This is a genomic window from Bartonella sp. TS82HLJMH (assembly GCF_042193495.1).
Taxonomy (GTDB): Bacteria; Pseudomonadota; Alphaproteobacteria; order Rhizobiales; family Rhizobiaceae; genus Bartonella; species Bartonella grahamii.
Genome location: NZ_JBHILU010000002.1, coordinates 1 through 57,671, shown reverse-complemented (window position 1 = coordinate 57,671; position 57,671 = coordinate 1). Strand labels below are relative to the sequence as shown.

The following is a 57,671-nucleotide window of genomic DNA, read 5'->3' as shown; positions in this document are numbered from 1 at the left end:
GAGCAGTTGGTTGCAGCCTTATGGACAATTTACATGGTTGCAAGTTGAGGGTAAAGAAATCAAATTATCGAATGACATGATAGGTAACATGCGTCCATTCACTTCATTACGCAGTGAGGTTGGCATATCTTTAGGATATGAATTTGGTTCTCGCATGGCTTCCTCATCACTTGCGTACATTACAGCAGCATGGTTGCGTGAGAATAAAGATAATAACCATACATTGATTAATCAACGGCATTCATTTACCACTGACTTATCGGGTAATGCAGGTAAGTTAGGAATCGGTTTGAGCAGTTTAGTGAGTGAGAAGTTAAAGTTATATGGTGAGGCACATTATGTTAAAGGACGTAAAACAAAACAGTCCCTTCAGGGTATTTTAGGTGTACGCTATAGTTTTTAATTATATGGTTATTTTTTGATTGATCTCAATGTGTGTAGAAGGATTTTCAAACCTAGATCGAAGTATCTAGGTTCATCCTCTTTAAAGAAGAATGCTTTCAAAAAGGTATATATTTTGCATGTTTTTTCTTATGTTTCTTTATTGCTTCAATGATAAATTTGATGAGAGGCCTTTAAAATTATGCAAGAAGGTTCAATATTCATTGAGAGTCGGTAGCGCATCTTTATGATGGGATGAGCAATTACAGGTATTTTTATAGTTTTCTTTATAATTCATTCTATATTTTTGAGAATTTGTGTAGATTTTTGCAGAGTCACTTGGCAAAGGGCTCCTTGCTCGCTATAGAAATGGCTAGAGAATATTATAAATGAAATAAAGGTGGTTAAATGGCTTTAGAGCGTACTTTTTCGATGATTAAACCAGATGCAACCCGTCGTAATTTGACTGGCGCAATTACTAAAATGCTTGAGGATGCGGAGCTACGTGTTATTGCGTCTAAACGTGTCTGGATGAGCAAACGTGAGGCTGAAAATTTTTATGCTGTTCATAAAGAACGTCCTTTTTTTAGTGAATTGGTTGAATTCATGTCTTCTGGTCCAACCGTTGTACAAGTTTTGGAAGGCAAAAATGCAATTGCTAAAAACCGTGAAATAATGGGGGCTACGAATCCTAGTGATGCAGAAGAAGGGACAATTCGTAAGGTTCATGCTTTATCGATTGGCGAAAATTCTGTCCATGGATCCGATAGCGCTGAAACGGCAAAAACAGAAATCGCCTTTTGGTTTTCTGAGGTAGAAATTGTTGGTTAATAAAGCGTTTATAATAATAAAGCGTATACAGAAAGCAAAAATCCGAAACACTATATTTCGGATTTTTGCTTTTAAGATTATAGAATTTTTTGAAAGCATAGGGAGCATTCATCGTTTTTTCAGCTTTTAATATTGCAACTGCTTTTGTGAGAATATAAAATCTATTTACTCTTTTTTTTGAAGAGCTTTTATCTACATGCCACCCTTACTTGTAATGTGCAAAAAAGTATTTTATTGATTTATCATTAATAGATTTAAAATGAATCAATCTTATGCTATTCTGATCTCTTATTTAAGTACAAAAAGATAAATCTCCATACTATTCATAGAATGACGTGTTTTAGACCTGCACGAAAATAATCCCATCCTGTCCACAATGTAAGGAGGGCAGCAATCCATAGCATAGTAATTCCAAACTCTACTGTGTAAGGGAAAATTTTATTACCGGCTGGTCCAGCTAAAAGAAATACAATAGCGATCATCTGTACAAAAGTTTTCCATTTTGCAAGACGAGAGACAGGAACACTAACTTTTAATTCAGCTAAATATTCACGTAATCCTGATACAAGAATTTCTCTGCAAAGAATGATAATAGCTGCCCATAGTGTCCACCCAGCGATGGTACTATCTGCGGCAAGCAAGAGCAGACAAGCAGAGACGAGAAGTTTATCAGCAATGGGATCTAACATGCGACCAATATTGGATGTTTGTTCCCAAATACGAGCAAGGTAACCGTCAAGAAAGTCAGTAATGGATGCAATGATAAAAATGGACACAGCAATCCAGCGAGTGATATCACTTGATTGTAATCGCCCTTCTAAAAAAAAGCATGCAACAACCATTGGGACTGCAACAATTCGTGCATAAGTTAAAATATTTGGAAAAGAAAAAGTATGATTTTTCATGGAGCCATTTTTAATTCTTGTGAAAGAGAATATATTACCTAAACCTAACAAGGCGAAGGTTATGAAACAAGCCTATTTTTCATGAAAATGGTTATGAATTTTTTGTGCAATTGTCATAGAGATTCCCGTAACTTTTTTTAAATCTTCAAGTGAAGCACTAGCAATAGCCTTGGCACTTCCAAAATGATGAAGCAACGCACGCTTTCTTGTCGGACCGATATTTTCGATTTCATCAAGTGGGTTTTTGAATGCTTCTTTTTTTCGTTTTATCCTATGAGCTCCAATTGCAAAACGGTGTGCTTCATCACGCAGACGTTGCAAAAAATAGAGGATAGGATCACGTGGAGGAAGTGTAAAGGGGGGAATACCTTTTATAAAAAATCGTTCACGTCCCGCATGACGGTCAACACCTTTGGCGATTCCAACAACTGTGAAGAGGTCATTTAACTGTAATTCAGCAAGTATTGCATGTACGCTATTGATTTGTCCTTCACCACCATCGATTAAGATAAGATCAGGCCAAATGGGAAAAAGATCATTATCTTTTATGTCATGACTTCTATTGGGCTGATCATGCTCTTTTATAAGGCGTGAAAATCTTCGTTTAATCACTTCTTTCATCATGCCAAAATCATCGCCAGGCGTGATATCTATTGAGCGAATGTTGAATTTGCGATATTGATTTTTAACAAATCCCATTTGACCAGCAACAATCATAGCCCCTACAGCATTTGTTCCCATGATATGAGAATTGTCATAGACTTCTATTCGGCGTGGAGGAAAAGGTAGTTGGAATGTTTTAGCAAGACCTTGAAGCAATTTTGTATGAGTAGCTGTTTCAGAAAGCTTATGTTCAAGTGCTTCATGAGCATTGAGATAGGCATGATTAACAAGAGTTTTCCGTTCACCTTGTTTGGGTAAAGAGAGAGACACTTTGTGATTTGCTTTGAGACTCAATGCTTCTGTAAGAAGTGTCTTTTCTTCAATTTCTTCAGATAAAAGGATGCTTTTGGGAAGTGGTTTATCATCGTAAAATTGGGCAAGAAAACTCGCTAAAATTTCAGTACGGGAAAAAGAGGGATCAGCTTTAGGAAAATAGGCACGGTTTCCCCAATTTTGTCCCATGCGAAAAAAGAACACTTGAATACAGGTCATTCCTTCTTTTTGCGCAATTGCAAATACATCCGCTTCTTTTATCGCTTGAGGATTAATACCTTGATGGCTTTGTATATGAGAAAGGGCTGATAAGCGGTCACGATAGGAAGCAGCTTGTTCAAAATCAAGATTTTCTGCGGCTTTATGCATAGCTTGAACCATATTGTTTTTAACAGATTGATCTTTTCCCGAAAGGAACGCTTTTGCTCCCCTCAGAAGTTCTTTATAATCACTGTCACTAATTTCATGGGTACAAGGTGCAGAACATCGCTTAATTTGATAAAGCAAACAGGGACGTGTACGGTTTTCAAAAACTGAATCAGTACAGGTTCGTAATAAGAAGGCGCGTTGTAAAACATGAATTGTTTGTGTCACTGCACCAGCAGAAGCAAAAGGACCAAAATAGTGAGCTTTTCGTGTTCGGGCACCACGATGTTTGTAAAGTCCAGGCACTCGATGATCATCTGTAATCATAATATAAGGGAAACTTTTATCATCACGGAGTAATACATTAAAATGTGGATGCAATCTTTTGATGAGATTGGCTTCTAAAAGGAGTGCTTCTGTTTCTGTATGGGTGACGATAAATTCCATATGATATGTTGCACGAATCATGCGGGTAATACGATTATTGTGTCCTTGTTCACGTGTATAATTTGAAACACGTTTTTTGAGATTACGAGCTTTGCCAATATAGAGAATATCACCATTTTTACCAATCATCCGGTAAACCCCTGGCTTATGCGGAAGGTGTCTAACAAACTCTTGTATGAATTTGACACCTTGGAATTGATATTTCTCATTACTTTGATTGGCATTATTCCATGTAACGTTAGAGAGAAAAGAAAGCTTTTCCCGCTCATTTTTCGGACAATTTATATTATTTTTCAGAACCATTCCGTTTATTAAGAATATGTTTTTTGTTTAATATATGAAATATTCTTTTTTATTAAATAATGATTATTTATATCTTTATAATTTTTTCTATAAATAATATGCTTATAGCATAATAGTACGATTTTAGAGAGCCGGTTTTTCATAAAAAATATGAGAGTTGTTATTCTAAAACAGCTTTATGAATTTGCCCAATTTATCCATTAAAATGATTGGAATAGGAAATTCATGATGATTAAGAAGATAGACTTTCTAAAAGAAAAAAATTAATTCACGCTGATCGTTATTAGCTTATCATTATAATATATTGATATTATTCAAAAAATCAAAGAACTTTATCATTTTATGCCTTTGTATCTTACAACATGATATTTGATTTAGGAAAAATATGAGAAAGATCTAACATAATAGATGTTCTTTTTGAAGCCACTTATGCGTTATTTTGGCATTTTCATCTTGTCCCAGACGGTTGATAAGAAAGGGGCTGAGTTTTTTCATTTCTTCTTCCAAAAGGTAGGGAGGGTTAATAATAATCATACCACTTCCATTCATTGTCGGTGGACTTACACTTTTTCGGATACGCATTTCAAGCTGTAGAATCTTAGGAATTCCTGTTTGATAAAGCGCGTGAAGAAAACTTTCAATTTCTTTGTCATATTTAACAGGATACCATAAAGCGTAGATCCCTCCAGAAAAGCGACGATAGGCTTTCGTTAATCCCTCAATAAGGCGGGAAAATTCTCCAGTTTTTTCAAAGGGAGGGTCAACAAGGATAAGTCCACGTTTTTCTTTTGGTGGTACATGAGAATTTAAAGAAAGCCAACCATCTAAATGCAAAACTTTTGTCTGATAATCTCCTGCAAAGTTTTTTGCTAAAATATGATAATCTTCGTTGTGCAATTCTATTGCGGTGAGGCGATCTTGTTTCCGTAATAATTGACGAATAAGAACAGGAGATCCAGGATAAAATACAATTTCTTTTTTCCCTTTATTGAGGGCATCAATGATATTACACCATGGACGAAGGAGTGCTCTTAAATCCTCTGGGATAGGTGTTGAAAAAAGCCGTTGGACACCTTCGCGCCACTCTCCTGTTTTATGTGCTTCTAAAGAAGAAAGGTCATAAATACCGATTCCAGCATGCGTATCTATAACGCGAAAAGCTTTTTCTTTGCGTTTGAGATATTCTACAATGCGAGTGACAATAATGTGTTTAAAAACATCAGCAAAATTGCCAGCATGATAAATATGCCGATAATTCATGGAGTAAACTCTATCATATGTATAACTGTACCGGATTATTAGCATAGAATATTAGAATTGATATCCATAAAAATACTCTTATAGAAATCAAATAATACCCTCACTCCCAAATAATACCCTACAGAAAAAATATTAATGTCATGGGAGTATTTATTCACTGGGCTATTTTTATATTATGAGATTCATCGTTAAGATTTTAAATTTTTTATATAAAAAATAGATAGGAAGAGGGCAAACATTTCAATAGAGATAGTTGTGTTGTAAGAGAAGTTTCTTATGATTACGGACTCTTTCAGGAAAAATATAAAAGACAAGCAATTAACGAGAATATTAGTGAAGTTTGTTAAAAAAATTAAGGTTATCTTTCAAATTCATTCATAAATTTACTTGTTTAAAGATTAAAGAATTTAAAATGCTTGATAAAAACATTGTTACATTTATCAGTTTTTTAGCGAGCGTAAAATTATGGATAGAGCAATAAAGTGCTGGTATTATAGTGATAGATTTTTGTAAAAGTGTGGATGAATCTCATTGGTTTAAGCGGAGCCCAAGCTTTATATTATACACGCTAAATGGCTAGGTTATTGTGTATGATGCTAAAATAAAACTTTTGAAAAGTGATATGTTCTCTGCAAGCGATCTCAATAAAATGAGGGATTTTTAACTAAAGTAAATAGGTTTATCTATCTCTAACACTGTATTATCTAGCTGATTTATGAGATAATCTTATAAAAAGACTAGAATAAGAAGTTCTTTTACATGGATTATGCTTCGATTCCATGCTTTTGATTGAATGTAAGTTTCTATTAATGCCCATTCTGTTTTCAATACTGAGATAGGTTAAGCACATGATATTATGAGAATGCATGCCCAGAATCCGGAGACTTGTAATAGTTATGATATGCAGCGGTTTAAAGAGCTGGTTATATGGAGATATTTTACTGAATAAAGGCGCAAGCTGGTACCATTTTTATTTTTTAGCAGTATTGCCATACCTCTTAGCACTTGACCTGATTCATAAAGTGCATTTTTACGCTTTCCGCTAATAGTTTTTATTTACACGTCAGATATTTAATTGAATGCGATGATGGCTCATATTTCGTATTGTATATTGAATAATGGATGATAAAATTCCCACCAACGCAAAGAATAAATCTTATGCGTAAGATGATAGTTTTTGAAGAGACTGATGATGTGTCAAGAAAGTTTTTTAGAGATTTTTCTTTCTGAATTTTTTAATTGAATACGTAAATTTTTTTACAGCATGGTATGATTTTTATCAGTAACGGATAATTTGGAGGAAATGTTTGTAATGGTACAACATTGTTTAAAAGGAAAGACATGAGCTATAGTATTTACAGGAAGATGGGTAACTAAGAGATCAGATGAAGTTATTTTAGAAAAGTTTTTAATCCTTTTGAATTTTGTATGAAGCGGTTTATCATTTTTGAATGGTTTGTGTTATAATACGCTAAGAAGGGATGAGAGGATAAAAAGTTCTTTTGCAATAAAAGCGTGTGATTGTTTTTAAGTTAAGAAGAAAATATATAATTAAGATATTATATTTGATACATTCTTCAGAGGAAGCATGAATAAATGAGATCAAATTTAAAAGCATAAAGTTAGAGAGAGTAATGGGTAATATTTTTTCACCAACGCATTTAATTATAATTTTACTGATTATCTTTGTGCTTTTCGGTCGCGGTAAGATTTCTGAATTAATGGGCGATGTTGCTAAGGGAATTAAAGCCTTCAAAAAAAATATGAAGGAAGAAGATGACGGCATTGAGGATAAAGTTGAAATGGCTACTACTTCCCAAATAATTGATGTAGAATCTCAACAATCTCAACAATCTCAGCCGTTATCGGTAAAACATGTAACAGCGCGCAGAAAGGCTTCTTCTGCTTCTAAAAGAAGCAAAACATCTGTTGCTAAAAAACAGCGTGTCAAATAACAAAAACGTAATCATCATTGTGCGTTATTTTTTGATGAGGAAGTCGAATTAAGAGATGTTTGGGATTGATGGACCAGAGTTTGTCGTAATCTTACTTGTTCTCATCATTGTTGTTGGACCGAAAGATTTACCTAAAATATTAAAGACAATAGCAAAGGTAAGAGCTTATATGTTTTTAATGGCAAATGAACTTCGTCATCAGTTTGATGATGCAATAAGACAAATCGAGCTCGATGATTTGCAAAAAACATGTTCGGATATTAGCGATTCAAGCAAGAAGTTGACAGAGACTTTTGATCCCATTCAAAATACATTAGAAGATATCCACGATAATTTGGATGTTAAGGCAACACACCATAAATCAGAAAAAGGTAAAGAAATTTTGGAATGCGATCACAACGTAACCAATAAAGATATGACAGGATCTATAGCTTCTAAAGATAAAGAAGATGTGTCATGAATGTTAAGAAAGATGAGGTTGATGCCCATATGGCACCACTTTTGGAACATTTAATTGAACTTCGTCAGCGAATTATTGCTGCCTTGGTTGCATTTATGATCGCTTTTATGATGTGTTTTCTTGTTAAAGATTATATCTTAAATTTTTTACTATGGCCATATCAGTGGGCAATGAAAATAGCAGAGGGTAATCCTGAGGGTATTCGTTTGCAATCAACGCAAGTATGGGAAACTTTTTTAACGAAGATGAAGCTTTCTGCTTTTGGGGGAATTATTTTATCTTTTCCCTATACGGCTTTTCAGTTTTATAGTTTTATTGCACCAGGGCTTTATAAAAATGAGCGTATGGCTTTTTTACCATTTCTCATTGGGGGGCCTATTTTATTTTGTATTGGGGGAGCGTTTGTGTATGGTCTATTAGCGCCAATAATACTATGGTTTAGCCTTTCTCAACAATTTCTTCCAGATGTTCATTTAAAAATAGAATTTATAGTGCGTATTTCTGATTATTTGGGCTTTATGACATCATTTATCCTAATTTTTGGTTTGATTTTTCAATTACCTCTTGTCATCAGTCTTTTAACAAAAGTTGGATTTTTAACGTCTCATGATTTGGCGTCTAAACGAAAATGGGCTATTTTACTTTCTTTTATCATTGCGGCAATCATAACGCCGTCGGATTTTTTTACGATGTTTGCAGTGGCTTTACCAACGATAGCACTTTACGAGATTTCAATTTTAATTGCTTACAGTATAGAAAAGAGAAGAAAATCCGCTTAAGAAAAATGTATAATCTTATGAGATAAGAAATGAATAAAAACAATATAAATAAGGAGTTTTTATGCTTGATATTAAGTGGATTCGTGATAATCCTGAGAAATTAGATAAAGCACTCGTAAGTAGAGGTCTTGAGCCACAAGCTGAGAGGTTAATACAACTTGATCTTGCACGTCGGTCGCATATTGCTAAGGTGCAATTGGCGCAAGAGCGTCGCAATGTGGTTTCAAAGGAAATAGGACAGGCTTTAGCTGTATCTGATCAGAAAATGGCTGAAAGTTTTAGAGCTGAAGGTGAACAGATTAAAGTCTTTCTTTCTTCTGCAACAGCGGAAGAAAAACAGCTGACGGAGAGTCTTGAAAAAATTCTTTCAGCACTTCCAAATATTCCATTAGATGATGTTCCAGAAGGTAAAGATGAAAGTGATAATGTCGTCATTCGACATTTTGGTACACCTCCAACATTTAATTTTACACCAAAGGAACATTTTGATCTTGGTCAAGATCTCAAGCAGATGAATTTTGAACGAGCTAGTCGTTTGTCTGGAACACGTTTTACAATACTTTCAGGGGCGTTAGCACGGCTAGAACGAGCATTAGGCCAATTTATGCTTGATGTGCATGTCAATGAGCATGGTTATACAGAAGTCTCAATACCTTTTCTTGTTCGTGATGAGATTGTTTACGGAGCAGCACAATTGCCGAAATTTGCTGAAGACCTTTTTCGTACAACAGATGGTCGATGGCTTATTTCTACAGCAGAAGTGCCATTAACCAATTTGGTCAACGATGAAATTCTTGAAATATCAGATTTACCACTGCGATTTTCTTCTTTATCTCCCTGTTTTCGTTCAGAGGCGGGAGCAGCCGGTCGTGATACACGCGGTATGTTGCGTCAGCATCAATTTTGGAAAGTTGAAATGGTCTCGATTACCAGTGAAGAGCAGTCTTTAATTGAATTAGAACGTATGACGGAATGTGCAGAAGATATATTAAAACGACTTGGTTTGCCTTTTCGCACAGTGGTGCTTTCTACAGGTGATATGGGGTTTGCAGCGCGTAAAACCTATGACATCGAGGTTTGGCTTCCTGGTCAAGAATGTTATCGTGAAATTTCTAGCTGTTCAGTTTGTGGAGATTTCCAAGGTCGTCGTATGAATGCGCGTTATCGTAAAGAAGGCGATAAAAAATTGCATTTTGTTCATAGTCTTAATGGTTCTGGTACAGCTGTTGGACGTTGTCTTATTGCCGTGCTTGAAAATTATCAACAGGCTGATGGATCAATTATTGTTCCAGATGTTTTACAACCTTATATGGGAGGCATGCGTTGTATTACTGCTTAATTTTACGAAAGGAGAGACAATATGCGTTTATTGCCAAGAGGTGATGATATGCAAACGCAAGTTTTTGCCATTTTAAAAGAAGCAGTTTGTCAGTATGATAAAAGTGCAGCTCCATTGGAGATTGAATGATACTATGGGGCAAAAGGGTATTTTACAATTTCGTGAAGAGTTAGCCGCTCTTGTACTGAAAATGCGTAGCAAAGGCATTGATGATGTGCGATTTTTTTCGGCATTAGAGAAAATTCCGCGTCAACAGTTTGTTTCTGCTCCTTGGTTTAATAGCGCTTACGATAATAAAGTTATTCCCCTTGAGTGTGGTGAATATATGGAACGCTTGGAAGAACAACTCTTAATTCTTTCGGCATTATCGTTGAAAAAAAGGCATCGTGTCTTAGAAATTGGTACAGGATCTGGTTTTTGTACTGCTCTTATGGCATGTCTGAGTGACCGTGTGACAACGATTGATCGTTATAAAACGCTTGTTGATTTAGCATGCCAAAAATTTCAAACTTTAGGAATTGAAAATATTGTTATACGGCAGATTGATGGAAGTCATAGTGTGACGGGCTTGGGATCGTTTGATCGCATTCTTATTTGGCCATCACGTTTTGATGAACCAAAGGAATTTTTAGAACTTTTAGCTGAAAATGGAATTCTCATTCAGGCGATAGGACCTGACGAAGGGGTACAAACGGTGACGCGCTATACAAAAATTGGTAGTCGATTTGAGTGTTTAGAACTGTTCCAAGTGCGTTACCAACCTTTTATTAAAGGCATTGCAGAGATACTTTAATTTTTAAAAGCTAAGAAATTTCTGCAAATTGTCTACGTTAAATTCATTTTGATCTTATATAAAGATATTTATGAATAAAACATCTCATTTTAACTCTTCGGTAATTTAAAAAAGCTTTAATGGAGTGAGTTGATTATTGATGAGTGAGCAAAACGATGTGTCTAAAAGCTTTGGATAATATTTTCCAGCATAATTCTCAGAGAATAACTTTGTTAGCGGTGGTAACTATTGTTGCTGGTTGTAGTTCTGGTACACAGCGTTTTTCCAACATTGTCTCTCATCGTACGGTATCATCTCAATCAAATATATCAAGCACTATGTATACAGATCCGCGAATGCTATCATACGGTAGTGGTATGATACAAAGCACTGAATTGCCACCTGTGGAATCAAGCGATGATTCGTGGGGAGATGACAATTCCCCCTATAATTTTCCACATCAAGGTAGGATAACTTCTTCTGATGGTCGCGTTATGGGCGCCCCTCCACGTAATCTTGGAACACTTTCTCGTTCACAAATGGATAAATCTCCTATTTTTCGGCGGAATTCTTATATTGTTCAGAGTGGAGATACACTGCTCAGTATTGCACGACAAGTAGGGGTTAGTGTTGAGGCATTAAAATTAGCAAATGGTATAAACAGCAATTCCATTTATATCGGTCAGGTACTTGTTGTTCCAAGCAGGCGTACATTAGCAGCTTCAAATGCACACAATAATAACGATTGGGCAGTGTCAACAACAGAATCTGCATCCCAGTCTCAAGTGATGTCCTCTATAAAAAACAAGAAGTCCTCTCCTATATATAAAGCTCCTGTAACAACGCCACCCTCTGCAAAGATGAACAAATCAAGTTCTGAGAAAAATTTTTCTAAACAGATGACGCAATTGAAACATGAGACTGGTTTGTCAAGTACTGTTACGAATACAGATAATATGACGACTCCGCAAGCCACAGGAATTTCTAAGATGCGTTGGCCAGTACGAGGGCGTTTATTAAGCCAGTTCGGTCAAAAAAAGGGAACAGTAATGAATCGAGGAATAGATATTGCAGTGCCTGAAGGGTCTTCGGTAAAGGCGGCAGAAAATGGTGTGGTTATTTATGCGGGAGATGGACTAAAAGAGCTTGGTAATGTTGTGATGATTCGACATGAAAATAATATTATCACTATTTATGGATGTAACAGTAAGCTTGTTGTTAACAAAGGACAAAGGGTAAGACGCGGTGATGAGATTGCTAAATCTGGTGTTTCAGGAAATGTTAAAACGCCACGTGTATATTTTGAGATGCGTAAGAATTCATTACCTGTTGATCCCCTTAAATATTTAGAAAACTAATTTATTGATGACTTTTAAATTTGAATAGTCTTACAGTTTATAGAAACTTCATGAAAAACAATTGATTTTCTTAAATCAATAACACTCAGCAAAAAATCATTGGTTTAAGGAGAGTAGTTCGTTGGGATCGTTAGATATTACTATCTTTGTGTTTATGAAAGTGTAAAACAATAGTATCATACTTATTTGTCAGCTTTCAGTGTTCCAACGGCTCTTGCATTTGAGAGAAGCATGAAAAAAGATATTTCACGCCTTTCTTAAAAGGTTTTTATCTACAGGCTCATTTCATTCATATGTATGACGTGCAAGAAAATCGTTTTGATTAATTCAGAGGGTTTGAAATGAGAGCATTTGACTGTACTTAGATCTGTTATTCGATATCAAAACGATAAATTATCTATATAAATTAAAGTTTTTTCATTAGAAAATTATCTTGTATCATTTATTGAGTTAGTGAAAAGATTTATATTGTAGGATATATAATAGGGGAAAATGAATCTATTTTTTAAGATTTTTCTCATTGTATTTTGGTATCCTGTCTCTTAAGGATTTATTGCATTTTTGTAAAGCTGTGATTAGATTATGTAGTTATTGCTTTTTATGATAAATTCTTTAAGAATTTTTTTCTGAATCGGAATTTTATTTTAATAGAGTGGGAAATACCTGAAGTTTAACTATAGGAGATAAAAATGTTTATTACGAACGCTTATGCTCAAGTTGCAAGCGATGTTTCCGGTGGAATTTCATTTGTTAGCGCAGTCCCTCTCATTTTAATTTTTGCAATTATGTATTTTTTTATCATTCGTCCACAGCGTGCCCAAATGAAAAAACGCCAAGAAATGCTTAATGCAGTACGTCGTGGTGATACAGTTATAACGGGTGGTGGTATTATCGGCAAAGTTACGAAGGTTCACGACGAGAGTGGTGAATTAGAGGTTGAAATTGGTGAGAGTATGAATATTCGTGTTATTCGCTCAACATTAGCTGATGTGCGCGTTAAAGGTGAGCCGATTGCAGAAAAAAAATCAAAGCTTAATGCTAAAGCAAAAACATCACAAAAGTCTAAATCTAAAACGACAACGAAAGAAAATATGAGTGTCTCTAAAGAGAAAAAAGCTATATCAAAAGAAAATGAATCTTAAGGTGTAATGGCAGTTTATTACATTTTTTAAGCATTTTTATAAAAAGCTTGGCAAGATCAGGACAATTTCATTGGAAAAGTATCTTTTATAGTGGCTACAGAAAATGGAGTTCTTGTTTCCTTGAGATTATTAAAATAGTTGCTTTATTTATAGAATATTGCGCAACAAGATCATTGTTTCTATAAAAAAATTTGCGAGTAAATAAGCTGAAAAAACTTTTTAAAAGATAGATTTATTGAAGCAGGTATAGCAATTTGATTGCGGTTTATTATCAAATTTTCATATACTTGTTGTATGAGAAGATTAGGGGGTTATATAAAATTTCCACTTCAATACTAGGCTATGGTTAAGATATCAATGTTTATATCAGCCTTCCTTTAATTTTTATGGTGAGAAGTAGCAAAGACAATTGGATTATTCAAAAATAAAGGGTGCTTGTTCATGTTCGATGCAATTCAAATTCGTGAAGCACATTTTCCAAGTCGCGCACCTATTGATGCTTATGGAAATGGTGGATTTCGTTTTGCTGATATGTCTCATAGAGGTTCTATTATTTGTGTACCATCAGGTATTTATGGCATTGACATGGCAGGGCCTATTCCCACTCAAGAGGATATATCTCGTATTTTAGAAGAAGCTTCTGAAATCGAAGTTTTATTAATAGGTACTGGAATTGAATTATTGCGATTACCTGAAGAGTTACGGGGTCTTTTATGGGAAAAACGTATTTCCTCAGATACAATGAGTACGGGAGCGGCGGTGCGTACATTTAATGTTTTATTGGCTGAAGATCGCGCTGTTGCGGCATTATTATTTGCGGTAGATTAGAGTATTGTTTAATAAAACAAATGCTCTCGTTTAGTATGAAAGATTTGTATGGTTATTTTACTGCGCCGTAAAATACCGTTGTTTAAAGTGCTGATATAAGGGGAATAAAATATACATAACTTAACACATTAAGTGTTTTTAAATACAGCAGCAAGTATCCAGGGCAGAGCTTGTTCGTAGTTCAATGAATCACATGAGTGATCAACTCTTGGCACTTGAGACAGTTCATAAGAGGCATTTTAATTTTTTCTTATACAGTTTTTACCTACAAGCCAGCCTCGCTTGTGACGTGCAAGGGAATAGTTTTGATTGATTCAACATGGAATTGGTTTGAAATGAAAGCATTCTACGATATTTGGGATTCTAATTTAACATATAAAACAATGAATTATCATTATAAATAAATGTGTTGATAGTAATAGAAACTCACCGAGAGCAATTGGATTTTTTACAAATTGGTATTGGTAAGAATCTTTGTCCTTTAGGATGGGGAGGATGTCAATGATTTGATGAATTTTTTGTGATCAGTGCATTTTTTATAAAATAACATTGTCATCTATTCAGTGAAAAAGTATTTTGCGTTGTTTGTTATTCTAAGTTTCACTATGCATGTTACGATTAGTTTTTAGTTTTTTTACTGTAAATGAAAACTTGAAGTCCGATAAGATAAGTTTTATCAGAAAAGTTATTTATTTAATTTTTTTCTTTCTAAAACGAAAAGTGACTAGAAAAGAAATTTTAATTCACAATACAGTTAAGAGACAGATTTAAAAATCTTATTTTCTGAACTGTATTTGCTTATCCCTCATTTTTTAATATGAATAAAAAGAGGATATTAATTTCATTACTAAAAAAGGGACGTTAATAGGTTCGAATGATAGGCTCTCTTCCTTATTGTCTTGATATTTTACGTACCATAGATCGTGATCGCTATATATCGGTTTTATTTGCGCCTAAAAAAAAGCGCCAAGCATTGGCTGCTCTTTATGTATTTAACGCTGAAGTTTCTCGTATTCGCGAAAGTGTACATGATCCACTCATAGGAGAAATACGGTTACGTTGGTGGTATGATTCTATTGCTCATGGTGAAATGCAAACGAGTGGAAATAATCCGATTTTGAGTGATTTATTGAAAGCAATGACTCTTTTTAATTTACCTAAGGCAGCTTTTTTACGTTATTGTAATGCACAAATTTTAGATCTTTATCACAATCCAATAGAAACACTTCATGATCTAGAGCATTATTGTGGTGAGACAGCAAGCATAATTTTACAGCTTTCTTGTCAGATATTAGATCCTGATACTGCACAAGAGTTTACAGATATCTATGAACATGGAGGGATTTCTCAAGGATTAAGCGGTATATTACGTCTTTTATCATTCATGCAATCACGATATCAATATTATTTACCTACTGATATATTAAAGGCTGTAGGAGTGAATAGGGAAGATTTGGAATCTCACCGTCTCAGTGATCAACAAAAGGGTCGTATTGTTGAAGCTATGGTAGCATTATCGCGCGATCATTATACCCAATTTTACGAGTATTCTTGTGCTTTACCTAGAGTTCTTAAGCCAGCTTTTCTTCCATTGGTCATTGTACCGGCTTCTCTTCAAAAAGCTATACAGCTAGGTGCTGTAATTTTTCAAGAGAGTGCAACGTTGCCATTGATATATCGCTATTGGTTGATAACAAAAGCAGCAATAAGCGGCAATTTTCCAAAGATATTGTAAAAGAATATTACCACGTTGAAATGCGTAACGTATAGACTGATTTTCTCATATAAAAAAAAGATGCTATTGTGCTTCCAAACCATTTTTTGTTATAAAAAATGTTGATGTTTTGGTTGTTATAAGCGCAAAAGAATAAGAAATTTTATGAGAGAAGTTATCTTGGCAGTCTATGGGACTATAAAAAACCCTTATTTTTGAGAAAGTATAAAATCATAATTGATGACTGTTATGATTTATGAATATATTGATTTATAATGAATTTTAAAAATAGTTTTTTGTATATTATAAGTTGGGTGTGTAAATGAAATCATTTAAAGAAGAAGCAATACGCTCCTTATGAATGAATATTAAGGGTAGCAATACGATGAGCTATAAATGAATGACGATAGGGATGACATTTATAGCTAATGGGTATAGCTTAGTGGGCGACAACTTTTACAACCTTTGGATGGATAACATTTTTTAAGGCGTTGCGAAAACGACTCTGCGTTCCGTTGAATATTTTCTCGCAAATCCATACATGCACTGATTTGCGAGAGAATTAATCATTATACAAATGCTGACCCTAAGATATGCAAACAAGAAACCTATCTTATCTCTTCAACTATGGACGAAGAGCTGATGGAAACTTTATCAAATAAGTTCTTTAAATTATGCACAACCCTTTTATTGAAGAGCGTTAAAGATCTGATTATAATTTGTGCTATTAATTTCCAAAGGATGTTCTTTATTGGCAACCTGTAGTATTTCTAGCTTGAGATCTTCTCGTATCATCGTATCTATATTGGCGCGGACCTCAGTTGAAAGAGTATGAGGCGTGATATCTTTAGGCATGCTTACAGTCTTTATTTGATAAATGATACGGTTTGTTGCAACTGGACCTTTTATGATGCCATAATGACCTTTGGGAGCAGAAAATAATGCTTTAATCCCTTCAACGCCAAGGGATTCAGATGAGTCTTGACGCCGGAGGGCTGGTGTTGTTTGTTTTGTAACACCAAGAGTACGAGCAAGAGCAACAAGACTTTTTCCTTCCGTGAGCTGTTTGAGAGCACTTTGGGCTTTTTCATCAAGAAGACGTTGGATTTCTTCATTTTTCCATTGAGAAAGAACATCTAGCTTAGCCTCTTCAAGTGTCTTATCGCGGGCAGGAATAATTTTATCGACCTTATACCAGAGATATCCACCATTTTGAAAAGAGAGAGGATCAAGATCGACTCCTTCGTTTGATTGATAGATGGCATTCAGTAAAATATCTTTTTGAGGTAAATCCGTGAGTATTGCACCTTCAAGCGTTTTTCCCGTTTTATCAATGGTAATTGTGCGCAAAGATAACTTGTATTTGTCAGCTAACTCTTTGAGAGAAGCACCCTCAAAACGAGCATTTTCAATGGCTACATAATTGTTACGGATATCATCAGTAGCACGATTTTTGGCAAGTGTTTGGCAAATATTTTCTTCGACACTTTCAAAAGGAAGAGAGCTTGAAGGTTCAATATGCGTGACGCGAATGATAACAGGTCCCTGTAAGTCATTTATTACAGGACTGACTTGTCCTTGTTGAAGTTCAAAAACTTCAGATGTCAGATGATTAGGAAGTTCATTTTCTGCGAGAGGCCCTTTTTTTATGTCATTAAGAGTCTTTTTTTCAGCTTTTACCAGTTCATCAAAACTCAATCCATCAGCTATTTTTTTTGCTGCATTATCGGCTTCTTCGCGTGAGGGGAATCGCAGTTCTTCAAATGTACGCTTTTCAGGCGTTACAAAACGTGAAGCATTTTGTGTATAATAGGCTTTCGCCTCATCTGTTGAGATATCTTTAGGTTTTACAAAATCATTAAGTTCCATAGATAGCAAAGAGACAGTGCGGTATTCTGGAGCACGAAATTGACTTTGATGTGTTTCAAACCATTTTTGTAATGTTTCGTAATCAGGATCAGCAATTGTTTTCTTTTCTTTTAGATCAATAACGAGATAATCAGCAATACGCATTTCTCCTTGATAAAGAGCAAGTGCTTTATAAAAGAGATTTGGTGCTTTCATATCAGAGAGTAAAGCTGAAATAAGTTGGTTACGCTTTTCTTGTTTGGTGTAATAATTAAGGAAAGCACTTTCACTAATACGTAAATTCTGAAGATAATTATAAAACAAATTTTTATCAAAAGTGCCATTTACTTGGAACATCTTATCAGAACCAATCGTATGAGCTATTGTATCTTTTGAAAGACTTATTTTCATTTTACGTACTTGTTCATCAAGCAATACATTTTGTTGTAATTGATTAAACACAAAAGCAGGAATTTGGTATTGCTGCATTTCATTTGCTGTAAACATTCGTCCAAGATGAGCAGCATATGCTAAACGAGCGCTTTGATCGGCAAGTGCAAGACGATAATCATCGACAGTTACTGTGGACTTTCCAGAAGTAATAAGATCTCTTTCACTTTTTTTGTGTAATTGCGGTATTCCCCATAGAAGAATGAAGCATAAGAGTAAAATAGCAAGGAAAATTCTAGAAATCCAAGAATTTGTAGCATTTCTTATGATGTCAAGCATTGTTCAAGTCCATTTTTAATGTGAATTATTATCAAAGCTGTAATGGAATTTGCAATAAAGAGATGAAAGATGCAAGCTTTAAAGACTTGCTTTCATGTTATAATTTGGTAACTACAGATAAACAGTGTATTGTAATGTATTGTTAAGAGCTCTTGAGGTGAAAATATGTCTCCAAATACTCGGCCTTTTCTTGCTGGAAATTGGAAAATGAATGGAACGAGTGAATCACTTGGAGAGTTGCGTGCTATTGCTACAGGCGTTAGCTCTGATCTCAGTCATCTTTTTGAGGCGCTTATTTGCGTTCCAGCAACGCTTTTATCTCGTGCTTCTGATATGCTGGATGGTGAAAATCTCCTTTTGGGAGGACAAAATTGTCATTTTGATGATCATGGTCCCTATACTGGAGATATTTCAGCTTTTATGCTTAAAGAAGCAGGAGCAAGTCATGTCATTATTGGGCATTCAGAACGTCGTACAGTGTATCAGGAAAATGATGCGATTGTTTGTGCCAAAGTGCAAGCTGCGTGGCGAGCAGGTCTTGTGGCTCTTGTGTGTATTGGTGAAACATTGAAGGAGCGTAATAATAATAAAGTGCTGGATATTCTCACGCAGCAGCTTGAAGAATCTTTACCAGATGATGCAACAGCAGAGAATACCATTATCGCTTATGAACCTGTTTGGGCGATAGGCACCGGCAATACAGCGACTCCAGAAGATATTGCAAAAGTACATCATTTCATTCGTGATAAGGTGCGTTCTCGTTTTGGTGATGAAGGCAATAAGATACGTCTGCTTTATGGTGGGTCCGTAAAGCCATCCAATGCATTTGAGCTTTTAAGCATTTCTCATGTTAATGGTGCTTTGATAGGTGGAGCAAGCTTAAAAGCGATTGATTTTTTAACTATTTGCGATGTTTGTCGTAAACTATAGTAGAGAAATTTGAGTTTCCCCTTGGATTATGTGTTATTTATGTGTAAATAGCTATGAAAGAGTTATTTGAAGAGCAGGATTTATGCAAACAGTACTTATAGTTATTCATTTGTTGATTGTGATTACTTTGGTTGGTGTTATATTAATCCAACCTTCAGAAGGTGGTGGGCTAGGTGTGAGTAATAGCTCAGGGTTGATGAAAACTCGTGGATCTCGAAATCCTTTAACACGTTTGACTGCTATTTTAGCCTGTTGTTTTTTTGTTGTGTCTATTGGGCTTACCGTGGTGGGTAATATATCAAATTCTAGTTCTGATATTTTAAAGCGTATACCGGTTAATTCAGAGCAGAATTCTACCAAGAAAGGCTCAGAATCAGTCCCATCATCAGATGGTGAGTCTTCCCCTTCTATTCTTGAACAGCTAGGAGGCAATTCGAATTCTCCGCAGGAACAGAAACAGTCCACAAATCCTGAAGCAGAAAGTCCAGTTCCACCGGTTCTTGAAAATACAGTTCCGGATAACAGTACAAAATAGTTTTTTAAGAAAATATAGACTTTATTAAAAAGGTGATTTTTTCACCTTTTTAATTTTAGAAGAAAAATTGTTTCTTTTTGCATTTTTTGCTGGAAAAATCATTATAAATTGCTTATCACCATAAGCCCATGGCACGTTATGTTTTTATTACTGGTGGTGTGGTTTCTTCCCTTGGAAAAGGCATCGCAGCGGCGGCGTTAGCAGCGTTATTACAGGCTCGTGGCTATCGTGTACGTCTTCGCAAACTTGATCCTTATTTAAATGTTGATCCAGGTACGATGTCACCTTATCAACATGGTGAAGTATTTGTGACCGATGATGGTGCAGAAACGGATCTTGATCTTGGTCATTATGAGCGTTTTACTGGGCGTTCTGCAAATAGCCAAGATAATATCACAACAGGGCGTATTTATCGCAATATCATTGAACGAGAGCGGCGTGGTGATTATTTGGGGGCAACAGTCCAAGTTATTCCTCATGTGACGGATGAAATTAAGAGATTCATTACGATGGGAAATGAAGAGTTTGATTTTGTTTTGTGTGAGATAGGTGGAACGGTTGGTGATATTGAAGCAATGCCTTTTCTAGAAGCGATTCGTCAGCTTCGCAATGAGCTACCAAGACAAAGTGTCATTTATGTCCATCTCACATTAATGCCTTATATACCTTCGGCAGGTGAATTAAAAACGAAACCAACACAACATTCTGTCAAAGAATTGCAAGCAATTGGTATTTCTCCTGATATTTTGCTTGTACGTGCAGATCGATCTATTCCAGAAACAGAACGGTGCAAATTATCACTTTTTTGTAATGTTCGCTCCAATGCAGTCATTCAGGCATTAGATATGCCAACAATTTATGATGTTCCTATGGCATATCATAAGGAGGGTTTGGACTCTGAAGTTCTTTGCGCTTTTGGAATCGATTCGGCACCTTCCCCTCAGATGGATCGTTGGGAAGATATTACGTATCGTATTCACCATCCTGAAGGAGAAGTTACGATTGCTGTTGTAGGAAAATATACGGGTTTAAAGGATGCTTATAAATCTCTTATTGAAGCGATTGCGCATGGTGGTTTAGCGAATAAAGTAAAAGTTAATATTGAGTGGATTGATTCAGAACTTTTTGAAAAAGAAGATTCTGTTTCAGCTTTACAAAAAGCCCATGGAATTTTGGTTCCAGGTGCTTTTGGGGCACGAGGGGCAGAAGGAAAGATTCGAGCAATTCAATTTGCACGAGAGCGTAAAGTTCCATTTTTAGGGATTTGTTTTGGGATGCAATTAGCTTGTATAGAAGCTGCGCGCAATATTGCACAAATTAAGAATGCTTCATCAAGTGAGTTTTGCGAAACAGAAAATCCAATTGTAGGTTTAATGACAGAATGGCTTAAAGGAGACGTTCTTGAAAAACGTACAAGAAATGGTGATCTCGGCGGATCAATGCGTCTTGGTGCTTTTGCTGCTGAATTAAAAGAAGAGAGTCATATTGCTCAAATTTATGGGATGACCAAGATTGTCGAGCGACATCGTCATCGTTATGAAGTCAATATTGATTATAAGGATAAGTTAGAACAGTGTGGTTTGATTTTTTCTGGGATGTCTCCTGATGGTATTTTACCAGAAACGATAGAATATGCAGATCATCCATGGTTTATTGGTGTTCAATATCATCCAGAATTAAAATCCCGTCCTTTTGATCCACATCCGCTTTTTTCTTCTTTTATTGAAGCCGCTGTAGAACAAAGTCGATTGGTTTAATGTATAAATTGGGTTACTTTGCTTTTGAGGGATAAAATGACTAAACAAAATGCCCGTGTGAAAGTTGGAAATATTATTTTTTCAAATGAGATGCCTCTTTCATTAATTGCAGGGCCGTGTCAGATGGAAAGTCGCGATCATGCTTTTGAAATGGCTGGTCGTATTAAAACAATTACCGATCAGCTTGGTATCGGGTTTGTTTATAAGTCGAGTTACGATAAAGCTAACCGAACTTCTTTAGGGGCGGCACGTGGTATTGGTCTTGAAAAGGCAATGGCTGTTTTTTCTGATTTAAAAAAGGAGTTTGATTGTCCCATATTAACTGATGTGCATACAGAAGAGCAATGTACAATTGTTTCTTCTACGGTTGATATTTTACAAATACCGGCTTTTTTATGTCGTCAAACAGATCTTTTGGTAGCAGCCGCCAAAACAGAATGTGTTATTAACATTAAAAAAGGTCAGTTTTTAGCGCCGTGGGACATGGAGAATGTTTTAAAAAAGGTTGTTTACAGTGGTAATCCGAATGTTATGCTTTGTGAGCGAGGCACGTCATTTGGTTACAACCGGCTTATTTCTGATATGCGTTCGTTGCCTATTTTACGTTCATTTGGTGCTCCTGTTATTTTTGATGCAACGCATTCAGTTCAAGAACCTGGTGGACAGGGTGCTTCATCTGGTGGACAGCGTCAATTTGTTGAAGTTTTAGCACGTGCGGCTGTTTCTATTGGGGTAGCAGGTATTTTTTTAGAAACGCATCAAGATCCAGATAATGCACCTTCTGATGGACCCAACATGGTTAAACTTGATAATTTAAAAAGATTGATTGAGACTTTAATGGAGTTTGATTATTTGTCAAAGAAGTTGAATTAAGAAGAGAAAAAATATTTTATTAATAGGGCATTAGAAATGAATCGAGACTTTTATTGGATAAGGAAACACATATGACTATAATTGTCGATATCATTGGACGTGAGGTTCTTGATAGCCGTGGTAATCCAACGGTAGAAGTTGATGTTCATTTGGAGAATGGAGCTTTTGGTCGTGCTCTGGTTCCATCGGGAGCTTCAACAGGAGCACACGAGGCTATAGAGCTTCGTGATGGTGGTTTGCGCTATCAAGGGAAAGGTGTTGAAAAAGCGATTGCTGCAGTTAATGGCGAAATTCTTGAAGAACTTGGTGGGCGGGATGCAATAAATCAAATCGCTATCGATCAAGCAATGATTGCTTTGGATGGAACGCCAAACAAAGCCCGTCTTGGTGCCAATGCACTTCTTGGTGTTTCATTAGCTGTTGCGAAAGCAGCTGCGGATTCATTAAATTTACCTTTGTATCGTTATATTGGTGGTACACAAGCGCATATTCTTCCAACCCCTATGATGAATATTATTAATGGTGGCGTTCATGCTGATAATTTGATTGATTTTCAGGAGTTTATGATTATTCCTATAGGAGCCCCTACTGTAAGAGAAGCTATCCGTTATGGCGCTGAGATTTTCCATGCGTTGAAAAAGCGTTTAAAAGATGCGGGTTATAATACCAATGTTGGTGATGAAGGTGGTTTTGCACCTCAATTTAAAAGTGCTGATCAAGTAATTGATTTTATTATGGAATCTATTACAACATGTGGCTACAAACCAGGGGAACAAATTGCCATTGGTTTAGACTGTGCTTCAACCGAATTTTATAAAAATGGTTCGTATTTTTATAAAGGTGAGGGGAAATGCCGTGACATCCAAGAGCAGGTAGATTATTTAGCGCAGCTTGTGAAAAATTATCCTATTATTACAATTGAAGATGGAATGGCTGAGGATGATTGGGAAGGTTGGAAGTTACTCACTGACACAATTGGAGAAAAATGTCAGCTTGTTGGCGATGATTTGTTTGTAACGAATTCAGCACGTTTGCGTGATGGCATCAAAATGGGGGTAGGCAATTCTATTCTCATAAAAGTTAATCAAATTGGTACATTGAGTGAAACACTTGATGCTGTAGAAGTAGCACATAAAGCAGGTTATCGTGCCATTATATCTCATCGTTCAGGCGAAACAGAGGATTCTTTTATTGCAGATCTTGCTGTTGCAACGAATTGTGGACAAATTAAAACAGGTTCTCTTGCACGTTCGGATAGATTAGCAAAATACAATCAACTTATTCGTATTGAAGAAATGCTAGGGGCCCAAGCGCGTTATGCTGGTGATTTATATCGTGTATAGTTGTGAGCACAAAATATGAAAGTATAAGATCATTTAGACTATGAAATTGAGATTTCTTATCAAAGGCATATACGCAATAATTTTTAAGTGTTTAAATTTATAGGGATTAAGATGAGAGGTATAATTATTAGTCAAGATCAAGGAACTTATCTCGTTTCGGGTGATGATGGTAAACGTTATCAGTTTGCGACTTGGGATTGGATGGGAAAGAATCCGCCAAGGATCGGTTATACTGTTGATTTTGTCTGTGAGGGGGGTGTTGTCAGTTCTGTTTTTCCATTGTTGAGACCAGGTACAGAGAACTCAAAGATAATGTTCGCACTCCTTTGTTGGTGTTCAGGTATCTTTGGTGTTCATCGCTTTATGGTTGGTAAAGTTCGGACTGGTGCTTTAATGCTGATTCTATCTTTATCATTGTTTGGATTGATAATTACCGGTATTTGGGCAATTGTTGATTTTATACTCATTCTTGGTGGAAGATTTACGGATAAAGACGGGAATCAGATTACAGATTTTTAAAAATTTATAATAAAAAGAAAATAATTAAGTTTACTTTTTATTTTGATCAATATAGTAAGCTGCATAATGCAAGATTGTTGTACTCTATTTCTTTAATGTGAGATATTAAGAGAAATATGCACAGTTGAATAAAAGTATTGAAAAAGACTGTGCTATTTTATGTGGGTAAAACAACGGTGTAAATCCACTAAGGTGTGTTTTGTATTGCTGCTTATAGCAGCAGAAAACATTAGCTCATTGGGGGGGAATCAAAACTATTTTAATTTCACGTTTATCACGGCTGCTACAAATTTTATTTACACCGTGAGGTTAATCAGCATATTATAAAAAGAAATAATCTCTTTATGAATAACACATGAGGAGAAGTTTTATAGGTGGTCGAGGATGAAAGGTAAGATTATTGGTCAGGATCAAGGAGATTATTTTGTTTCTGGGGCTGATGGTAAGCGTTATCAATTTACGAGTTGGGATTGGTTAGGAAAAAAACCACCAAAGGTAGGGGATACCGTTGATTTTGTATATGAAGATAATGTTGTTAAATCTGTTCTCCCTCTTTTGAGTAAATCGCAGTCAGAAAAATCAAGATTGGCGATAGCACTTGTTTGTTGGTTTTTTGGATGGTTGGGAATTCATCGCTTTATGGCTGGTAAAGTCGGAACGGGCATTGCAATGCTTCTTATAACGATAACAGGTATAGGGCTGTTAGTTACTATACCGTGGTCGTTTATCGATTTTATAGTTATTTTATCCGGATATTTTAGGGATGAAAACGGGGATAAAATTATAAATTGGTAGAAATTTTAGAATAATATAAAATGTAAAGAGCTAAGAATTTTCTTTACTTTTAATGTTGTCAATATATTAATTTAATAATGTAAATTATTTTAGTCTATGTCTTTAAATGTGAAATATTAAAGAAAATTATGAATATTTAAATAAAACTATTGAAAAAGACTGTACTATTTCATATGAAAAAAGCAAAGGTGCAAATCGAACAGCGTGCTTTGTATTACCACTTGTAATTGCGGGAATTTTAAGTTGTTGGGGGATTTTTAGCTTTTTAAATTGTCATATATCACGGTGAATACAGACTGTATTCATGCTGTGAGGTTTATTCAACATATTATCATATTAGAAGAAAAGCTTCTTTATGAATAACAATTTTATAGGTGGTGAAGATGAAAGGTAAGATTATTGGTCATGATCAAGGAGATTATTTCATTTCAGGGGCTGATGGTAAGCGCTATCAGTTTGCGAATTGGGATTGGTCAGGAAAAACGCCGCCGAAAGTTGGTGACGTCGTTGATTTTGTGTGTGAAGGGGATACCATTAAATCTATTTTCCCTATCTTGACTGAAGGTCAGTCACAGCAATCAAAAGTGACGTTAGCGGTCGTTTGTTTTTTTCTAGGTGGACTAGGAATTCATCGTTTTATGGTTGGTAAAGTTGGAACGGGCATTGCAATGCTTCTTATAAATATAATAAGTGTAATACTTATAATAAGTGTAATATTTATGCCGGTAGGGCTTATAGGAATTTTTTTGATAATTACACCTTGGGTATTGATTGATTTTATAGTCATTTTAACAGGAAATTTTAAAGACAAAGATGGGTATAAAATCACAAGTTAGTGGGATATCCAATATTTGTAATACAAAAAGTGGGGCATTCAGCTTACTTTGATTGTATTTAAGGGGGGGATAAATTGGTGATAACAAATTGTTTGCGTGTATAGATTTGGTAATGAGGTATTAATCAAAATCGTGCATAGTTGGGCAAAATATTAAAAAATTTGTGCTGTAAAGACTGTGCTATTTTATGTGGACAAAGCAGAAACGTCGATCAATCAAAGTGCGCTTTGTACTACCTCTTATGACGGTGGGAGTCTTAAGCTATTTCAGTTATCACATTTATCATGGTGAGTATGGATTGTATTCACGCAGTGAAGTTAATCAGCATATTAGCGAATTAGAAAAGGAGCTTCATAAAATAGAAGCTGAGCGGATATTCATGGAAAAGCGTATTTCTCTTTTACGCAATGGACATATAGAAAAAGATATGCTGGATGAGTATGTCCGAAAGAATTTGAACTTTTCTAAGCCAAATGAACTGACAATCTTAATACCTTGAAATGATACCAAAGGTAAATGAAAAATCGCTTAATTTAAACAACAATCAGCAATGATATTGTTTAAGCCGATTGATAAGGCTTGTAACTTTTGTTTGTAAAGGTTATTCCTAAATAATCATAAAAGGGAGTTTAATATGGCAGAACGATTTAAAAAAAATTCTGCGTCGGTAGCGCACACTACATTATCAAGCACCACAAAGAAAGCACCAATAGCAGATTTTACAAAAGAGGAAGAAATTGATGCTTATCGTGAAATGCTTTTAATACGCCGTTTTGAAGAAAAAGCAGGACAACTTTATGGTATGGGGCTTATTGGGGGATTTTGTCACCTTTATATTGGTCAGGAAGCCGTTGTTATAGGAACATTGAAAGCGGCAAAAGAAGGTGATCAGGTTATTACGTCTTACCGTGATCATGGTCATATGTTAGCCGTTGGGATGAGCCCACGTGGTGTCATGGCAGAATTAACGGGACGTCAAGGTGGCTTTTCCAAAGGGAAAGGTGGCTCGATGCATATGTTCTCTAAAGAAAAGAACTTTTATGGAGGACATGGTATTGTTGGTGCGCAGGTTCCAATTGGTTCAGGTTTGGCATTTTCGAATCAATATCTTGGTAAAGATAATGTAACATTGGTTTATTTTGGTGATGGTGCCGCAAATCAGGGGCAGGTTTACGAAAGTTTTAATATGGCTTCACTTTGGAAGCTTCCCGTTGTTTATATTATTGAAAATAATCAGTATGCTATGGGAACGTCAGTTTCACGTGCATCTGCAGAAACTGATTTTTCTCGCCGTGGTCTTTCTTTTGAAATTCCAGGTATTGTTGTTAACGGTATGGATATTCGATCAGTAAAAGGAGCTGCTGATGAAGCAATTTCTTGGGCACGCTCAGGTAAAGGGCCGATCATTCTTGATATGCAGACCTATCGCTATCGTGGTCATTCCATGTCTGATCCAGCAAAATATCGTTCAAAGGAAGAAGTCCAAAAAATAAAAGAGGAACACGATCCGATTGATCAAGTAAAAAGTCGGATTCTTAAGAAGAATTGGGCGAACGAAGATGATTTAAAGTCTATTGAGAAAGAGGTTCGTGCAATTGTTGCTGATGCGGCAGATTTTGCACAAAGTGATCAAGAGCCAGATGCTTCTGAGCTCTATACTGATATTTTAGTTTGATGCGAGGGAAGCAAGTATGTCTATTGATATTTTGATGCCGGCGCTTTCACCAACTATGGAAGAAGGTAAACTGTCTAAATGGCTCAAGAGAGAAGGTGATAAGGTTAGCTCTGGCGATGTTATTGCTGAAATTGAAACGGATAAGGCTACAATGGAAGTAGAGGCCGTTGATGAAGGTACTCTTGGTAAAATTTTTGTGCCTGAAGGTTCTGAAGGTGTAAAGGTTAACACTGTTATTGCGATTTTGTTAGAAGAAGGTGAGCGTGCTGAGGATATTTCGCAACCTACGGATATAACACAAAAAACCAAGGAATCTCCACTTTCTCTGCCTTTGTCAGTTCCGCAGGTACCTACTTTTGATACGTCTCCTGATTTTGATATTCCAGCGGGAACACAAATGGTTACAATGACAGTTCGTGAAGCGCTTAATCAGGCTTTAGCTGAAGAAATGCGGCGTGATGAAAAGGTTTTTCTCATGGGGGAAGAAGTCGCGCAATATCAAGGTGCCTATAAGGTTAGTCAGGGTTTATTGGAAGAATTCGGAGAGCGCCGCGTTATTGATACCCCAATTACAGAGCACGGCTTTGCTGGGTTGGCTGTTGGGGCTGCTTTTGGAGGGTTACGTCCCATTGTCGAGTTTATGACCTTTAATTTTGCGATGCAGGCGATGGATCAAATTATTAACTCCGCAGCAAAAACCCGTTATATGTCTGGTGGACAAATGACCGCTCCTATGGTTTTCCGAGGTCCCAATGGTGCGGCTGCCCGTGTTGGTGCTCAACATTCTCAATGCTATGCTGCATGGTATAGTCATGTACCAGGTCTGAAAGTTGTTATGCCTTATAGTGCTGCAGATGCAAAAGGTTTGCTGAAAGCTGCTATTCGTGATGATAATCCTGTTATTTTTCTTGAAAATGAGATTTTGTATGGGCATCAATTTGATGTCCCTCAACTGGATGATTTTGTTTTGCCTATTGGTAAGGCGCGTATTCATAAGTTTGGACAAGATGTGACGATTGTTGCGTGTGGAATTGGAATGCATTATGCCGTTCAAGCGTTGCCGGAAATTGAACAACTTGGTATTGATGTTGAATTGATTGATTTACGAACCATTCGCCCGATGGATCTTGCAACAATTCTTTCTTCAGTTAAAAAAACGGGTCGTTTGGTAACGATTGAAGAGGGATTTCCTCAGTCATCCGTGGGAACTGAAATAGCAACGCGTGTTATGCAGCAGGCTTTTGATTATCTTGATGCGCCAATTGCTACGATTTCTGGCAAAGATGTCCCGATGCCTTATGCTGCTAATCTTGAGAAGTTGGCTTTGCCTAATACTGCTGAGATTATTGAGGCCGTTAAGGCTGTGACATACAGAGCATGACGGAGGAAAGTATAATGCCCATTAAAATTACAATGCCAGCACTTTCCCCTACGATGGAAGAGGGAAATTTAACAAAATGGAATATTAAGGAGGGAGATAAGGTTTCCTCTGGTGATGTTATTGCTGAAATTGAGACGGATAAAGCGACAATGGAAGTCGAAGCCGTTGATGAAGGTAGGGTTGCCAAAATTGTGGTTCCTGCTGGAACACAAGGCGTTAAAGTAAATGCTTTAATTGTTGTTTTAGCAGAAGAAGGTGAAGATTTAGCTGAAGCTGCAAAAGTTTCAGAAGAAATCTCTTCTTCTACAAAACAAGAACCAGAGGGCGTAAAACAGACAGATTCTCTGAAACAGATGGACTCAAAGGGTACAAAAATGTCTCATGAATCATCAGCTCAGCAATTAATACAGCAAGATAAAAAGGAAGCGCGGCTTTTTGCCTCTCCCTTAGCGCGGCGATTAGCATCTCAGGAAGGTCTTGATTTATCCCTTATTTCTGGAAGTGGTCCGCATGGGCGTATTATCAAGCGCGATGTAGAAAAAGCTGTGAGTAGTGATATTGCTAAAGTGTCTTATTCATCACAAATAGCGGAGCTAGTAGCTACAGGTGCTTCTGACAAACAGATACTGAAACTCTTTAAAGAGGATGAATATATCTTCGCACCCCATAATAATATGCGTAAAACAATCGCAACACGTTTGATGGAATCAAAACAGAGAGTTCCACATTTCTATGTAACGGTAGATTGTGAACTTGATGCACTATTAGCACTGCGTACACAACTGAATGCTGCTGCACCAATGATTAAGAGGCAGGAAGAAACTCAGCCTACTTATAAGCTTTCTGTTAATGATATGGTGATCAAAGCTGTCGCACTTTCTTTGAAAGCTGTTCCTGATGCGAATGTCTCTTGGCTTGAAGGCGGAATGCTTCATCATAAACATTGTGATGTTGGGGTTGCTGTTTCTATTCCCAATGGATTAATTACGCCGATTATTCGCCATGCAGAGGAAAAGTCGTTATCACTTATTTCCAAAGAGATGAAGGATTTTGCAAAGCGTGCGCGTGAGAGAAAATTAAAAATGGAAGAATATCAGGGTGGAACAACAGCTGTATCAAATATGGGGATGTATGGTATAAAAAGTTTTTCGGCTATCCTTAATCCACCGCATGCGACGATTTTTGCGATTGGTGCAGGGGAGCAACGCGCCGTTGTTAAAAATGGTGCATTAGTTGTTGCGACAGTTATGTCAGTTACAATTTCTGCGGATCATCGTGCTGTCGATGGTGCTTTAGCCGCAGAGCTCGCGCGGACTTTTAAGAAGATGATTGAAAATCCATTAGCAATGTTGGTTTGAACTGTTTAACAGTTCTTCACGTAAATTGTGAGAGAGTGTGTTAAGAGAATAAAAACAAATTTAAGAGTTTGAAGAGCAATGTTATTGCTATTTCTGGTTTGGGTAAAGCATTTACGTGAAGCTTAAAGAAAAAGACATAAGATAATTCTGTGATATTGTTTTACAGTCTTAAGTTCAAAAAATGCATATCCGTTTTATATATATATCCATGGAGGAATTACTGTGGCAAATCTTTATGATGTAATTGTGATTGGATCAGGTCCAGGCGGATATGTAACCGCAATTCGTGCAGCACAATGTGGCTTTAAGACTGCGATTGTTGAACGTGAACATTTGGGAGGGATCTGTTTAAATTGGGGATGTATTCCAACAAAGGCCCTTCTACGTTCAGCGGAAATGAAACATTTTGCTGAACATGCAAAAAATTATGGACTAAAAATTAATGGCTCAATTGAGGCAAACATCAAAGATGTTGTGGCACGTTCACGCGGTGTTTCAGCACGTTTAAATGCTGGTGTTGATTTTTTAATGAAAAAAAACAAAATTGATATTATCTGGGGTGAAGCAAAGCTTACTAAAGAAGCGAAGGGAAGCCATCCTGCGGAAATTATGGTTTCTTCATCCTCCAAACCGATTATGCAACCGCAAAATCCAATCCCTAAAGGGACGTTAGGGGAGGGAACTTATCAAGCAAAGCATATCATTATTGCAACGGGTGCACGTCCTCGTGTCCTTCCTGGTATTGAGCCAGATGGAAAACTCATTTGGACTTATTTTGAAGCTATGATACCGCCAGCAATGCCAAAATCGCTTTTGGTTATAGGGTCTGGGGCTATTGGCATTGAATTTGCCTCTTTTTATCGTGATATGGGAGCTGAGGTAACTGTTGTTGAAATGATGTCTCACATCATGCCTGCTGAAGATATTGAAATTTCAACGTTTGCTTGTAAACAGTTAGAGAAAAAAGGTTTACGCATTCTTCGTCAAGCAAAAGTAACTAAGGTTAAAAAATCTTCTGATTCTGTGACTGTACATATTGATGCTCAAGGTAAAATAGAGTCAATGACTGTTGACCGGTTGATTTCCGCTGTTGGGGTGCAAGGTAATATTGAGAATCTTGGTTTAGAAGCTTTGGGAATAAAAACCAATCGCGGGTGCATTGTAACCGATGAATGGAGTTGGACGGGGGTGGAAGGCATTTATGCTATTGGTGATGTAGCAGGTCCTCCTATGTTGGCACATAAAGCAGAAGAAGAAGGTGTGATATGCATTGAACATCTTGCAGGTCTGAAGAGCGCTCATCCGCTTGATAAAAGAAAAATTCCAGGATGTACATATTGCACACCACAAGTTGCCTCTGTAGGGCTTTCAGAAGCAGCAGCAAAAGAAGCAGGTTATGATATACGTATTGGTCGTTATTCTTTTGCTGCGAATGGCAAGGCGATTGCTTTGGGTGAAGATCAGGGGTTAGTAAAAACGATTTTTGATAAAAAAACAGGACAGCTTCTTGGGGCCCATATGGTAGGGGCTGAGGTGACAGAATTGATACAGGGTTTTGTTATTGCCATGAATCTTGAAACAACAGAAGAAGAATTAATGCATACTGTCTTTCCACACCCGACTTTATCGGAAATGATGAAAGAAAGTGTATTGGATGCTTATGGTCAAGTTTTAAACGCTTGATGACTAGATTGTATGAAAGATTTATTATTTTTGATTGTTATTTCGTATTTATAAGGCAAAGGCTTAAATGGTTACGGTTGTTGATAGAGTTACAAATAGACATTTGCGTCATCCTGAAAAGGCGCATCGTCCTGATACAAGCGTTCAAAAAAAGCCAGATTGGATTCGTGTAAAAGCGCCAACATCACCAATTTATAAGGAAACACATAGTATTGTACGTACGCATAAGTTAGTGACTGTATGTGAAGAAGCTGGTTGCCCTAATATTGGCGAATGTTGGAGCCAGCGGCATGCTAGCTTTATGATTTTAGGTGAAATATGTACGCGTGCTTGTGCTTTTTGTAACGTTGCAACAGGTATTCCACTTGCCGTTGATGATAATGAGCCAGAACGTGTAGCCGATGCTGTTGCACGGATGGAATTAAAACATGTTGTCATTACATCTGTTGATCGTGATGATCTTGCTGATGGTGGTGCTGAGCATTTTGCAAAAGTTATTTATGCGATTCGTCAAAAAACTCCTAAAACAACAATTGAAGTTCTGACACCTGATTTTCGCCATAAGGATGGCGCTTTAGAAGTTGTTGTTGCTGCTAAGCCTGATGTTTTTAATCATAACTTAGAAACAGTTCCTTCTAAATATTTGAAGGTTCGTCCAGGGGCACGTTATTTTCATTCAATTCGTTTATTACAACGCGTTAAAGAACTTGATCCAACAATTTTTACAAAATCGGGAATTATGGTTGGTCTTGGGGAAGAGCGAAATGAAATTTTGCAATTGATGGATGATTTGCGCTCTGCTGATGTTGACTTTATGACGATTGGACAATATTTGCAGCCTACACGAAAACATCATCCAGTTGTTCGTTTTGTGCCTCCTGAAGAATTTGAGTCTTTTGCCAAGATTGGTAAAGTAAAAGGATTTTTACATATGGCCTCCAATCCTCTGACGCGTTCATCTCATCATGCTGGAGATGATTTTGCTATTTTGCAAAAAGCGCGTGATGAAAAATTTTCCTTACAGAGATAATTATGCCGATTTTTACAATACATCGGCAGATCACCCATAGTGCCAGTGAAATGTTTGATCTGGTTTCAGATATAGAGCGTTATCCTGAATTTTTACCAATGTGTGAGTCTTTAATAGTACGTTCTCGAAAAGAGTATGGGAAAAAAACATTGCTTCTTGCGGATATGACCGTTGGCTATAAGATTATCCATGAAACTTTTACGACTCAAGTATTTCTTCAGCCGGAAAAAAATCTTATAGAAGTTAAATATATTGATGGTCCATTCAAATATCTTGAAAATCGTTGGGACTTTCATGATATTAAAAATACCAATGCATGTAATGTAGAGTTTTTTATTGATTATGAATTTAAAAGTAAAACGCTTGGATTAGTGATGGGCTCAATGTTTGATATTGCGTTTCGTAAATTTACCGATGCTTTTGAGAAGCGTGCGCATCAGATTTATGGCTCTGCGATAACATAGTCTATTCTGTTATTTTTTAACAATACGTATTGCTTATAATAGCGTGAAGGTGAAAATCGGTTTCCATCTTTATTATTTGTTTTTAATTAAGCTTTTTCAGCTTTGAAAAGCATATGAAAGGAATATCATTTTAAATGATTAAGATGATGCTCAGCTTCACGCTTTTGTTTTCCTTTTTTAATAGAGGCCCATCCAAAAAAACGCCCAAATAGGACATGCTTGCGTCATATCCATTTCATAATAGCGCTCATAATAAATAGTATAGATCCTCGTAAAAGTATATAAATCCACATTTTTACACTTATGAAGAAGTTAGCCTGCACCATTTATTGCCATCTCTCAAGATGTTGCGCCAGCTCTTAGCATTTGAGAGAGGTACAAGTATCCCTTTCTTTAATCATTTTATTTATAAAGTTTTTTTCTTGTGGTGTGCAAGTGAATAAATTTGACTAATTGCAATTTCAAGTTGTGATGCAATAAATCATTTTTCCAAGATGTTGACGATTATAGACTCAATGTGGAATAGAGAGCTTTGAAATTAGTATGGGGAATTCAGTGAAGCAATTCCAGAATCATTTTAAAAACATTTTCAACAGTTGCATGGCGAACAACGTTGCGGTTAAGATGACCAAAGTGCATTTCTTTGTGCAGGGGGGAGTGATTTTTATAAGCAATTGCGCAATGCACAAGTCCGATAGGTTTATTAAGACACGCTCCTCCCGGTCCTGCAATCCCTGTTACAGCGACTGCAATTCCAGCTCGTGAATATTTTAATCCACCTTCTGCCATTGCAAGAGCAACTTCTTTTGAAACGGCACCGTACGTTTTTATAAGTTCAGCGCATACGCCAACAAGACGCGTTTTAGATTCATTTGAATAAACAACAAATCCACAATCAAGTACATCGGATGATCCTGCAATACTTGTAAGATTTGCAGCAATGAGTCCTCCCGTACAAGATTCAACAGTTGTTAAAAGCAAGCTCTTTTGACGACAAGCTGTAAGAACTGCGTGCGCTTGTTTTTCATACAAAGATGTCATTTGGGAATTCCTCCTGGATAAAGGACGCTTGCTGTTGCAAAAGCAGCAATGCCCTCTTCACGGCCAATAAATCCCAATTTTTCATTTGTTGTCGCTTTAATGGAGATTCGATTGGATGAGATTGTAAGAATATTCATAAGATTTTCTTTCATTTTATGCCGATAGGGGCCGATTTTAGGGTTTTCGGCGATCAGTGTGATATCAACATTGGCGATACGGCCGCCTGCTTGTTGAATAATATCAAGAGCATGACGGAGAAAAATTTCTGATGATGCATTTTTCCATTGAGGATCAGAGGGAGGGAAATGTGTGCCAATATCTCCAGCACCTCGCGTAGCGAGCAGGGCATCTGTTAGCGCATGAAGAGCAACATCCGCATCGGAGTGTCCATTTAATTTTTTATGAAAAGGGATTTTTATACCACATAAAATAAGAAAATCACCATCCTCGAAAGAGTGAACATCATAACCATTGCCGGTGCGGATATCAGGAAACATTTGCATTTTCTTTTGGAGATATAAATGTGCAGTATTAAAATCTTCCTGCCATGTAATTTTTATATTGTTAGGATCCCCAGGAACGGTGCGCATAGGAATTCCAAACCATTCAGCGATTGCGGAATCATCGGTAAATTCTTTTTTGCAAGCTTGTTTTGCTTGTTTATGGGCCGCTAAGATATGTTCAAAAGGAAAACACTGTGGAGTTTGTGCACTGTAAAGATGGGTACGAGGAATTGTTTCTAAAACATGCTGATTATTTACACGTTTAAGGGTATCAGAGATGGGAAGAACAGGAAGAATACCTTCTTGAGGCGTGATTGTGTTGTGAATGTTATCAAGAAGCTTGTTTTCGATAAAGGGGCGTGCACCATCATGAATATGCACATATTGGAGATTGAATTTTTTGAGTGCCTGAAGTCCATGTAAGGTAGAGATTTGACGTGTATTTCCTCCTTCAACGATAATAAGGCGCTCTTTAAAATCACCAATAGCTTGTTCACAGATTTGACGGTCTTCTGGATGAATAACAAGAATAATTGTTGTGATAGCTGGATGCTGCAAAAAACAATGCACGGTATGATAAATAATCGGCTTTTGTCCTAGAAGCCGATATTGTTTTGGAATTTTATGGGGAGAGCCTGCTCTTTCACCGCGTCCAGCGGCTAATATTATTGCTGCAATAGAAATACCTAATCTCCTTGTATTATAATCTTAGTTTGCCTTTTTGTCATTAATTTTAAAATGATTTTGAAAGGATGGTTGTTGTAGATCAGCAAGGGATATCACGGATAACACCTCAAAAAAAGCATTTAATGCTTTTTGAAGTGCGGTATTTAAACCACAAAAATCGATCAAGGGGCAAGTTGGTTCTGCAGTATCAAAACATTCTGCTAGGGAAAAGTTGTCTTCTGTTACTTTCACAACATCAGCGACTGAAATCTCTGTTGCGGGTTTCGCCAATCTAACTCCACCATTGCGTCCACGCACTGTTTGTATAAAACCTGCTTGAACAAGCAGCTGAAGGATTTTAAATAAAAAAAGTTCTGAAACGGCATATGCTTTAGCAATTTCTGGAACACGACTGAGAGTTCCCTGATTATCTGCACAATACATGAGCATTCGAAGAGCATAATTTGTTTGTTTTGTTAATCGCATCTCATTTCCTTCGTAAATTATCGTCGAACACAGTTTATTTTAAGATATTTTGCAAAATGTAGAAGTTCTTTCTCATTGACTATATTTGCCCTATTTTAAATGTAGTATTAGTATTGTCAATTTTTGCTACAAAAGTTTATATGAGAATAATGGGATAAAGGTATGTAAGCTCATGACGAATATAACATCTGTGACAAATCTTCAAGACATAGATAAAAATACTTATAACGATGAGTTGTATCGTTTAAGTAAGGTATATATTTTTTTAGGGATTACAATTATTGTATTGGCTTTACTTACGGCCTCTGTTTCATTTATTATTCTTATTGGACTAACCCCTGTTATTCCCAGTAGAACAGTAACCCTTATTCTTATAGGGATTAATAGTTTTTGGGTTTTAGGGCTTATTGTCATCGTTTTTTATGAGATGATTCCGATCATTCGTGCTTGGCGTTCAAGGCGTGCAGGATCGCGTCTTCATGTGCGCCTTATTTCATTGTTTGCACTTGTTGCGACAATGCCGGCTGTTGCTGTAGCTCTTGTATCGGGTCCAGCACTAAATTTAGGACTTGATCGATGGTTTGATACAACAACGCGGCAAATTGTGGGCTCTTCTATTGATTTAGCAAATGCTTATGCAGATGAAATGCTTCAAAATTTAAAAAATTTATCCTACGCGATGGCATTTGCACTTGATAACAAAAAACTCTTAGAACGTAATCCAGCTGAATATAGGATGCAATTGACGCGTCATGCTATAGGACGCAATTTGCGTGGTGCATTTTTGTTAAGTTCTAGCGGAGCTATTTTTATATCGAGTGCTCTTGGTGATGAAGATAAACTGCCAATTCCTCCTTCCAATCTTATTGAACGTGCAACCAGTGCGAGGCCTTTTTCTTTTCAACCAGGCGTGCATGATTATTTTGGTATTATTTTAAAATTTACCAACATTCCAAATACATTTTTATATTTGGTGCGTGACGTTGATAAAGGTGTTTTATCTGCTTTGCGTTTGACAGAAGTTAATACAGATCGTTATCGTGATTTAAATGAAAATCGCCTGCTGACGCAAATTGCATTTGGTATGCTTTATTTATGTCTTTTTTTTAGTTTATTTCTATCAGCTATTTGGGCCGCTATTGCTGTTGCTGATCGCTTAGTACGTCCTATTCGTCTTCTCATTAGTGCTGCTGATGATGTTGCTACTGGAAATATGGAAATTTTTGTGCCGGTACGCGCGAAGGATGGAGATATTGGGCAATTATCCAAAACTTTTAATTACATGGTCAGTGAATTAAAAAGTCGGCGCAATGAGTTGATTGCAGTGCGTGATCAAATTGATGAGAGACGGCGTTTTTCTGAAGCAGTGTTATCGGGTGTAACAGCAGGAGTAGCAGGTATAGATGATAATGGTGATATTACAATTATTAATCGGTCTATTGAAGCGATGTTTGATATTCGTTCTGAACACGTTGTTGGACAAAGTCTTTTATCTTTAAGTGCTGAAATTTGGCAGGTTTTTCAGTTTTCACGTTCATTGGATCGTAAAAATCATCGTGAGCAGGTTACTTTAAACGTTGCAGGAAAAGAGCGTGTCTGTAATGTTCAAGTTACGATGGAAGAGGATGATGGACAGGGGCAATCTTGGGTTCTAACAATTGATGATATTACAGACCTTGTTGCAGCACAACGTACAGCGGCGTGGGCGGATATTGCACGGCGTATTGCACACGAAATAAAAAATCCCCTCACACCCATTCAGTTATCCGCTGAACGCATTCGTAAACGTTATAACAAAGTTATTACACAAGATAGAGAGGTCTTTGAGCGGTGTATTGAGACAATTATTCGACAGGTTGGAGATATTGGGCGTATGGTTGATGAGTTTTCCTCTTTTGCACGTATGCCTAAACCACAAATGCATATTTTAGATATACGAGAATTGTTGCGCGAGGCATGTTTCTTGATAGAAGTGACACGACATGATATTCATTTTGAGCAAGATTTAGGAAGTCTACCACTTATGGGTGCATTTGATAACCGTCTCATTGTACAAGCTTTTTGCAATGTTATCAAAAACGCGAGCGAATCTATAGATTCAGTTATGCGAGAGGAAAATATTCACGGTCATATTCTTGTTCGTTCTTATCGTCAAGAGGAATGGGTGGTTGTGGATGTTGTTGATAATGGGAAAGGACTTCCTAAAGAGCAAAGACAAAAGTTATTAGAGCCCTATATAACAACGCGGGAAAAAGGAACAGGGCTCGGGTTAGCCATTGTGCGCAAAGTTATTGAAGATCACGGTGGTTCCATGGAGCTTCATGACGCACCGGAGAGTTTTTATGAAGGTCGTGGTGCGATGATCCGTTTGATATTTCCGGTGGATGGGGGTAAGCAGGGTAGTATTATACAAGCCATAAATCATAAGATAGGGGAATAGTATGGTATCAGATATCTTGATTGTTGATGATGAAGCAGATATTCGTGAGCTTGTTGCTGGTATTTTAGATGATGAAGGTTATGAAACGCGTGTTGCTTGTAATTCTGATGAAGCATTGGCTCAAATTAGTGAGCGTATTCCAAAGCTCATTTTTTTGGATATTTGGCTACAGGGCAGTCGTCTCGATGGTTTAGCACTGCTTGATGAAATTAAAACGCAATATCCAGCTCTTCCGGTCGTTATGATCTCTGGTCATGGTAATATTGAGACGGCTGTTTCCGCTATAAAACGAGGGGCATATGATTTCATTGAAAAACCTTTTAAAGCTGATAGACTTGTATTGGTTGCAGAGAGAACACTTGAAAACTCAAATTTAAAACGTGAGCTTTTAGAATTGCGAAAGCGTTCGAACGAGTCATTAGAGTTGCTCGGAAAATCGACAGTTGTAAAAAATTTGCGTCAAATCATAGAAAAAGTAGCACCAACCAATAGTCGCATCATGATAACAGGTCCTTCAGGGGCAGGAAAAGAGACTGTTGCACGAACTATTCATGCGCTCTCAACGCGTTCGAATGGGCCATTTGTTACAATAAATGCTGCAACGATCACTCCGGAAAGAATGGAAATAGAGCTGTTTGGCAGTGAAATGGAAGGAAGAGAGCGCAAGATTGGTGCCTTAGAGGAAGCTCATGGTGGTATATTATATCTTGATGAAATTGCTGACATGCCACGTGAGACTCAAGGTAAGATTCTTCGGGTGTTAACGGGGCAGACATTTGAAAGAGTCGGCGGCACAAAACGTGTTAAGGTGGATGTCCGTATTATTTCTTCGACAGCGCAAAATCTTGAAAACCTCATTTCCGATGGGCGCTTTAGAGAAGATCTTTTCCACCGTCTTTCCGTTGTTCCTATTGCTGTTCCGCCTCTTTCAGCGCGTCGTGAAGATATTCCAGAACTTGTACATCATTTTGTAAAAACAATATCACAGCAGGTTGGGATTAAACCGCGTGCAATCAGTGATGATGTGATTGCTATTTTGCAAACGCATGCTTGGCCGGGTAATGTGCGGCAATTACGTAATAATATTGAGCGTCTTCTTATTCTTGTGCGGGATGGTGATGGTCCTATAACAGCGGACTTTCTTCCCAGTGAAGTAAGTGATTCTTTGCCACGTCTTCAAATGGATTCAGATGAAAGTATAATGGATTTGCCGTTACGTGAAGCACGAGAATTGTTTGAAAAGAGATATTTAGTGGCACAGATTGGGCGTTTGGGTGGAAATATATCACGTACTGCTGAATTTATAGGCATGGAGCGTTCAGCTTTGCACCGTAAACTTAAAGCGCTTGGAGTTTCGTAGATTATGCGTGTTATTATTTGCGGAGCAGGACAGGTTGGTTATGGGATAGCAGAGCGTCTTGCTGCTGAAAATCACGATGTTACTGTTATTGATATTGAAACGAGATTAATTGAAAAGATTCGCGATACATTGGATGTGAGAGGTTTTGTTGGTCACGGCTCACGTCCTGAAGTTCTTTTGGCTGCAGATGCAGACAAAGCTGATATGTTGATTGCTGTCACTTTGTTTGATGAAGTCAATATGGTAGCTTGCCAAGTAGCACATTCATTATTTAATGTGCCCACAAAAATTGCTCGTATTCGTTCACAATCTTATTTAGAACCACGTTATAAGACGCTTTTTTCCAGAGAGAATATTCCCATTGATGTGGTTATTTCGCCAGAAGTTGAAGTTGGGGAAATGGTTTTGCGCCGTATTGCTTTACCTGGTGCAATAGATGTTCTTTATTTTTGTAATGATGATGTTGTTGCGCTAGCCTTGGAATGCATGGAAGATTGTCCAGTTATTAATACACCTTTGCGTCAATTAACAGAGCTTTTTCCAGATCTTCATACGACGGTTACCGCTATTAAACGTGGCGCGGAATTATTGGTTGCACATTCAGAAACGCAATTACGCGTTGGTGATATAACCTATCTTGTTGTTTCTCGTGAACAGATGCGTCGTGCTGTTGGGCTTTTTGGTCATAAAGAACAAGATGCCCATCGCATGATTATTGCAGGGGGCGGTCACATTGGTCTTTATGTTGCACAGGCTATTGAAAAGCGTTTCCATAAATTAAAATTGAAGATTATAGAATCGCATAGAGAAAGAGCTCTCACAATTGCCGATCAGCTTGAAAAAACAACAGTTTTATACGGTAACGTGTTAGATCCAGTGATTCTACAAGATGCGGGAATTGATCAGTCCGATTTAATGATTACATTGACCAATCAAGATCAGGTTAATCTCTTAAGCGCTATTATTGCTAAAAGATTGGGCTGCAAAGCCAATATGGTATTGATTAATAATGTTGCCTACCAAGAATTTAGTCGTGCCGTTGGTGTGGATGCATATCTTAATCCCCATAGCGTTACAATATCGAGAATTTTGCAACAAATGCGCCGTGGGCGTATTCGTTCTGTTCATTCAGTTTTTAATGGCCGAGCAGAAATTATTGAAGCTGAAGTGATGCAAACATCTTCATTGGTTGGTAAGTCATTATCAGAGCTCAATTTATCAGATGGTTTGAGAATTGGTGCAATTTATCGCAATAAGACAATAATACAGCTTTCGGCAGATACGCGCATTTTGTCTGGTGATAGAATAGTGATTTTTGCTCTTGCTGATAGGGTTCGTGATGTTGAACAACTCTTTCGCGTAAGTTTAGAATATTTTTGATATATTATCTATGGATATTTGTACTTTTTGGTATAGTGGACAATTAAGATTGGTGGATAGGCTTTGTTTGTCCTCAATGGTTAAAACTGGACAGCGCGTTAAGCTTTTTAGTTATGATAAAAAAATAGATAATCTCCCTGCCGGTGTTGAGTTGCATGAGGCCGAATCAATTTTACCACGCTCAGCAATTTATCGCCTTGATCCCGATTTTTCTGATGATAAACTAGGGTGTACAATTGTTCAGTTTTCGGATTTTTTTCGTGTTATGCTGATGAAATATCAACAAGGTGTTTGGTTAGATACAGATGTTTACCTTGTTAAACAATTTCATCCAGATGCGGATAAGGTTTGGTTGGCAAGAGAAAATAATACAAGAGTAGGCGTTTCTGCACTTTATTTTCCGCCTAATAATCCTATTATAAAAGTATTTGAAGATTATTGGGCAGGCACAGAAATTATTCCTCATTGGCTTGGGTTTAAGCGTCGTGTTTGGAGACCGTTCTGGTTAAAGAGGAAAAAAATACCGATTTTGCCGGGAACTCTTGGCGTTACGATATTTGGCAATGATGGTGTTTCGCGATTAGCAAAACGATATGGTTTTTTTCATGAAGCAAAGGAAAAGGAAACTTTTTATTATTGGACTGGGCGAAAAGCTGAACGTATTTTTGAACCAGCTTTTGGCGTAAAGCCGCTTACAGATTCACGCTTGATAGGCTTTCATATTCACAGAAAGACAAAGACCACGAAAAGACCTCGGGAAGGAAGTTTTTACCATTGGGCGGTATCTCGCATTCCTGATGTTCATCATTTGTTTAAGTAGAGTTATTATTGCTATTTTAACTATTGGGATTTTAATCTATCTTAAACAGCTCTTGATTGTAGCTTGCACAAGAGAGTAATGTTAACGTATGGATAAAAACATTGAATGTGTAAAGAGCGGTTGTTATATGAACGGAAAGTAGAAATATGAGTGATCCAATGAAAACAGCATTAAGCCTTGTTCCTATGGTTATTGAACAAACCAATCGTGGTGAACGGGCCTATGATATTTTTTCCCGTCTTTTAAAGGAGCGGATTATTTTTATTAATGGTCCTGTCGAAGATGGTATGGCAATGCTTGTTTGTGCACAATTGCTTTTCTTGGAAGCGGAAAATCCTAAAAAAGAAATTAGTCTTTATATTAATTCTCCAGGTGGTGTCGTAACATCTGGTATGGCTATTTATGATACTATGCAGTTTATTCGCCCTCCTGTTTCTACGCTTTGCATGGGGCAGGCGGCATCTATGGGGTCTTTATTGTTAACAGCTGGAGCAAAGGGTCATCGTTTTACATTGCCAAACGCACGTATTATGGTGCATCAACCATCCGGTGGTTTTCAAGGTCAAGCTTCAGATATTGAGCGACATGCGCAAGATATTATAAAGATGAAACGGCGTTTAAATGAAATTTATGTTCAACATACAGGTCAAGATTATGAGATTATTGAGAAAACTCTCGATCGCGATCATTTTATGACAGCAGAAGAAGCCAAAGCGTTTGGCTTAGTTGATGATGTTATACAATATCGTGCAGAAACTGAAAAAGAAGAAAAAGATTAAGAATTTTTATAGAAAAAACAGCTACTTTAAATCACAGAGTTTTATAAAAAATATCGCAAAATAAGAGAAACACCTAAAAATATTGAGACATGCATGGTTTTCTATATGTCTTTTAGTTTTCATGATGAAAAGCTTCCTTTGAAAAGGAAAAGTATTCATATATCGTGGTGAAAGGAAAGAAAAATGAGCAAAATTAGCAATAGCGGGAACGAATCAAAAAATACTCTCTATTGCTCGTTCTGCGGCAAGAGTCAGCATGAGGTGCGTAAGCTCATTGCGGGGCCTACTGTATTTATCTGTGATGAATGTGTAGAGCTTTGCATGGATATTATTCGGGAAGAAAATAAGTCTTCTGGGGTTAAGGTGCGTGATGGTGTTCCTACGCCACAGGAAATTATAACAGTTCTTGATGATTATGTTATTGGTCAGCAGCATGCAAAGCGTGTTCTTTCTGTTGCTGTTCATAATCATTATAAACGGTTGGCGCATCAGTCTAAAAGCAATGATATTGAGTTGGCTAAATCAAATATTCTTCTTGTTGGTCCAACGGGCTGTGGTAAAACTTATCTTGCACAAACATTAGCACGTATTATTGATGTGCCTTTTACGATGGCGGATGCGACCACTTTGACGGAAGCAGGCTATGTAGGTGAGGATGTAGAAAATATTATTTTGAAACTTCTTCAAGCAGCAGATTATAATGTTGAACGTGCACAACGTGGCATTGTTTATATTGATGAGGTCGATAAGATTTCTCGTAAAGCAGACAATCCTTCTATTACAAGAGATGTTTCGGGGGAAGGAGTTCAGCAAGCGTTATTAAAAATTATGGAAGGAACGATTGCTTCTGTTCCTCCTCAAGGTGGACGTAAGCATCCGCAACAAGAGTTTCTTCAGGTTGACACCACAAACATCTTATTCATTTGTGGAGGGGCTTTTGCAGGTTTAGAACGGATTATTTCAGGGCGTGGTGAAAAAACCTCTATTGGTTTTTCTGCGACCGTTAAGGCTCCTGATGAGCGTTGTGTCGGTGAAATTTTTCGCGATTTAGAGCCGGAAGATCTTATAAAATTTGGTTTAATACCAGAATTTATTGGGCGCCTTCCTATAGTCGCTACCTTAGAGGATTTAGATGTTAATGCCCTCATGCAAATTCTATCACAACCTAAAAATGCTTTAGTAAAGCAATATCAGCGTCTTTTTGAAATGGAGAATGTCGAGTTATCATTTCATGAAGATGCTTTACGTGTTATTGCGAAGAAAGCAATTGAACGTAAAACTGGTGCTCGTGGTTTACGTTCTATTATGGAGAAGATCCTTCTTGAGACGATGTTTGAGCTACCGGCTCTTGAAGGCGTTCAAAAAGTGGTTATTTCGAGTGATGTCGTTGATGGGAAAGCGCGTCCTCTTTATATTTACTCAGAACGTGCAGAAGATAAAGAAAATGTATCAGCATGATATTGTGCTAAGCACAATATGAAAGGTGGTAATGAACGGTATTTGATGGGTGTTTATAATAATATCATTATAATGCTTGATTTATGTATTAGTAATTACAACTTCATGTATTGTGAAGAGCTGAGGTTTTTTAAAGGTGGGCTGGTTGTTGTAGATAGCTCATAGGCTCCAGAAAGGAGAGTTATGCGATATATTGATAAAAAGACAGATGAAGTAAGAGATGGGGTTTATGCTGTTTTACCTCTTCGTGATATTGTTGTCTTCCCCCATATGATTGTTCCACTTTTTGTGGGCCGCGAAAAATCAATTCGTGCTCTTGAAGAAACGATGGCGGTTGACAAGCAAATACTATTGGTGACACAAAAAAATGCTTCTGATGACGATCCAAAATCAGAGGATATTTATCATATTGGTACATTTGCTAATATTCTTCAACTTTTAAAGCTTCCTGATGGTACTGTAAAGGTTTTGGTTGAAGGAACTGCACGTGCAAAAATTAGTCAATTTGCTTTAAGTGAAGGTTATCATCAGGCATATGCGACTGTTACAGAAGAATCTAGAGAAAGTGATGTTGAGATTGAAGCTCTTTCAAGGTCAGTGATTGCTTATTTTGAAAACTATGTAAAGCTTAATAAAAAAATCTCTCCTGAAGTTGTTAATGCGATTGGTCAGATTGATAATCCTTCTAAGCTTGCCGATACGATTGCTTCTCATTTGATGATAAAACTTGCAGAAAAACAGGAAATACTAGAGCTCTTACCTGTACGGGCCCGTCTTGAACGTGTTCTGTCCTTCATGGAAGGAGAAATTTCTGTTTTGCAGGTTGAAAAACGTATTCGTTCGCATGTTAAACGGCAAATGGAAAAAAACCAACGAGAATATTATCTCAATGAGCAGATGAAGGCTATTCAAAAAGAATTAGGGGCAGGTGATGATAGCCGAGATGAACTCTCTGAATTAGAAGAACGTATCAAGAATACAAAACTATCCAAGGAAGCACAGGAAAAAGCTGGGGCAGAATTGAGAAAATTACGGAATATGTCTCCTATGTCTGCAGAAGCGACAGTTGTCCGTAACTATCTTGATTGGTTATTAGCAATGCCTTGGGGTAAAAAATCTAAGATTAAAAACAATTTAGATTTTGCTGAAAAGGTCATGAATAATGAACATTTCGGTCTTGAAAAAGTTAAGGAGCGAATTATTGAATATTTGGCCGTACAAAGTCGCGCGTCAAAGATAAAAGGTCCTATTATTTGTTTGTTAGGTCCTCCTGGTGTAGGGAAAACATCATTAGCGCGCTCTATTGCAAAGGCGACGGGGCGTGAGTATGTTCGTATCTCATTGGGAGGCGTGCGGGATGAAGCAGAAATTCGCGGACATCGCCGAACATATATTGGTTCTATGCCTGGAAAAATTATCCAGTCTATGAAAAAAGCCAAAAAATCTAATCCGCTTTTCTTGCTTGATGAAATTGATAAAATGGGACAAGATTTTCGTGGAGATCCTTCATCCGCTTTATTAGAAGTTCTTGATCCTGAACAAAACAGTACATTCATTGATCACTATTTGGAAGTTGAATATGATCTTTCTGATGTCATGTTTATCACAACTGCCAATACGCTTAATATTCCAGGTCCGTTAATGGATCGTATGGAAATTATTCGTATTGCTGGTTATACTGAATGTGAGAAAATGGAAATTGTTAAACAGCATCTTTTACCAAAGGCGCTAAAAGATCACTGTTTGTCTAAAAAAGAACTCAGTATTTCTGATGGAGCACTAAGGTCAATTATTCAGTTTTATACACGTGAGGCAGGCGTTCGTAACCTTGAGCGTGAACTCATGAAAATTTCCCGCAAATCCGTTACAAAAATTCTCAAAACACATCAAAAATCTGTAAAAGTTACAGAAAGTAATATTCATGATTTCTTGGGTGTTAAACGTTATCATTACAATCAGATTGAAGGAGAAAATCAAATTGGTGTTGTGACAGGACTTGCATGGACAGAAGTCGGTGGAGAGTTATTGACCATTGAAGGAGTTATGATGCCTGGCAAAGGTAAGATGACTGTAACTGGAAATTTACGTGATATTATGAAAGAGTCCATTTCAGCGGCAGCATCTTATGTACGTTCTCGTGCTGTTGATTTTGGTATTGAACCTCCACTTTTTGAAAAACGCGATATCCATGTTCATGTTCCAGAGGGTGCAACGCCAAAAGATGGCCCATCTGCTGGGATTGCAATGGTGACAGCAATTGTTTCGGTTCTTACAGGAGTAGCTGTGCATAAAGATATTGCAATGACTGGTGAAATTACTTTACGTGGACGCGTTTTACCAATTGGTGGATTAAAAGAAAAACTTCTAGCAGCTCTTCGAGGAGGGATAAAAAAGGTACTTATTCCTGAAGAAAACGCAAAAGATTTGGTTGATATTCCTGACGATGTCAAAAATAATATGGAAATTATTCCGGTAAATCATGTAAGTGAAGTTTTGAAACACGCTTTGGTTCGTTTTCCAGACACTATTGAATGGAAAGAACCTTCTACGGTGGCTGTCCCAATCCGGTCAGAGAGCAGTGATAGTGAAGGAATACAGATTGCACACTGATTCACTTATCTCATTTATAACGGCATTTTTTAGGTGGTAGAAGGCGTTGTTGAGGTTATTATTCTGTTTTTTGTTGGAAAAAGTAAAAAATTCCGTGAATAACTGTGATTATTGCTAAAAAAACAATGTTTTGGATAAAAATAAGACTTCTGTTTGCTGTACTTTTCAATAAACTGACCAATAACATGATTAAGTCATGTTGTCAGGTAATATAGGGAAAGGAAATATTTTATGAATAAAAGTGAATTGGTTAGCTCCGTTGCTGAAAAGGCAGGTGTTTCGAAAGCGCAAGCTGGTGCTGTTGTTGATGCTTTTATGGCTTCTATAACAGAAGCTTTGGCTTCAGGGGGAGATGTTCGTCTTCCAGGTTTTGGCTCTTTTGAAGTTTCTCATCGTGCCGCAACAAAGGGGCGTAATCCTTCAACTGGTGCTGAAATCGATATTCCAGCACGTTCTGTACCCAAATTTTCTGCAGGAAAAAGCCTTAAAGAAGCAGTTAATAAAAAATAATTTAAGCTACATAAAAAAACCCGATTTATTTATAAGCGGGTTTTTTTTAGCACATGTATTATGCCCATTTTTCATATAACACGTTGAGATTTTTGCGGTATTTTTTATTTTTATGTATCGCTGGTATTTTTGAAAATAATTTTAAGTGTTGTATAAAATACTGTCAGCTTAAAATATATTTTTTAGCCTTTTCAGTAAAATATTGCACTGTATTAATGCAGTACCCGTGTGGCTTATAAAATGTAATGTTAACTTTTATTACGCTGAAGAGTTACGGTATTTATTTCAAAACAAGATCCGTAAATAGTATGAGGCAAAAAACTCTGTAAAGTCTATAAAAGTTATTATATACCGCCATTTACGCTTAATAAAAGTGCATGTTGGTGCCATCGTACTGTTTTTCTCAGTTCCTATAATGTTGCGACTAGCCCTTAACATCTGAGATGAGTGCATAAGGAATAGTTTTATTCTTTTACTTATACGCCAACCTTGCTTGTGACGCACCAAGAGGATAAGTTTTATTGATTTATTATAAGAGATTCTGAAATGAAAGAATCTTATGATATTTAGATTTCACTTTCAATATTGTGATTTTTCTTGGCATTTGAGAGGGAAGAGATAGATCCAGCTCTATCCTACAAATATTTTTTCCATATCCCTATTTCACTTGTGATATGCAAGCGAGCGCTTTTTCTTCATCACACAAAAGTTAAAGTGAGAGAATAACACAAATTTTGATGAAGGAAGTTAAAAAACAGAAAAATTACCCTTATAAAATAATGTATATTACGTAATATAAAAACTCTCAATAGAGATAATACAGTATTGTTTGTGTATTTTCCATCTATTTAATTTTTTATTATTCATAATATATTGATATGATTATTTTATTTTTAGTCATTAAATCAGATTAAATTGTTGATAGCGGTAAAGGTTTTTTATCGCCAAAAGTTATTTTACAAGCACCTACATAATTAAATAAATGGTGAAACGTAGAGTAGTATTTATTGATTGGGGGAGCAGTCTTTAAAAGGCTTTAGAATGATTTTTTCACGAGAGTCATAAAGATCTATTCAGTAGATGAGAGGCGAATCGTGTGTTTTTTATAAGGAACTCTTTGATTCTTTATCTGCTAACCACTGAGTACAATCATTGAGAGCTCTTGCTGTGATGGCTTGTTTTTTTACTAATTTTTTTTCTTTACTTGCTAAGCGTTTTCCTGAATGTCTAATAGAAGCAATAGGGGGAAAGAGTCCGAAATTGATATTCATTGGCTGAAAGGACTGTGTTTCTGCTTTTTCATCTATGATGTGTCCCCCTGTAATATGATTCAAAAGGGCTCCGAATGCTGTCGTTTGTGGGGGTAGGCAAGGGGAAATATGATGATATTCGGCAGCAGCAAAACGTCCAGCAAGAAGCCCTATTGCCGCTGATTCTACATAACCTTCACATCCGGTAATTTGCCCTGCAAAGCGTAGTTGTTTTTTTTGTTTTAAACGAAGGGTTTGATCAAGAATAATTGGCGAGTTGAGGTAGGTATTGCGGTGAAGACCACCAAGACGCGCAAACTCTGCTTTTTCAAGACCGGGAATCATTCTAAAAATGCGAATTTGTTCACCATATTTCAGTTTTGTTTGAAAGCCGACCATATTGTAAAGCGTTCCAAGTTTATTATCTTGGCGTAATTGAACGACAGCATAGGGTTTAACTGTAGGGTTATGGGCATTGGTTAAGCCCATAGGTTTCATAGGACCGTGTCTTAACGTTTCAAGTCCGCGCTCAGCCATAATTTCAATGGGGAGGCATCCATCAAAATAGGGCGTTTTTTCAAAGTCACGAAACTCTGTTTTTTCAGCATTTTTTAATGCTTCAACGAATGTTTTATATTGTTCTTTGTTGAGGGGACAATTAAGATAATCTTTTCCTGTTCCCTCAGGACCAATTTTATCATAGCGAGACTGATACCAACAAATGTTGATATCAATACTATCGGTATGGATAATAGGTGCAATCGCATCAAAAAAAGAAAGAGCTTTTATACCGGTTATTGCTTGTAATTCTTGAGCAAGTGCAGGTGATGTAAGGGGACCCGTTGCAATGACAACATGTTTCCAAGCTTTAGGAATTTCTTGAACTTCTTCACGTTTGATTGTTATAAGAGGATGGTTTTCGATTGCTGTCGTAACGGTTTTTGAAAATCCATCACGGTCAACAGCAAGGGCACTACCTGCGGGAACTTTGTTGGCATCAGCAGCTTTCATAATTAACGATTTCGCTAATCGCATTTCAGCATGTAAAAGCCCTACGGCATTTGTTAATGAATCATCGCAACGAAATGAATTTGAACAAACCAGTTCTGCCAAATTATCGGTTTTATGGGCATCTGATTTTTTTTCGGGTCGCATTTCATGCAAAACAACAGGAATTCCTGATTGAGCGATTTGCCAGCTTGCTTCACACCCCGCAAGACCGCCACCGATGATATGAATTGGGATATCGAATGTCTTTAACATAATTGACTTTTAGCGTAAGCAGTTATGTATGAAAAGCATAGATTTTGTTTTTTTTAATATATTTGTTTGCTTTTTTCCCGTAATTAATGGTATAGAGACGCCGCTTGTATAAGGTTATTAGCTTGTAAGTTTGAGCGGATGTGGCGAAATTGGTAGACGCACCAGATTTAGGTTCTGGCGGGAGACCGTGGGGGTTCGAGTCCCTCCATCCGCACCAAAGCAATCCCTTAAGTGCTACGGATTTCTACGTGTCTGAAATTCCGCTTCATGGTAAATGTAACACTCGAAGTGTTAGAATGTAATGATTATTAGAGTGGGGTTATCCCTCTCCTTAGGAAAATGAAGGTGTTTAATGCAGGTTACCGAGACGCTTAATGAAGGACTGAAGCGCGAAATTAAGATCGTGGTTCCAGCGAAAGATTTAGAAGAAAAGCTGAATGAAAGATTGGATGATACCAAGGGAAAAATCAAGCTTAATGGTTTTCGTCCCGGTAAAGTGCCTAGTGGGCATTTGCGAAAAATGTATGGTAAATCCTTTATGGCGGAGATTCTCAATGAGATACTCAGTGATGCGCCTCGGTCTATTTTAGCAGATCGCAATGAACGTGCAGCGATGCAGCCGAAAATTGATATAGATGAAGATGAAAAAATTCTAGATGGTAAAGCTGATTTTACTTTTAGTTTAAAGTATGAAGTTTTACCAAAAATTGAAATTAAAGATTTTGAACATATTAAGGTTATCCGTGAAATTGCAACTATTCCTGAACAGGATATTGATGATCAAATCAATCGCGTCCTTTCTTCTACGCGTAATTATTCCCTAAAAGAGGGGGCTTCTGAAGAAGGTGATCGTATTACCATAGATTATCAAGGTAAGCTTGAAGGCGCTCCATTTGAAGGTGGGGCAGATAGTGATGCACAACTGATTCTTGGGTCAAAACAATTTATTCCTGGTTTTGAAGAGCAATTGGTTGGTGTGAAAGCTGGGGATGCAAAAACGATTTTTGTTAAGTTTCCTGATAATTACAGTGCAGCACATTTGTCCGGACGGGAAGCAGAGTTTGACATTACTGTCAAAGCTGTCTTTAAACCAGATGAATTAAAAATTGATGATGAAGCAGCACAAAAAGTTGGTTTAGAGTCTCTAGATCGCTTACGTGAGGTCGTTCGTGGGCAGATTGAAAGCCAATACGGTTCAGTGACACGTCAAAAAGTTAAGCGTCAAATTCTTGATGCTTTAGATGCTGATTATAATTTTGAGATTCCTGAGGAACTTTTAGAGATTGAGTTTAACAATATATGGGCTCAGGTTAATGATGATTTGAAAAAGGCTGGGCGCAGTTTTGAAGATGAAGGTATTACAGAAGAAAAGGCACGGGAGGAATATCGTGTCCTTGCGCAACGTCGTGTTCGTCTTGGTTTGGTGCTTTCTGAAATTGGAATGAAGGTTGGTGTTAAAGTTAGTGAGGATGAGCTAAAAGCAGCCGTTTTTGATCAGGTTCGCCAGTATCCTGGACAAGAGAAAGAGATTATGGATTTTTTCCGCAGGACTCCGGAAGCTGTTGAAAATCTACGTGCTCCGATTTTTGAAGAAAAGGTCATTGATCATTTATTAGCACAGATAAAAGTCACAGATAAAGAAGTGACGGTTGAAGAGTTGATGAAAGAATATGACGAATCAGATGCCCCTGAAGAAAAGCCGGTAAAGAAAAAATCTGCAGTGAAAGAAACGTCTACAGAAAAAACATCAGCTAAGAAAAAGGCTCCTAAAAAAGCTTAATATTTATGCGAACAGAAAAAGCCCGATTCTATCGGGGTTTTTGTAAGATTTATGTCCTAGGATTGCACTGAGAGAATGGTTTTAGATAAGCCATGAGTATATTTTAAAATATTGGTAGTGGATTGGCAATGAGCATCATTGATACGCGTACTCCTGATTCTAAGCGTTTTATTTCTGGAGTTACAGGTGATTGGGAAGTCATCATTGGCATGGAAGTTCATGCGCAAATCATATCAAATTCGAAACTTTTTTCAGGAGCATCAACCAAATTTGGTGCAGAGCCGAACAATCATGTATCACTCATTGATGCAGCTATGCCAGGTATGTTGCCTGTTCTTAATCAAGAATGTGTCCGTCAAGCGGTTCGAACGGGGTTAGGATTAAAGGCGCATATTAATTTAAAATCTGTTTTTGATCGCAAAAATTATTTTTATCCAGATTTACCGCAGGGGTATCAGATTTCTCAATTTCGCTATCCCATTGTGGGAGAGGGAAAGATTATCATATCAGTTGGTCCAGATTCGAATGGCCAATTTGAAGATATTGAAGTGGGAATTGAGAGGTTGCATCTTGAACAGGATGCTGGAAAATCGATGCACGATCAACATCCAACGATGTCTTTTGTAGATCTTAATCGTTCTGGTGTTGCTCTTATGGAAATTGTTTCCAAACCTGATATGCGCTCATCAGATGAAGCCAAAGCCTATATGACAAAATTGCGTACGATTGTTCGTTATTTGGGCACTTGCGATGGCAATATGGATGAAGGTTCTATGCGTGCAGATGTGAATGTATCTGTTCGTCGTCCTGGTGAAAATTTTGGAACGCGCTGTGAAATTAAAAACGTTAATTCTATTCGCTTTATTGGTCAAGCAATTGAGTATGAAGCGCGTCGTCAGATCGCAATTTTAGAAGATGGAGGCGTCATAGATCAAGAGACTCGGCTTTTTGATGCGGCTAAAGGTGAAACGCGCTCTATGCGCTCAAAAGAAGAAGCACATGACTATCGTTATTTTCCTGATCCTGATCTTTTACCATTAGAATTTGATCAAGCATTTGTGGATGCTTTGGCAGCAGACTTACCAGAATTGCCTGACGCTATAAAAGCACGTTTTGTTAAGGAAATGGGATTGACAGTGTATGATGCTTCCATTCTTGTGACAGAAAAGGCTATTGCTGATTATTTTGAAGAAGTAGCGCGTGGGCGTGATGGAAAAATAGTTGCCAATTGGGTGATTAATGACCTTTTAGGGGCTTTAAATAAAGATAATCGTGAGATTGAAGAGTCACCGGTATCGCCAAATCAATTGGGAAGCATTATTGATCTCATAAAAGAAGGAGTTATTTCTGGAAAAATTGCCAAAGATCTTTTTGAGATTATTTGGAATGAGGGGGGAGATGCACGCCAAATTGTAGAAGAGCGAAATATGAAGCAGGTGACAGATACAAAGGCAATTGAGAGAGCCGTTGATGAAATCATTGCTAATAATTCTGATAAAGTTGCGCAAGCAAAACAGAAACCCGCTTTAGCTGGTTGGTTTGTTGGACAGGTAATGAAAGCAACAGCTGGTAAGGCAAACCCTCAAGCTGTTAATGAATTGGTTAAGATGAAACTTGGCATAGATTAAATTTTATGGGGTGGAGAAGAAGCCATACATATGATATCTTCTTGAAATTAAGGGATAGCACGTTATCCTATCAATTGGAATTGTAGCTGAATTTACTAGTAACTTTTTCGGTAATTTCAATCGTTAACATTTTTATTCCAACGATTAATTTCATGAGCGCACTAAATGAATGGAATAGCAGATGGCTCGTTTTTTTAAGCAAATCTTCACATGGTGGAATGGCAATACCATTGGTACGCGTTTTTTCACATGGCGCAAAGGTAAGCGGATAGGGGAAGATCAATTTGGAAATATATATTATGAAGGGGGACTTCATAAGGATGGTTATCCGCACCGTTGGGTTATCTATAAAGACTATTCTGAGGCCTCTACTATTCCACCAGGTTGGCACGGCTGGATTCATCATCGCTGTGAGTGCCCACCAACACAAGAGGATTATCATCCTTATGAATGGGAAAAGCCTCATGTTGCAAATATGACAGGAACAAGTGAGTACTATCGACCAAAGGGGGCTATCACCTCCAATGGAGAGCGTTCTTGTGTGCATGAAGATTATGATGCGTGGTCACCTAAAAAATAAAAGATTTTAGTGTGCGCGTATATTTTTGTCTTATTTGACTCTATGTTATGAAAAGAATTATTTTTTAAGATGCGATTGATTTTGATATGATGAGATTTTTTTTATTGTTAGGGGTGAAGCATTTTATATATATTTTTTTAATGGGAGTTTTAGTATTTTTATCCTTAAATAGTGGAGTGCGGGCTGAGCGTATTAGCAATGGAATTGCTGTTTTTGCAGGTCTTGACAAAATCACGGGGCGGACCACACGTTTTGAAGTTACTCTTGGTAAAATTTATCAGTACGGTGCATTACAGGTAACGCCACGTGCGTGTTATACGAGCTCTAAAGATGAACCAACGCGTACAACTGGTTTTGTTGAAGTCAATGAAGTGACATTAGATAAAAAAGTACGGCGTATTTTTACAGGATGGATGTTTGCAGATAGTCCTGGTTTGAATGCTGTTGAGCATCCTATTTATGATGTGTGGTTAAAGGATTGCAAGCAGAATTCTCAAGATCTTCCTCTTCAATGATTAGTATGTTATCTATGTATAATACATTTATTTATAATGGTTCTTTATCATTTTACAACTTAATGAGAGGTTCAAATTCCTATGATTGCCTCATTTAAAGTTTTTTATATTGAATTAATCCAAATTATTCTCTTGCGCATTACAAGTGGCGGATGTGTAGATAAGATTATCTAAGATAAGGAATAAAAATTTCCTTCATGAACTGTTTAAATTCAAAGATGCGTCATTAAAATCAACATATTTTTCAGCGTTTCATAGGAGACAGTTCTTGAATTATATTTGTTAGAGGTTGAACTGACGCTTTTGCATTTATGAGGGAAACAGACTATCAAGTGAGTAGTTCATCATGAAACACTAATGAATATATCTAGAGAAAGCTGTGTTGATAGTTTTTTCTCATAGAGATGTCGTTTTTCATTCAAAGAGTAGAAGAAATACAAGCTATATTAATGGAAAAATTGAGATTTAAGATTATTTAAAGTTTATCAATCGAAGTATAGCTTGGTTAAAAAATGCAGTGATCAGTATGTTTCTAGTAAAAAAACAATGTTTATATATTTTTATTATACACCACTTCATAAGTGAGTTTGTCTATTCGTAAGTTCTTGTATATTACATAATAACTTCACATTTTAATAAGCAGGATACCGCTAAGTTTGTAAATCATATTCTTGATATCCATGCTTTTTAAAATCTTTTGTATAAAATACACGTGTTTTCATGTAGAGCTATTGAAAATTTAAAAAGGAGCTTCGAAGAGGCGTTGAAAAGATTCTGCATCACTGGGAGTGGTATATTTATTTTGTATAAAGAATAACCCATTCTCTAAAGAATACGAGATTTTATAAAATGAAAGTTTCTAGTCACCAACATAATGATGTTTCTCGATTACCGAAACAACCTAAAGAACCCTTGTTGAATGTTCCATTTATTATAGTTGTTTTGATAGCATTTTGTTTTTGTCTTTATTGCATTTCTCAGTATTTTTTTTCTCATAAGGTTTATGTTGAAAGTCTTGAATTTTTTTCATTTATACCAGCATTGTTTAAGAGGGATCCTGTAGCACTCTGTTATACCATGGTGAGTTATTCATTTATGCATAGTAGTTTTAAACATGTTGCTATTAATATGGTTTGGCTTTTGGTTTTTGGCTCTCCTTTAGCAAGGCATTTTGGTGCTTTACGTTTTTTAATTTTTTGGGTGTTAATGGCAGTTATTTCTGTTTTGACTTATTTTACATTTCATCAAGAAAGTACCATATCACTTATTGGGGCGTCAGGTGCCGTATCTGGAATGATGGGTGCTATTGCACGTTACGGTTTTTCTAGTGGCTATCTAGCTGTCAATGCGCAGAACGAAAAACTTTTGGGACCTTTATTGTCCATTAAAGAAGCTCTGTGTTCTAAGGGGGTGCTTGTTTATATGGGGGTATGGCTGATGGCTGATTTTATCATAGGTATTTCTTCTATTTTGTTTGAAGAAAATGGCATCTCAATAGCATGGGAAGCTCATATTGGCGGATTTCTTGCGGGTTTTTTGTTGGTTGGTTTTTTTGATGTTTCACAAAAAAATTAAAAACTAGAATCTAAGATATTTATGTGCCACATAAAGCGCTATTGTTGCTGCATTTGAAACATTTAATGATTTAATATTTCCAGGCATATCAAGGCGTGTTAAAGCGCAAACGGTTTCACGTGTTTTTTTACGTAAACCTTTACCTTCTGCTCCTAAAACAAGAGCAATTTTATTCCCTGTTAATGCTGTTTCAAGAGGTTTGTCCCCTTCTGAATCGAGACCAAAGCTTGTAAAACCTGTTTGATGAAGTTCTTGAAGAGCTTCAGCGAGGTTTCGTACGGTAATATAATGAATCATTTCCAGAGCTCCAGATGCCGCTTTCGCAAGAACACCGCTTTCGTGGGGAGAGTGACGGCAAGTTGTAATAAGCGCTTTAGCTTTCAATGCAACTGCAGAGCGCATAATAGCGCCAACATTATGCGGATCGGTAATTTGATCCATGACAATGACCAGATCAGTATTGGTTAGTTCCGACAGTTTGCATGGTTTGAGGGGGAGAGTTTCCAAAACAATACCTTGATGAACAGCCTCACTTCCAACAAGCGAATCAAGATATTTTGGGGTGCATAATGTAACAGGGCAAGGATAATCTGATTCGGATATATTTAATCGTTTTAAGGCATTTTGTGTAACGTAAAGACATTTTAAAATTCTTTTTGGGTTTTCTAAAGCTGCCTGAACAGAATGAATGCCATAAAGATGGATTATCCCTTGCTGTAAAGAAGCAGCTTTCTTCTTTAGGTGTGTAAAAGATCGAGAAGGAGAGCCTTTTGTATCGCGATATCGGCGACGTAAACGAGCATAATGAGAATTTTGTGATGTTTTTTCTTTCATAGCTTCTTTATAGCGTGTTAATAAGAAAAATAGAGAGAAAAAATCTGTGATTTAAAGTTATGAGCAGGAAATTTGTACAGAATTGTATTTATTCTGTTGACAGATACAATAGTAATCGTCATAACCACTTCGCAATCAGATTGAATTGAATGGGTATTCAAGATGGTTTTCGTAATGTCTCATTGCGCGACTTTACCGGTGTAATGGAGGGGTGCCCGAGTGGTTAAAGGGGGCGGACTGTAAATCCGTTGCGTATGCTACGTTGGTTCGAATCCAACCCCCTCCACCATTCACCGAAGGAGAGTTAGTATGTGAGTCATGCGGGTATAGCTCAATGGTAGAGCAGCAGCCTTCCAAGCTGAATATGCGGGTTCGATTCCCGCTACCCGCTCCAAATAGTTGTTGGTGATTAGGCAAATAGGTATGATGGAAGATATTCCATTTATAGATTGGGTGGGGTTTTCCGTCTAAGAGTTGTGGTGATTGAGCTGGTTACAGCCCAGTCGGATTGAGTTTTGCAGGACTGTCCCTAGGTGCTAACAAGAATAGGGAATAAAAAGAGATTAATAGCGATGGCGAAGAGTAAGTTTGAACGAACAAAACCGCATGTTAATATTGGTACGATTGGTCACGTTGATCATGGGAAGACCTCGTTGACAGC

49 protein-coding genes and 3 tRNA genes (1 of these 52 running past the window's edge) are annotated in these 57,671 nt (G+C 37.1%); 43 read left to right on the top strand and 9 right to left on the bottom strand.

Annotation, left to right across the window (positions count from 1 at the left end; all coding sequences use genetic code 11):
• Positions 1-403 carry the 3' end of a BafA family autotransporter gene (gene bafA / locus ACFIKO_RS01215; protein WP_375673084.1) on the top strand. 2,168 nt of this gene lie to the left of the window's left edge, so the window shows 403 of its 2,571 coding nt (coding positions 2,169-2,571); the start codon falls outside the window, past its left edge; it ends in the stop codon at positions 401-403.
• 386 nt (positions 404-789) lie between these two features.
• Positions 790-1,212: a nucleoside-diphosphate kinase gene (ndk, locus tag ACFIKO_RS01210; RefSeq protein ID WP_375619429.1), complete on the top strand. Its 423-nt coding sequence runs from the start codon at positions 790-792 to the stop codon at positions 1,210-1,212.
• Positions 1,213-1,535: 323 nt separating this feature from the next.
• Here the strand turns inward: ndk and pgsA are convergent, their stop codons facing one another.
• From pgsA to ACFIKO_RS01195, 3 genes are all read right to left on the bottom strand, one after another.
• Positions 1,536-2,117, bottom strand: a complete 582-nt coding sequence (gene pgsA, locus ACFIKO_RS01205) for a CDP-diacylglycerol--glycerol-3-phosphate 3-phosphatidyltransferase (RefSeq protein WP_375644905.1) — start codon at positions 2,115-2,117, stop codon at positions 1,536-1,538.
• Positions 2,118-2,189: 72 nt separating this feature from the next.
• Positions 2,190-4,169 (bottom strand): excinuclease ABC subunit UvrC, encoded by a 1,980-nt coding sequence (uvrC, locus tag ACFIKO_RS01200; protein ID WP_375673083.1) that lies wholly within the window; start codon positions 4,167-4,169, stop codon positions 2,190-2,192.
• 396 nt (positions 4,170-4,565) lie between these two features.
• Positions 4,566-5,429, bottom strand: a complete 864-nt coding sequence (locus ACFIKO_RS01195) for a 23S rRNA (adenine(2030)-N(6))-methyltransferase RlmJ (protein WP_375619431.1) — start codon at positions 5,427-5,429, stop codon at positions 4,566-4,568.
• A 1,634-nt stretch (positions 5,430-7,063) separates the two neighbouring features.
• On the opposite strand from ACFIKO_RS01195, the gene tatA reads away from it, so the two are divergent.
• The 9 genes from tatA (at position 7,064) to ACFIKO_RS01150 (ending at position 15,797) form a co-directional block, all read left to right on the top strand.
• Complete coding sequence (gene tatA / locus ACFIKO_RS01190) at positions 7,064-7,384, top strand: twin-arginine translocase TatA/TatE family subunit (RefSeq protein ID WP_375619432.1); 321 nt, start codon at positions 7,064-7,066, stop codon at positions 7,382-7,384.
• A gap of 55 nt (positions 7,385-7,439) precedes the next feature.
• A complete protein-coding gene (locus ACFIKO_RS01185) occupies positions 7,440-7,844 on the top strand; it encodes a twin-arginine translocase subunit TatB (RefSeq protein WP_375619433.1) in 405 nt (134 codons plus the stop codon).
• Positions 7,841-8,623 carry a twin-arginine translocase subunit TatC gene (gene tatC / locus ACFIKO_RS01180; protein WP_375619434.1) on the top strand — a complete coding sequence of 261 codons (783 nt, stop codon included), beginning with the start codon at positions 7,841-7,843 and terminating at the stop codon, positions 8,621-8,623. The genes ACFIKO_RS01185 and tatC overlap by 4 nt, the downstream gene beginning before the upstream one ends.
• A gap of 61 nt (positions 8,624-8,684) precedes the next feature.
• Positions 8,685-9,962 carry a serine--tRNA ligase gene (gene serS / locus ACFIKO_RS01175; RefSeq protein WP_375673082.1) on the top strand — a complete coding sequence of 426 codons (1,278 nt, stop codon included), beginning with the start codon at positions 8,685-8,687 and terminating at the stop codon, positions 9,960-9,962.
• 133 nt (positions 9,963-10,095) lie between these two features.
• Positions 10,096-10,755, top strand: a complete 660-nt coding sequence (locus ACFIKO_RS01170) for a protein-L-isoaspartate(D-aspartate) O-methyltransferase (RefSeq protein ID WP_375619473.1) — start codon at positions 10,096-10,098, stop codon at positions 10,753-10,755.
• Between the two features lie 155 nt (positions 10,756-10,910).
• Positions 10,911-12,092 (top strand): peptidoglycan DD-metalloendopeptidase family protein, encoded by a 1,182-nt coding sequence (locus tag ACFIKO_RS01165; RefSeq protein ID WP_375673081.1) that lies wholly within the window; start codon positions 10,911-10,913, stop codon positions 12,090-12,092.
• 689 nt (positions 12,093-12,781) lie between these two features.
• The gene (gene yajC / locus ACFIKO_RS01160; RefSeq protein ID WP_375619437.1) at positions 12,782-13,234 is read left to right on the top strand and encodes a preprotein translocase subunit YajC; all 453 of its coding nucleotides are present in this window, start codon (positions 12,782-12,784) and stop codon (positions 13,232-13,234) included.
• A gap of 441 nt (positions 13,235-13,675) precedes the next feature.
• Positions 13,676-14,062: an Mth938-like domain-containing protein gene (locus ACFIKO_RS01155; protein WP_375619438.1), complete on the top strand. Its 387-nt coding sequence runs from the start codon at positions 13,676-13,678 to the stop codon at positions 14,060-14,062.
• Between the two features lie 874 nt (positions 14,063-14,936).
• Positions 14,937-15,797, top strand: coding sequence for a phytoene/squalene synthase family protein (locus tag ACFIKO_RS01150; RefSeq protein WP_375619439.1), 861 nt, complete (start codon positions 14,937-14,939; stop codon positions 15,795-15,797).
• A 666-nt stretch (positions 15,798-16,463) separates the two neighbouring features.
• Here the strand turns inward: ACFIKO_RS01150 and ACFIKO_RS01145 are convergent.
• A complete protein-coding gene (locus ACFIKO_RS01145) occupies positions 16,464-18,353 on the bottom strand; it encodes a peptidyl-prolyl cis-trans isomerase (protein ID WP_375619440.1) in 1,890 nt (629 codons plus the stop codon).
• Between the two features lie 165 nt (positions 18,354-18,518).
• Between ACFIKO_RS01145 and tpiA the strand changes: the two genes are divergently transcribed.
• The 15 genes from tpiA (at position 18,519) to ACFIKO_RS01070 (ending at position 33,532) form a co-directional block, all read left to right on the top strand.
• Complete coding sequence (gene tpiA, locus ACFIKO_RS01140; RefSeq protein ID WP_375619441.1) at positions 18,519-19,283, top strand: triose-phosphate isomerase; 765 nt, start codon at positions 18,519-18,521, stop codon at positions 19,281-19,283.
• Positions 19,284-19,365: 82 nt separating this feature from the next.
• Positions 19,366-19,818: a preprotein translocase subunit SecG gene (gene secG, locus ACFIKO_RS01135; protein WP_375619442.1), complete on the top strand. Its 453-nt coding sequence runs from the start codon at positions 19,366-19,368 to the stop codon at positions 19,816-19,818.
• 128 nt (positions 19,819-19,946) lie between these two features.
• Positions 19,947-21,575 (top strand): CTP synthase, encoded by a 1,629-nt coding sequence (locus ACFIKO_RS01130; RefSeq protein ID WP_375619443.1) that lies wholly within the window; start codon positions 19,947-19,949, stop codon positions 21,573-21,575.
• Positions 21,576-21,611: 36 nt separating this feature from the next.
• The gene (gene kdsA, locus ACFIKO_RS01125; protein ID WP_375673080.1) at positions 21,612-22,448 is read left to right on the top strand and encodes a 3-deoxy-8-phosphooctulonate synthase; all 837 of its coding nucleotides are present in this window, start codon (positions 21,612-21,614) and stop codon (positions 22,446-22,448) included.
• A gap of 71 nt (positions 22,449-22,519) precedes the next feature.
• The gene (gene eno, locus ACFIKO_RS01120) at positions 22,520-23,791 is read left to right on the top strand and encodes a phosphopyruvate hydratase (protein WP_375673079.1); all 1,272 of its coding nucleotides are present in this window, start codon (positions 22,520-22,522) and stop codon (positions 23,789-23,791) included.
• A gap of 111 nt (positions 23,792-23,902) precedes the next feature.
• A complete protein-coding gene (locus tag ACFIKO_RS01115; protein ID WP_273788349.1) occupies positions 23,903-24,310 on the top strand; it encodes a TM2 domain-containing protein in 408 nt (135 codons plus the stop codon).
• Positions 24,311-24,694: 384 nt separating this feature from the next.
• Positions 24,695-25,105 (top strand): TM2 domain-containing protein, encoded by a 411-nt coding sequence (locus tag ACFIKO_RS01110; RefSeq protein ID WP_273788348.1) that lies wholly within the window; start codon positions 24,695-24,697, stop codon positions 25,103-25,105.
• Positions 25,106-25,488: 383 nt separating this feature from the next.
• Positions 25,489-25,941 (top strand): TM2 domain-containing protein, encoded by a 453-nt coding sequence (locus tag ACFIKO_RS01105; protein ID WP_375673078.1) that lies wholly within the window; start codon positions 25,489-25,491, stop codon positions 25,939-25,941.
• 187 nt (positions 25,942-26,128) lie between these two features.
• Positions 26,129-26,440, top strand: coding sequence for a septum formation initiator family protein (locus tag ACFIKO_RS01100; protein WP_012754998.1), 312 nt, complete (start codon positions 26,129-26,131; stop codon positions 26,438-26,440).
• A 135-nt stretch (positions 26,441-26,575) separates the two neighbouring features.
• Positions 26,576-27,616 (top strand): pyruvate dehydrogenase (acetyl-transferring) E1 component subunit alpha, encoded by a 1,041-nt coding sequence (gene pdhA, locus ACFIKO_RS01095; protein WP_375673077.1) that lies wholly within the window; start codon positions 26,576-26,578, stop codon positions 27,614-27,616.
• Positions 27,617-27,632: 16 nt separating this feature from the next.
• Positions 27,633-28,997: a pyruvate dehydrogenase complex E1 component subunit beta gene (locus tag ACFIKO_RS01090; protein WP_375673076.1), complete on the top strand. Its 1,365-nt coding sequence runs from the start codon at positions 27,633-27,635 to the stop codon at positions 28,995-28,997.
• Between the two features lie 14 nt (positions 28,998-29,011).
• A complete protein-coding gene (locus ACFIKO_RS01085; RefSeq protein ID WP_375673075.1) occupies positions 29,012-30,355 on the top strand; it encodes a pyruvate dehydrogenase complex dihydrolipoamide acetyltransferase in 1,344 nt (447 codons plus the stop codon).
• Between the two features lie 222 nt (positions 30,356-30,577).
• Entirely contained in the window at positions 30,578-32,038 is a 1,461-nt protein-coding gene (gene lpdA / locus ACFIKO_RS01080; RefSeq protein WP_375673074.1) for a dihydrolipoyl dehydrogenase, read from the top strand.
• Positions 32,039-32,105: 67 nt separating this feature from the next.
• Positions 32,106-33,068, top strand: a complete 963-nt coding sequence (gene lipA, locus ACFIKO_RS01075) for a lipoyl synthase (protein WP_375619452.1) — start codon at positions 32,106-32,108, stop codon at positions 33,066-33,068.
• A 2-nt stretch (positions 33,069-33,070) separates the two neighbouring features.
• Positions 33,071-33,532, top strand: a complete 462-nt coding sequence (locus tag ACFIKO_RS01070; protein ID WP_375619453.1) for a type II toxin-antitoxin system RatA family toxin — start codon at positions 33,071-33,073, stop codon at positions 33,530-33,532.
• Positions 33,533-34,084: 552 nt separating this feature from the next.
• Here the strand turns inward: ACFIKO_RS01070 and ACFIKO_RS01065 are convergent.
• The 3 genes from ACFIKO_RS01065 to rirA are packed head-to-tail and all read right to left on the bottom strand — an operon-like array spanning position 34,085 to position 36,228.
• Positions 34,085-34,573 carry a CinA family protein gene (locus ACFIKO_RS01065; RefSeq protein WP_375673073.1) on the bottom strand — a complete coding sequence of 163 codons (489 nt, stop codon included), beginning with the start codon at positions 34,571-34,573 and terminating at the stop codon, positions 34,085-34,087.
• Complete coding sequence (locus tag ACFIKO_RS01060) at positions 34,570-35,760, bottom strand: bifunctional 2-C-methyl-D-erythritol 4-phosphate cytidylyltransferase/2-C-methyl-D-erythritol 2,4-cyclodiphosphate synthase (protein WP_375673156.1); 1,191 nt, start codon at positions 35,758-35,760, stop codon at positions 34,570-34,572. Before ACFIKO_RS01060 ends, ACFIKO_RS01065 begins: the two co-directional genes overlap by 4 nt.
• Positions 35,761-35,784: 24 nt before the next feature.
• On the bottom strand, positions 35,785-36,228 hold the full coding sequence (gene rirA / locus ACFIKO_RS01055; RefSeq protein ID WP_375619455.1) for an iron-responsive transcriptional regulator RirA: 444 nt from the start codon (positions 36,226-36,228) through the stop codon (positions 35,785-35,787).
• 172 nt (positions 36,229-36,400) lie between these two features.
• On the opposite strand from rirA, the gene ACFIKO_RS01050 reads away from it, so the two are divergent.
• The 8 genes from ACFIKO_RS01050 (at position 36,401) to ACFIKO_RS01015 (ending at position 47,585) form a co-directional block, all read left to right on the top strand.
• Positions 36,401-38,668, top strand: a complete 2,268-nt coding sequence (locus ACFIKO_RS01050) for an ATP-binding protein (protein ID WP_375673072.1) — start codon at positions 36,401-36,403, stop codon at positions 38,666-38,668.
• Between the two features lies 1 nt (position 38,669).
• Positions 38,670-40,028: a sigma-54-dependent transcriptional regulator gene (locus ACFIKO_RS01045; protein ID WP_375619457.1), complete on the top strand. Its 1,359-nt coding sequence runs from the start codon at positions 38,670-38,672 to the stop codon at positions 40,026-40,028.
• Between the two features lie 3 nt (positions 40,029-40,031).
• The gene (gene trkA, locus ACFIKO_RS01040) at positions 40,032-41,408 is read left to right on the top strand and encodes a Trk system potassium transporter TrkA (protein WP_375619458.1); all 1,377 of its coding nucleotides are present in this window, start codon (positions 40,032-40,034) and stop codon (positions 41,406-41,408) included.
• Between the two features lie 10 nt (positions 41,409-41,418).
• Positions 41,419-42,228 (top strand): hypothetical protein, encoded by an 810-nt coding sequence (locus tag ACFIKO_RS01035; RefSeq protein ID WP_375619459.1) that lies wholly within the window; start codon positions 41,419-41,421, stop codon positions 42,226-42,228.
• A 146-nt stretch (positions 42,229-42,374) separates the two neighbouring features.
• Positions 42,375-43,007, top strand: a complete 633-nt coding sequence (gene clpP / locus ACFIKO_RS01030) for an ATP-dependent Clp endopeptidase proteolytic subunit ClpP (protein WP_375619460.1) — start codon at positions 42,375-42,377, stop codon at positions 43,005-43,007.
• A gap of 183 nt (positions 43,008-43,190) precedes the next feature.
• On the top strand, positions 43,191-44,465 hold the full coding sequence (clpX, locus tag ACFIKO_RS01025; RefSeq protein ID WP_012755013.1) for an ATP-dependent Clp protease ATP-binding subunit ClpX: 1,275 nt from the start codon (positions 43,191-43,193) through the stop codon (positions 44,463-44,465).
• Between the two features lie 183 nt (positions 44,466-44,648).
• The gene (gene lon, locus ACFIKO_RS01020; RefSeq protein ID WP_375619461.1) at positions 44,649-47,075 is read left to right on the top strand and encodes an endopeptidase La; all 2,427 of its coding nucleotides are present in this window, start codon (positions 44,649-44,651) and stop codon (positions 47,073-47,075) included.
• Positions 47,076-47,306: 231 nt separating this feature from the next.
• Positions 47,307-47,585 carry an HU family DNA-binding protein gene (locus ACFIKO_RS01015; RefSeq protein ID WP_120122030.1) on the top strand — a complete coding sequence of 93 codons (279 nt, stop codon included), beginning with the start codon at positions 47,307-47,309 and terminating at the stop codon, positions 47,583-47,585.
• Positions 47,586-48,688: 1,103 nt separating this feature from the next.
• Here the strand turns inward: ACFIKO_RS01015 and trmFO are convergent.
• Entirely contained in the window at positions 48,689-50,098 is a 1,410-nt protein-coding gene (trmFO, locus tag ACFIKO_RS01010; protein ID WP_273788337.1) for a methylenetetrahydrofolate--tRNA-(uracil(54)-C(5))-methyltransferase (FADH(2)-oxidizing) TrmFO, read from the bottom strand.
• A 134-nt stretch (positions 50,099-50,232) separates the two neighbouring features.
• On the opposite strand from trmFO, the gene ACFIKO_RS01005 reads away from it, so the two are divergent.
• The 6 genes from ACFIKO_RS01005 to ACFIKO_RS00980 all read left to right on the top strand — a co-directional run bounded on the left by ACFIKO_RS01005 (position 50,233) and on the right by ACFIKO_RS00980 (position 56,176).
• Positions 50,233-50,315: transfer RNA gene (locus ACFIKO_RS01005), tRNA-Leu, on the top strand.
• 135 nt (positions 50,316-50,450) lie between these two features.
• A complete protein-coding gene (gene tig / locus ACFIKO_RS01000) occupies positions 50,451-51,878 on the top strand; it encodes a trigger factor (RefSeq protein WP_375619462.1) in 1,428 nt (475 codons plus the stop codon).
• A gap of 128 nt (positions 51,879-52,006) precedes the next feature.
• Positions 52,007-53,506 carry an Asp-tRNA(Asn)/Glu-tRNA(Gln) amidotransferase subunit GatB gene (gatB, locus tag ACFIKO_RS00995; RefSeq protein ID WP_375619463.1) on the top strand — a complete coding sequence of 500 codons (1,500 nt, stop codon included), beginning with the start codon at positions 52,007-52,009 and terminating at the stop codon, positions 53,504-53,506.
• A 181-nt stretch (positions 53,507-53,687) separates the two neighbouring features.
• Positions 53,688-54,086, top strand: a complete 399-nt coding sequence (locus ACFIKO_RS00990; RefSeq protein ID WP_273788334.1) for an NADH:ubiquinone oxidoreductase subunit NDUFA12 — start codon at positions 53,688-53,690, stop codon at positions 54,084-54,086.
• Between the two features lie 89 nt (positions 54,087-54,175).
• Positions 54,176-54,601: a DUF2155 domain-containing protein gene (locus ACFIKO_RS00985; RefSeq protein ID WP_012755019.1), complete on the top strand. Its 426-nt coding sequence runs from the start codon at positions 54,176-54,178 to the stop codon at positions 54,599-54,601.
• An 849-nt stretch (positions 54,602-55,450) separates the two neighbouring features.
• Positions 55,451-56,176 (top strand): rhomboid family intramembrane serine protease, encoded by a 726-nt coding sequence (locus tag ACFIKO_RS00980; RefSeq protein WP_375619464.1) that lies wholly within the window; start codon positions 55,451-55,453, stop codon positions 56,174-56,176.
• 3 nt (positions 56,177-56,179) lie between these two features.
• On the opposite strand, the gene ACFIKO_RS00975 is transcribed toward ACFIKO_RS00980, so the two are convergent.
• Positions 56,180-57,010, bottom strand: coding sequence for a TrmH family RNA methyltransferase (locus ACFIKO_RS00975; RefSeq protein WP_375619465.1), 831 nt, complete (start codon positions 57,008-57,010; stop codon positions 56,180-56,182).
• A gap of 205 nt (positions 57,011-57,215) precedes the next feature.
• On the opposite strand from ACFIKO_RS00975, the gene ACFIKO_RS00970 reads away from it, so the two are divergent.
• The 3 genes from ACFIKO_RS00970 to ACFIKO_RS00960 form a co-directional block, all read left to right on the top strand.
• Positions 57,216-57,299 (top strand) — tRNA-Tyr (locus ACFIKO_RS00970).
• A gap of 31 nt (positions 57,300-57,330) precedes the next feature.
• Positions 57,331-57,404: transfer RNA gene (locus tag ACFIKO_RS00965), tRNA-Gly, on the top strand.
• Between the two features lie 178 nt (positions 57,405-57,582).
• Positions 57,583-57,671 (top strand): GTP-binding protein (locus tag ACFIKO_RS00960; RefSeq protein ID WP_236860026.1); only part of this gene is annotated, 89 nt, incomplete at its 3' end.

What these genes read in the sequence shown, in the direction of transcription:
- ndk (WP_375619429.1), top strand. Translation starts at nt 790, where the DNA reads ATGGCTTTAGAGCGTACTTTTTCGATGATTAAACCAGATGCAACCCGT.
- pgsA (WP_375644905.1), bottom strand. Translation starts at nt 2,117, where the DNA reads ATGAAAAATCATACTTTTTCTTTTCCAAATATTTTAACTTATGCACGA.
- uvrC (WP_375673083.1), bottom strand. Translation starts at nt 4,169, where the DNA reads ATGGTTCTGAAAAATAATATAAATTGTCCGAAAAATGAGCGGGAAAAG.
- ACFIKO_RS01195 (WP_375619431.1), bottom strand. Translation starts at nt 5,429, where the DNA reads ATGAATTATCGGCATATTTATCATGCTGGCAATTTTGCTGATGTTTTT.
- tatA (WP_375619432.1), top strand. Translation starts at nt 7,064, where the DNA reads ATGGGTAATATTTTTTCACCAACGCATTTAATTATAATTTTACTGATT.
- ACFIKO_RS01185 (WP_375619433.1), top strand. Translation starts at nt 7,440, where the DNA reads ATGTTTGGGATTGATGGACCAGAGTTTGTCGTAATCTTACTTGTTCTC.
- tatC (WP_375619434.1), top strand. Translation starts at nt 7,841, where the DNA reads ATGAATGTTAAGAAAGATGAGGTTGATGCCCATATGGCACCACTTTTG.
- serS (WP_375673082.1), top strand. Translation starts at nt 8,685, where the DNA reads ATGCTTGATATTAAGTGGATTCGTGATAATCCTGAGAAATTAGATAAA.
- ACFIKO_RS01170 (WP_375619473.1), top strand. Translation starts at nt 10,096, where the DNA reads ATGGGGCAAAAGGGTATTTTACAATTTCGTGAAGAGTTAGCCGCTCTT.
- ACFIKO_RS01165 (WP_375673081.1), top strand. Translation starts at nt 10,911, where the DNA reads ATGTGTCTAAAAGCTTTGGATAATATTTTCCAGCATAATTCTCAGAGA.
- yajC (WP_375619437.1), top strand. Translation starts at nt 12,782, where the DNA reads ATGTTTATTACGAACGCTTATGCTCAAGTTGCAAGCGATGTTTCCGGT.
- ACFIKO_RS01155 (WP_375619438.1), top strand. Translation starts at nt 13,676, where the DNA reads ATGTTCGATGCAATTCAAATTCGTGAAGCACATTTTCCAAGTCGCGCA.
- ACFIKO_RS01150 (WP_375619439.1), top strand. Translation starts at nt 14,937, where the DNA reads ATGATAGGCTCTCTTCCTTATTGTCTTGATATTTTACGTACCATAGAT.
- ACFIKO_RS01145 (WP_375619440.1), bottom strand. Translation starts at nt 18,353, where the DNA reads ATGCTTGACATCATAAGAAATGCTACAAATTCTTGGATTTCTAGAATT.
- tpiA (WP_375619441.1), top strand. Translation starts at nt 18,519, where the DNA reads ATGTCTCCAAATACTCGGCCTTTTCTTGCTGGAAATTGGAAAATGAAT.
- secG (WP_375619442.1), top strand. Translation starts at nt 19,366, where the DNA reads ATGCAAACAGTACTTATAGTTATTCATTTGTTGATTGTGATTACTTTG.
- ACFIKO_RS01130 (WP_375619443.1), top strand. Translation starts at nt 19,947, where the DNA reads ATGGCACGTTATGTTTTTATTACTGGTGGTGTGGTTTCTTCCCTTGGA.
- kdsA (WP_375673080.1), top strand. Translation starts at nt 21,612, where the DNA reads ATGACTAAACAAAATGCCCGTGTGAAAGTTGGAAATATTATTTTTTCA.
- eno (WP_375673079.1), top strand. Translation starts at nt 22,520, where the DNA reads ATGACTATAATTGTCGATATCATTGGACGTGAGGTTCTTGATAGCCGT.
- ACFIKO_RS01115 (WP_273788349.1), top strand. Translation starts at nt 23,903, where the DNA reads ATGAGAGGTATAATTATTAGTCAAGATCAAGGAACTTATCTCGTTTCG.
- ACFIKO_RS01110 (WP_273788348.1), top strand. Translation starts at nt 24,695, where the DNA reads ATGAAAGGTAAGATTATTGGTCAGGATCAAGGAGATTATTTTGTTTCT.
- ACFIKO_RS01105 (WP_375673078.1), top strand. Translation starts at nt 25,489, where the DNA reads ATGAAAGGTAAGATTATTGGTCATGATCAAGGAGATTATTTCATTTCA.
- ACFIKO_RS01100 (WP_012754998.1), top strand. Translation starts at nt 26,129, where the DNA reads ATGTGGACAAAGCAGAAACGTCGATCAATCAAAGTGCGCTTTGTACTA.
- pdhA (WP_375673077.1), top strand. Translation starts at nt 26,576, where the DNA reads ATGGCAGAACGATTTAAAAAAAATTCTGCGTCGGTAGCGCACACTACA.
- ACFIKO_RS01090 (WP_375673076.1), top strand. Translation starts at nt 27,633, where the DNA reads ATGTCTATTGATATTTTGATGCCGGCGCTTTCACCAACTATGGAAGAA.
- ACFIKO_RS01085 (WP_375673075.1), top strand. Translation starts at nt 29,012, where the DNA reads ATGCCCATTAAAATTACAATGCCAGCACTTTCCCCTACGATGGAAGAG.
- lipA (WP_375619452.1), top strand. Translation starts at nt 32,106, where the DNA reads ATGGTTACGGTTGTTGATAGAGTTACAAATAGACATTTGCGTCATCCT.
- ACFIKO_RS01070 (WP_375619453.1), top strand. Translation starts at nt 33,071, where the DNA reads ATGCCGATTTTTACAATACATCGGCAGATCACCCATAGTGCCAGTGAA.
- ACFIKO_RS01065 (WP_375673073.1), bottom strand. Translation starts at nt 34,573, where the DNA reads ATGACATCTTTGTATGAAAAACAAGCGCACGCAGTTCTTACAGCTTGT.
- rirA (WP_375619455.1), bottom strand. Translation starts at nt 36,228, where the DNA reads ATGCGATTAACAAAACAAACAAATTATGCTCTTCGAATGCTCATGTAT.
- ACFIKO_RS01050 (WP_375673072.1), top strand. Translation starts at nt 36,401, where the DNA reads ATGACGAATATAACATCTGTGACAAATCTTCAAGACATAGATAAAAAT.
- ACFIKO_RS01045 (WP_375619457.1), top strand. Translation starts at nt 38,670, where the DNA reads ATGGTATCAGATATCTTGATTGTTGATGATGAAGCAGATATTCGTGAG.
- trkA (WP_375619458.1), top strand. Translation starts at nt 40,032, where the DNA reads ATGCGTGTTATTATTTGCGGAGCAGGACAGGTTGGTTATGGGATAGCA.
- ACFIKO_RS01035 (WP_375619459.1), top strand. Translation starts at nt 41,419, where the DNA reads ATGGATATTTGTACTTTTTGGTATAGTGGACAATTAAGATTGGTGGAT.
- clpP (WP_375619460.1), top strand. Translation starts at nt 42,375, where the DNA reads ATGAGTGATCCAATGAAAACAGCATTAAGCCTTGTTCCTATGGTTATT.
- clpX (WP_012755013.1), top strand. Translation starts at nt 43,191, where the DNA reads ATGAGCAAAATTAGCAATAGCGGGAACGAATCAAAAAATACTCTCTAT.
- lon (WP_375619461.1), top strand. Translation starts at nt 44,649, where the DNA reads ATGCGATATATTGATAAAAAGACAGATGAAGTAAGAGATGGGGTTTAT.
- ACFIKO_RS01015 (WP_120122030.1), top strand. Translation starts at nt 47,307, where the DNA reads ATGAATAAAAGTGAATTGGTTAGCTCCGTTGCTGAAAAGGCAGGTGTT.
- trmFO (WP_273788337.1), bottom strand. Translation starts at nt 50,098, where the DNA reads ATGTTAAAGACATTCGATATCCCAATTCATATCATCGGTGGCGGTCTT.
- tig (WP_375619462.1), top strand. Translation starts at nt 50,451, where the DNA reads ATGCAGGTTACCGAGACGCTTAATGAAGGACTGAAGCGCGAAATTAAG.
- gatB (WP_375619463.1), top strand. Translation starts at nt 52,007, where the DNA reads ATGAGCATCATTGATACGCGTACTCCTGATTCTAAGCGTTTTATTTCT.
- ACFIKO_RS00990 (WP_273788334.1), top strand. Translation starts at nt 53,688, where the DNA reads ATGGCTCGTTTTTTTAAGCAAATCTTCACATGGTGGAATGGCAATACC.
- ACFIKO_RS00985 (WP_012755019.1), top strand. Translation starts at nt 54,176, where the DNA reads ATGAGATTTTTTTTATTGTTAGGGGTGAAGCATTTTATATATATTTTT.
- ACFIKO_RS00980 (WP_375619464.1), top strand. Translation starts at nt 55,451, where the DNA reads ATGAAAGTTTCTAGTCACCAACATAATGATGTTTCTCGATTACCGAAA.
- ACFIKO_RS00975 (WP_375619465.1), bottom strand. Translation starts at nt 57,010, where the DNA reads ATGAAAGAAAAAACATCACAAAATTCTCATTATGCTCGTTTACGTCGC.